55 protein-coding genes, 2 tRNA genes and 1 pseudogene are annotated in these 54862 nt (G+C 70.4%); 30 read left to right on the plus strand and 28 right to left on the minus strand.

Going from position 1 to position 54862, the window contains the following annotated elements; translation table 11 throughout:
• Positions 1-344 precede the first annotated feature (344 nt).
• From ACSNOG_RS07345 to ACSNOG_RS07365, 5 genes are all read left to right on the plus strand, one after another.
• Positions 345-1196, plus strand: coding sequence for a helix-turn-helix domain-containing protein (locus ACSNOG_RS07345; RefSeq protein ID WP_436751730.1), 852 nt, complete (start codon positions 345-347; stop codon positions 1194-1196).
• Positions 1197-1205: 9 nt separating this feature from the next.
• Complete coding sequence (locus ACSNOG_RS07350; protein ID WP_436751731.1) at positions 1206-1397, plus strand: hypothetical protein; 192 nt, start codon at positions 1206-1208, stop codon at positions 1395-1397.
• 10 nt (positions 1398-1407) lie between these two features.
• A complete protein-coding gene (locus ACSNOG_RS07355; RefSeq protein ID WP_436751732.1) occupies positions 1408-1599 on the plus strand; it encodes a hypothetical protein in 192 nt (63 codons plus the stop codon).
• A gap of 10 nt (positions 1600-1609) precedes the next feature.
• On the plus strand, positions 1610-1801 hold the full coding sequence (locus ACSNOG_RS07360; protein ID WP_436751733.1) for a hypothetical protein: 192 nt from the start codon (positions 1610-1612) through the stop codon (positions 1799-1801).
• 152 nt (positions 1802-1953) lie between these two features.
• Positions 1954-2145 (plus strand): hypothetical protein, encoded by a 192-nt coding sequence (locus ACSNOG_RS07365; RefSeq protein ID WP_436751734.1) that lies wholly within the window; start codon positions 1954-1956, stop codon positions 2143-2145.
• A 20-nt stretch (positions 2146-2165) separates the two neighbouring features.
• Here ACSNOG_RS07365 and ACSNOG_RS07370 read toward each other — a convergent pair whose 3' ends face one another.
• From ACSNOG_RS07370 to ACSNOG_RS07395, 6 genes are all read right to left on the minus strand, one after another.
• On the minus strand, positions 2166-2858 hold the full coding sequence (locus tag ACSNOG_RS07370; RefSeq protein WP_436751735.1) for a class E sortase: 693 nt from the start codon (positions 2856-2858) through the stop codon (positions 2166-2168).
• 36 nt (positions 2859-2894) lie between these two features.
• On the minus strand, positions 2895-3737 hold the full coding sequence (locus ACSNOG_RS07375) for a class E sortase (RefSeq protein WP_436751736.1): 843 nt from the start codon (positions 3735-3737) through the stop codon (positions 2895-2897).
• Complete coding sequence (locus tag ACSNOG_RS07380) at positions 3734-4372, minus strand: aminodeoxychorismate/anthranilate synthase component II (RefSeq protein ID WP_190023270.1); 639 nt, start codon at positions 4370-4372, stop codon at positions 3734-3736. Before ACSNOG_RS07380 ends, ACSNOG_RS07375 begins: the two co-directional genes overlap by 4 nt.
• Positions 4369-4503 carry a hypothetical protein gene (locus ACSNOG_RS07385; RefSeq protein ID WP_436751776.1) on the minus strand — a complete coding sequence of 45 codons (135 nt, stop codon included), beginning with the start codon at positions 4501-4503 and terminating at the stop codon, positions 4369-4371. Before ACSNOG_RS07385 ends, ACSNOG_RS07380 begins: the two co-directional genes overlap by 4 nt.
• Before the next feature lie 114 nt (positions 4504-4617).
• On the minus strand, positions 4618-5487 hold the full coding sequence (locus ACSNOG_RS07390; protein ID WP_436751737.1) for a class E sortase: 870 nt from the start codon (positions 5485-5487) through the stop codon (positions 4618-4620).
• Between the two features lie 18 nt (positions 5488-5505).
• A complete protein-coding gene (locus ACSNOG_RS07395) occupies positions 5506-6270 on the minus strand; it encodes a DUF881 domain-containing protein (RefSeq protein WP_436751738.1) in 765 nt (254 codons plus the stop codon).
• A gap of 155 nt (positions 6271-6425) precedes the next feature.
• Between ACSNOG_RS07395 and crgA the strand changes: the two genes are divergently transcribed.
• Positions 6426-6680, plus strand: coding sequence for a cell division protein CrgA (gene crgA, locus ACSNOG_RS07400; RefSeq protein ID WP_058047345.1), 255 nt, complete (start codon positions 6426-6428; stop codon positions 6678-6680).
• A gap of 240 nt (positions 6681-6920) precedes the next feature.
• Here the strand turns inward: crgA and ACSNOG_RS07405 are convergent, their stop codons facing one another.
• Both ACSNOG_RS07405 and ACSNOG_RS07410 read right to left on the minus strand, forming a co-directional pair.
• Positions 6921-7805, minus strand: coding sequence for a rhomboid family intramembrane serine protease (locus ACSNOG_RS07405; RefSeq protein ID WP_436751739.1), 885 nt, complete (start codon positions 7803-7805; stop codon positions 6921-6923).
• A gap of 118 nt (positions 7806-7923) precedes the next feature.
• Complete coding sequence (locus ACSNOG_RS07410) at positions 7924-8451, minus strand: peptidylprolyl isomerase (RefSeq protein ID WP_436751740.1); 528 nt, start codon at positions 8449-8451, stop codon at positions 7924-7926.
• 243 nt (positions 8452-8694) lie between these two features.
• Between ACSNOG_RS07410 and ACSNOG_RS07415 the strand changes: the two genes are divergently transcribed.
• Together ACSNOG_RS07415 and ACSNOG_RS07420 are read left to right on the plus strand one after the other, a co-directional pair.
• Positions 8695-9366, plus strand: a complete 672-nt coding sequence (locus ACSNOG_RS07415) for a DUF5324 family protein (RefSeq protein WP_436751741.1) — start codon at positions 8695-8697, stop codon at positions 9364-9366.
• A 352-nt stretch (positions 9367-9718) separates the two neighbouring features.
• Entirely contained in the window at positions 9719-10750 is a 1032-nt protein-coding gene (locus tag ACSNOG_RS07420; protein WP_436751742.1) for a LuxR C-terminal-related transcriptional regulator, read from the plus strand.
• 102 nt (positions 10751-10852) lie between these two features.
• On the opposite strand, the gene ACSNOG_RS07425 is transcribed toward ACSNOG_RS07420, so the two are convergent.
• A complete protein-coding gene (locus ACSNOG_RS07425) occupies positions 10853-12289 on the minus strand; it encodes an MFS transporter (protein WP_436751743.1) in 1437 nt (478 codons plus the stop codon).
• A 75-nt stretch (positions 12290-12364) separates the two neighbouring features.
• Here ACSNOG_RS07425 and ACSNOG_RS07430 point away from each other — a divergent pair, with 75 nt between their 5' ends.
• The 10 genes from ACSNOG_RS07430 (at position 12365) to ACSNOG_RS07475 (ending at position 22635) form a co-directional block, all read left to right on the plus strand.
• Positions 12365-12937, plus strand: coding sequence for a winged helix-turn-helix transcriptional regulator (locus ACSNOG_RS07430; protein ID WP_436751744.1), 573 nt, complete (start codon positions 12365-12367; stop codon positions 12935-12937).
• A gap of 256 nt (positions 12938-13193) precedes the next feature.
• Positions 13194-13565 carry a carboxymuconolactone decarboxylase family protein gene (locus tag ACSNOG_RS07435; RefSeq protein ID WP_436751745.1) on the plus strand — a complete coding sequence of 124 codons (372 nt, stop codon included), beginning with the start codon at positions 13194-13196 and terminating at the stop codon, positions 13563-13565.
• A gap of 94 nt (positions 13566-13659) precedes the next feature.
• Positions 13660-15516, plus strand: a complete 1857-nt coding sequence (locus ACSNOG_RS07440; RefSeq protein WP_436751746.1) for an FAD/NAD(P)-binding protein — start codon at positions 13660-13662, stop codon at positions 15514-15516.
• Between the two features lie 64 nt (positions 15517-15580).
• Positions 15581-16777, plus strand: coding sequence for an acyl-CoA dehydrogenase family protein (locus ACSNOG_RS07445; protein WP_436751747.1), 1197 nt, complete (start codon positions 15581-15583; stop codon positions 16775-16777).
• Positions 16758-17198 carry a PaaI family thioesterase gene (locus ACSNOG_RS07450; protein ID WP_436751748.1) on the plus strand — a complete coding sequence of 147 codons (441 nt, stop codon included), beginning with the start codon at positions 16758-16760 and terminating at the stop codon, positions 17196-17198. Before ACSNOG_RS07445 ends, ACSNOG_RS07450 begins: the two co-directional genes overlap by 20 nt.
• Positions 17195-17614: a PaaI family thioesterase gene (locus ACSNOG_RS07455; RefSeq protein ID WP_436751749.1), complete on the plus strand. Its 420-nt coding sequence runs from the start codon at positions 17195-17197 to the stop codon at positions 17612-17614. Before ACSNOG_RS07450 ends, ACSNOG_RS07455 begins: the two co-directional genes overlap by 4 nt.
• A gap of 77 nt (positions 17615-17691) precedes the next feature.
• On the plus strand, positions 17692-18690 hold the full coding sequence (locus ACSNOG_RS07460; RefSeq protein WP_436751750.1) for a methyltransferase: 999 nt from the start codon (positions 17692-17694) through the stop codon (positions 18688-18690).
• Positions 18687-20360 (plus strand): AMP-binding protein, encoded by a 1674-nt coding sequence (locus ACSNOG_RS07465; RefSeq protein ID WP_436751751.1) that lies wholly within the window; start codon positions 18687-18689, stop codon positions 20358-20360. The genes ACSNOG_RS07460 and ACSNOG_RS07465 overlap by 4 nt, the downstream gene beginning before the upstream one ends.
• Before the next feature lie 53 nt (positions 20361-20413).
• Complete coding sequence (metK, locus tag ACSNOG_RS07470) at positions 20414-21622, plus strand: methionine adenosyltransferase (protein WP_436751752.1); 1209 nt, start codon at positions 20414-20416, stop codon at positions 21620-21622.
• 32 nt (positions 21623-21654) lie between these two features.
• Positions 21655-22635, plus strand: a complete 981-nt coding sequence (locus ACSNOG_RS07475; RefSeq protein WP_436751753.1) for a carbohydrate kinase family protein — start codon at positions 21655-21657, stop codon at positions 22633-22635.
• Positions 22636-22697: 62 nt separating this feature from the next.
• Here ACSNOG_RS07475 and ACSNOG_RS07480 read toward each other — a convergent pair whose 3' ends face one another.
• Entirely contained in the window at positions 22698-23300 is a 603-nt protein-coding gene (locus ACSNOG_RS07480) for a hypothetical protein (protein WP_436751754.1), read from the minus strand.
• A gap of 227 nt (positions 23301-23527) precedes the next feature.
• Entirely contained in the window at positions 23528-23650 is a 123-nt protein-coding gene (locus ACSNOG_RS07485) for a hypothetical protein (RefSeq protein ID WP_436751755.1), read from the minus strand.
• Between the two features lie 176 nt (positions 23651-23826).
• On the opposite strand from ACSNOG_RS07485, the gene ACSNOG_RS07490 reads away from it, so the two are divergent.
• Positions 23827-24858 carry a hypothetical protein gene (locus ACSNOG_RS07490; protein ID WP_436751756.1) on the plus strand — a complete coding sequence of 344 codons (1032 nt, stop codon included), beginning with the start codon at positions 23827-23829 and terminating at the stop codon, positions 24856-24858.
• Positions 24859-24947: 89 nt separating this feature from the next.
• Here ACSNOG_RS07490 and ACSNOG_RS07495 read toward each other — a convergent pair.
• Positions 24948-25020: transfer RNA gene (locus ACSNOG_RS07495), tRNA-Ala, on the minus strand.
• A 118-nt stretch (positions 25021-25138) separates the two neighbouring features.
• On the opposite strand from ACSNOG_RS07495, the gene ACSNOG_RS07500 reads away from it, so the two are divergent.
• Together ACSNOG_RS07500 and ACSNOG_RS07505 are read left to right on the plus strand one after the other, a co-directional pair.
• Positions 25139-25684, plus strand: a complete 546-nt coding sequence (locus tag ACSNOG_RS07500) for a helix-turn-helix domain-containing protein (RefSeq protein ID WP_058045309.1) — start codon at positions 25139-25141, stop codon at positions 25682-25684.
• Positions 25685-25697: 13 nt separating this feature from the next.
• Positions 25698-26858: a serine/threonine-protein kinase gene (locus ACSNOG_RS07505; protein WP_436751757.1), complete on the plus strand. Its 1161-nt coding sequence runs from the start codon at positions 25698-25700 to the stop codon at positions 26856-26858.
• A gap of 106 nt (positions 26859-26964) precedes the next feature.
• On the opposite strand, the gene ACSNOG_RS07510 is transcribed toward ACSNOG_RS07505, so the two are convergent.
• The 10 genes from ACSNOG_RS07510 to dnaA all read right to left on the minus strand — a co-directional run bounded on the left by ACSNOG_RS07510 (position 26965) and on the right by dnaA (position 40468).
• A complete protein-coding gene (locus ACSNOG_RS07510; RefSeq protein ID WP_003958712.1) occupies positions 26965-27099 on the minus strand; it encodes a DLW-39 family protein in 135 nt (44 codons plus the stop codon).
• Between the two features lie 182 nt (positions 27100-27281).
• Positions 27282-27355 (minus strand) — tRNA-Ile (locus tag ACSNOG_RS07515).
• 71 nt (positions 27356-27426) lie between these two features.
• A complete protein-coding gene (locus ACSNOG_RS07520; RefSeq protein WP_436751775.1) occupies positions 27427-28161 on the minus strand; it encodes a DUF3566 domain-containing protein in 735 nt (244 codons plus the stop codon).
• A 312-nt stretch (positions 28162-28473) separates the two neighbouring features.
• Complete coding sequence (gene gyrA, locus ACSNOG_RS07525; protein WP_436751758.1) at positions 28474-31104, minus strand: DNA gyrase subunit A; 2631 nt, start codon at positions 31102-31104, stop codon at positions 28474-28476.
• Positions 31105-31156: 52 nt separating this feature from the next.
• Positions 31157-33208 (minus strand): DNA topoisomerase (ATP-hydrolyzing) subunit B, encoded by a 2052-nt coding sequence (gyrB, locus tag ACSNOG_RS07530; RefSeq protein ID WP_436751759.1) that lies wholly within the window; start codon positions 33206-33208, stop codon positions 31157-31159.
• 441 nt (positions 33209-33649) lie between these two features.
• Complete coding sequence (locus ACSNOG_RS07535; RefSeq protein WP_436751760.1) at positions 33650-34183, minus strand: DUF721 domain-containing protein; 534 nt, start codon at positions 34181-34183, stop codon at positions 33650-33652.
• The gene (gene recF, locus ACSNOG_RS07540; protein WP_436751761.1) at positions 34180-35304 is read right to left on the minus strand and encodes a DNA replication/repair protein RecF; all 1125 of its coding nucleotides are present in this window, start codon (positions 35302-35304) and stop codon (positions 34180-34182) included. The genes ACSNOG_RS07535 and recF overlap by 4 nt, the downstream gene beginning before the upstream one ends.
• A 122-nt stretch (positions 35305-35426) precedes the next feature.
• Complete coding sequence (gene gnd, locus ACSNOG_RS07545) at positions 35427-36302, minus strand: phosphogluconate dehydrogenase (NAD(+)-dependent, decarboxylating) (protein ID WP_436751762.1); 876 nt, start codon at positions 36300-36302, stop codon at positions 35427-35429.
• A gap of 131 nt (positions 36303-36433) precedes the next feature.
• A complete protein-coding gene (gene dnaN, locus ACSNOG_RS07550) occupies positions 36434-37564 on the minus strand; it encodes a DNA polymerase III subunit beta (protein ID WP_436751763.1) in 1131 nt (376 codons plus the stop codon).
• A 912-nt stretch (positions 37565-38476) separates the two neighbouring features.
• Positions 38477-40468, minus strand: coding sequence for a chromosomal replication initiator protein DnaA (gene dnaA, locus ACSNOG_RS07555; protein WP_436751764.1), 1992 nt, complete (start codon positions 40466-40468; stop codon positions 38477-38479).
• 422 nt (positions 40469-40890) lie between these two features.
• On the opposite strand from dnaA, the gene rpmH reads away from it, so the two are divergent.
• The 9 genes and pseudogenes from rpmH to ACSNOG_RS07600 all read left to right on the plus strand — a co-directional run bounded on the left by rpmH (position 40891) and on the right by ACSNOG_RS07600 (position 47691).
• Complete coding sequence (gene rpmH, locus ACSNOG_RS07560; protein WP_003949374.1) at positions 40891-41028, plus strand: 50S ribosomal protein L34; 138 nt, start codon at positions 40891-40893, stop codon at positions 41026-41028.
• A gap of 25 nt (positions 41029-41053) precedes the next feature.
• Positions 41054-41422: pseudogene (gene rnpA / locus ACSNOG_RS07565) on the plus strand (ribonuclease P protein component); the annotation flags it as partial.
• Positions 41423-41484: 62 nt separating this feature from the next.
• Positions 41485-41802 (plus strand): membrane protein insertion efficiency factor YidD, encoded by a 318-nt coding sequence (gene yidD / locus ACSNOG_RS07570; RefSeq protein ID WP_190023301.1) that lies wholly within the window; start codon positions 41485-41487, stop codon positions 41800-41802.
• A 3-nt stretch (positions 41803-41805) separates the two neighbouring features.
• Positions 41806-42954 carry a membrane protein insertase YidC gene (gene yidC, locus ACSNOG_RS07575; RefSeq protein ID WP_436751765.1) on the plus strand — a complete coding sequence of 383 codons (1149 nt, stop codon included), beginning with the start codon at positions 41806-41808 and terminating at the stop codon, positions 42952-42954.
• Between the two features lie 14 nt (positions 42955-42968).
• On the plus strand, positions 42969-43490 hold the full coding sequence (locus ACSNOG_RS07580; protein ID WP_246430412.1) for a protein jag: 522 nt from the start codon (positions 42969-42971) through the stop codon (positions 43488-43490).
• Between the two features lie 144 nt (positions 43491-43634).
• Positions 43635-44345, plus strand: coding sequence for a 16S rRNA (guanine(527)-N(7))-methyltransferase RsmG (gene rsmG, locus ACSNOG_RS07585; protein WP_436751766.1), 711 nt, complete (start codon positions 43635-43637; stop codon positions 44343-44345).
• Positions 44346-44643: 298 nt separating this feature from the next.
• Positions 44644-45672, plus strand: a complete 1029-nt coding sequence (locus ACSNOG_RS07590; RefSeq protein WP_436751767.1) for a ParA family protein — start codon at positions 44644-44646, stop codon at positions 45670-45672.
• Complete coding sequence (locus ACSNOG_RS07595; RefSeq protein WP_436751768.1) at positions 45669-46775, plus strand: ParB/RepB/Spo0J family partition protein; 1107 nt, start codon at positions 45669-45671, stop codon at positions 46773-46775. Before ACSNOG_RS07590 ends, ACSNOG_RS07595 begins: the two co-directional genes overlap by 4 nt.
• 298 nt (positions 46776-47073) lie before the next feature.
• Complete coding sequence (locus tag ACSNOG_RS07600) at positions 47074-47691, plus strand: GNAT family N-acetyltransferase (protein WP_382040060.1); 618 nt, start codon at positions 47074-47076, stop codon at positions 47689-47691.
• Between the two features lie 39 nt (positions 47692-47730).
• On the opposite strand, the gene trxA is transcribed toward ACSNOG_RS07600, so the two are convergent.
• From trxA to murJ, 6 genes are all read right to left on the minus strand, one after another.
• On the minus strand, positions 47731-48057 hold the full coding sequence (trxA, locus tag ACSNOG_RS07605; protein ID WP_436751769.1) for a thioredoxin: 327 nt from the start codon (positions 48055-48057) through the stop codon (positions 47731-47733).
• A gap of 51 nt (positions 48058-48108) precedes the next feature.
• Entirely contained in the window at positions 48109-49077 is a 969-nt protein-coding gene (gene trxB / locus ACSNOG_RS07610) for a thioredoxin-disulfide reductase (RefSeq protein ID WP_436751770.1), read from the minus strand.
• Between the two features lie 111 nt (positions 49078-49188).
• Complete coding sequence (locus ACSNOG_RS07615) at positions 49189-50145, minus strand: zf-HC2 domain-containing protein (protein ID WP_436751771.1); 957 nt, start codon at positions 50143-50145, stop codon at positions 49189-49191.
• 5 nt (positions 50146-50150) lie between these two features.
• On the minus strand, positions 50151-50840 hold the full coding sequence (sigM, locus tag ACSNOG_RS07620; protein WP_436751772.1) for an RNA polymerase sigma factor SigM: 690 nt from the start codon (positions 50838-50840) through the stop codon (positions 50151-50153).
• A gap of 30 nt (positions 50841-50870) precedes the next feature.
• Positions 50871-52583 carry a protein kinase family protein gene (locus tag ACSNOG_RS07625; RefSeq protein WP_436751773.1) on the minus strand — a complete coding sequence of 571 codons (1713 nt, stop codon included), beginning with the start codon at positions 52581-52583 and terminating at the stop codon, positions 50871-50873.
• 109 nt (positions 52584-52692) lie between these two features.
• Positions 52693-54862, minus strand: a 2170-nt coding sequence (murJ, locus tag ACSNOG_RS07630; RefSeq protein ID WP_436751774.1) for a murein biosynthesis integral membrane protein MurJ, incomplete at its 5' end; no start/stop codon positions are given.

The following is a 54862-nucleotide window of genomic DNA, read 5'->3' on the forward strand; positions in this document are numbered from 1 at the left end:
GGGTGGAGTGGGGGTGATCAGGGGGCAGAGGGTGGTGTCGGCTCCGGTGGAGGGCATACGGCGGCTCCCAGGACGGTGGTGTGGGGATCCTGCGGGTGCGGCGCCGGTCCGGTGGCCTGTCTCCCTGACGCGGACACGCCCCTCCCAGGGCAGGAGGACGCGGGCATGCTCGCGCGATGCGCTTCCGGTCGGCGACCGTTGCGTGTGCGGTGCGGTACCGACCATAGGACATGCGGGAGTACACGTACTACGGACTCGTAAAGTCATCACCCTTCGGTGGACCGGGCGATCGCGGCGCGGGCAGACTGCTCCCCACGTCGACCAGTCCGGAACAGGGAGAACGTATGCCCCCTAGAAGCACGCCAACGGCGCGTCAGAAGCGGCTGGGCACCGAGCTGCGCAAGATGCGCACCGCCGCGGGCATGACCACCGAGTTCGCGGCCGGTCTGCTGGGGGTACCTCGCACGAACGTGCCGAACATGGAGTCGGGGCGCTCAGGGATCAGCGCCGACCGGGTGCGCGTTCTTGCCAGTAACTACGGCTGCACCGACGCGGAGCTGATCGAGGCGTTGGCCGCGATGGCAGGAGAGCGCGGGAAGGGCTGGTGGGAGTCCTATCGTGGGACGCTACCGGCCAGCTTTCTGGATATCGCCGAGATGGAATGGCACGCCGTACGGCTTCGAATCGCACTGACTGTGCACCTTCCCGGGCTGCTCCAGATCGAGGACCACGCTCGTGCGCTCTTCCAGCACGTAGTACCGCCCCTGCCGAAGGCCGAGGTCGAAGCCCGGGTAGCCCACCGCATGGAGCGGGCACAGGTCCTCCACAAGGCGAACCCGCCTCAAGTAGAGGTGATCGTCCACGAGGCGGCACTGCGCATGGAGTTCGGCGGCCGGAAAGTGGCGCGTCGGCAGCTCGCGCACCTCCTAGAAGCGAGCTGCCACGACAAGGTGACGTTGCGGGCCATTCCGTTCCGAAGCGGCGGATTCCCCGGAGCAGGCCACTCGGTCGTCTATGCAGAGGCCGTGGTCCCTCAACTGGACGTGGCCGAACTCGACTGCTCTCACGGTCCGGATTTCCTCGATTCGGAGCTGCAGCTCAAGAAGTACCGTACGCAGCTGGAGCAGTTGGAGGCGGTGACCCTCGCACCAGGGCCGTCACGTGACTTCATCCGCGATATTGTCCACCAGCTCTAGGGAACGCCGATGTCAATGATCACCTGGGAAGAAGCCTTCTGCGGCGAGGGGGCGAACTGCTTCCGCATAGGTACCGACGCCGCCGGGAACGCCTACATCGCCGTATCCGGGTCCGAGGACCACTACGTCACCGACACCCGCGACGCCCTGCGCGCACTGATCCGCGACATCAAGGCCGGCAAAGCCGACCACCTCATGTGAAGGGGTACCCATGCCGGACATCGTCTGGGAAAACCCTTACTGTGCCGAGGCCAGCGCCTGCTTTCGGATAGGCACCGATGCCACAGGCAACGCCTACATCGCCGTATCCGGCACCGAAGACCACTACGTCACCGACACCCACGACGCCCTGCGCGCACTGATCCGCGACATCAAAGCGGGCAAGGCCGACCACCTGCTCTAGGGGAACGCTGATGTCAACGATCACCTGGGAGGAGCCCTGCTGCGGTGAGGGAAGTGCATGCTTCCGCATAGGCACCGACGCCGCGGGCAACGCCTACATCGCCGTCAGCGGGTCGGAGGACCATTACGTCACAGATAGCCGGGACGCCTTGCGGGCACTGATCCGCGACATCAAGGCGGGCAAGGCCGATCACCTGCTCTGAGCGTGGCCGACTGCTGACGGGGTGGTGGCTGAGGTCAAGACAGGCCGGTACCCCAACGGCGCAGCTCCTGGAAAGCCCAGCAGTACCCCTACGGGCCTGGGTATCTAACTCCTGTAGAACTGCACCCGGCCTCTGGGGAAGGCGGAGCGACCGTGTCCCATATCAACTGGGAAGACTCCTTCTGCGGGGACAGCAGCAACTGCTTCCGCATAGGCACCGACGCCGCAGGCAACGCCTACATAGCTGTCAGCGGGTCCGAGGACCGCTACATCACCGACACCCGCGACGCCCTGCGCGCGCTGATCCGCGGCATCAAGGCAGGCGAGGCCGACCACCTGCTCTGACGGCGGCTGCCCGCCATGGGTCAGCGCAGCTCGCGCGGTGGCGTGCGGGACGCGTCGACCTTTTCCGTGCGTTCCAGTTCCGCCCACACGATGTACCGGTAGTCGGACGTGTAGACCGGCGTGCACGTCGTCAGGGTCAGGTAGCGGCCCGGTTTCGTGGCGCCGGATTCTTTCGGGATCGGGTCGAGAACGTCCACGTTGTACTTCGAGGTCTGCTTCAGCTCCGCGTAGACCTTGTAGACGTACCAGACGTCGCGCGTCTCGAAGACGACCCGGTCGCCGGTCTTCACCTTGTCGATGTTGTGGAACTTCGCGCCGTGGCCGTCCCGGTGGGCGGCCAGTGTGAAGTTGCCCTTGGCGTCCCAGGGCATGGCGGACTTCACCGGCGAGCGGTAGAAGCCGGCGACGCCCTCGTTGAGGACGTCGGTGGAGGTGCCGCTCTTCACCAGCACCTCGCCGTTCTTCATGGACGGCACGTGCAGGAAGCCGATGCCGTCCTTGGTGTCGAGGGCGCCGGGACCGGAGGGGGCCTGCGCCCAGCGATCGCGCACCGCGTGGCCCTGGCGCTTGGCCTCGCGGTCGGCGAGGACGTTCGTCCACCACAGGGAGTAGACGACGAAGAGGGCCAGGATCACGCCCGCGGTGATCAGCAGCTCGCCTATGACGCTGACGGCGGTGGCGACGCGCCCCCGTACGCGGTCTGTTCGTGCCACAGACGTTCGTCCCCGCTTCGCTGATCCCGTGTGCCGTTACTGAACGAGGGCGTCCGGCTTTCCCTTGCTCCGGGGCCGCTCGTCGACCATCTTGCCCCACACGATCAGACGGTAGGTACTGGTGAACTCGGGGGTACAGGTGGTGAGGGTGATGTAGCGGCCGGGGCCGCGGAAGCCGGAGCCGGCCGGGACAGGGGCGATGACCCCGACGTTCGCGGGTGGCGTCTGCTCCAGACGGCTCGTCATCTCATACGTGTAGAAGGCGCTGCGCGTCTCCACCACGATCTTGTCACCGGGCTTCAGGCGGTTGACGTAGCGGAACGGTTCGCCATGGGTGTTGCGGTGGCCCGCGAGGGCGAAGTTGCCCTTGTCGTCCCACGGCATCGCGGTCTTGAGGGGGCCTTCCCCGTAGTGGCCGACCATGCCGCGGTCGAGGATCTTCTGCTTGCCGGTGCCCTCGGCGATCGGGGCCTTCACGTCCAGCGCCGGGATGTAGATGATGGCGAAGCCCTCGCCGGGCGAGAACGTCCCGGCGTCCCGGTCGGCGCCCTGCCCCTCTTCGTCCCAGCGGCTCTGCAGGTGGTGCGCGGCTCCGCCGGCCTGCTGGAGGGCGCGGACGTTCGTCCACCACAGCTGGTAGGCCACGAACAGCAGCATCACCAGGCCGGCCGTGATGAAGAGCTCGCCCGTGCCGCGGCACAGCAGCACGCCCAGGCTGCCCCTGCGCGCCCGCCGGGCCGCGTGCCGCCGCGCGGCGCGCCCGCCGGTCCGTACGGGCCGGGGCGCCGCCTGGGACGGCACCTCCACCCTGCGCAGCTCCATCGTCGCCCGGTCCTCGGGCGGCAGGGGCTGCGATACGACCCGCGGGGGCGTGGTCACGCCCCGGCCTTGCCCACCACCGGGGCCAGGCCCGCCGACCGCTCCACCGCCGTGGTGTCACCGCAGGCGACGAGCCAGTTGGCGAGCATGCGGTGGCCCCACTCGGTGAGCACGGACTCGGGGTGGAACTGCACGCCCTCGACGGGCAGGTCGCGGTGGCGCAGGCCCATCGCGATGCCGGACTCGGTCCAGGCGGTGATCTCCAGCTCGTCCGGCCAGTTCTCGCGCTCGACGGCCAGGGAGTGGTAGCGGGTGGCGGTGAAGGGCGAGGGGAGGCCCTGGAAGACGCCCGCGCCCTCGTGCGTGACCAGCGACGTCTTGCCGTGCAGCAGCTCGGGCGCCCGGCCGACCACGCCCCCGTAGGCGACGGCCATGGACTGCATGCCCAGGCAGACGCCGAAGACGGGGATGCCGTGCTGGGCGCAGTGCCGCACCATGTCGATGCACACGCCCGCCTGCTCCGGCGCTCCCGGGCCGGGGGACAGCAGGACGCCGTCGAAGCCCTCCTGGGCGTGGCCGAGCTCGACCTCGTCGTTGCGCCGGACCTCGCACTCGGCGCCCAGCTGGTAGAGGTACTGGACGAGGTTGAAGACGAAGCTGTCGTAGTTGTCCACGACGAGGATGCGCGCACTCACTGGTTGACCGCCATTCCGTTGTCGACCGTCACGTCGTTGAACGGCAGCAGGGGTTCCGCCCAGGGGAAGACGTACTGGAAGAGGGCGTAGACGACCGCCAGTACGAGTACCAGCGAGATCAGTGTCCGCACCCACGCGTTACCCGGCAGATGCCGCCAGATCCAGCCGTACATGCCGTCCCCACTTGCCGATGACGTAGTCGAAATTGCAGCACCAGAGTAAGGGGCGGGCGGCGCCCGAGGGGGTCAGCCGGACAAAGCCCCGGGTCGGCCCCGTGACGCGGGCGAGGTCGCGTCGAGGTGCGCCCAGACGATCAGCCGGTGGCTGTGGCCCCACTCCGGTTCGCAGGTGGTGAGGGTCAGGTAGCGGCCGGGGCCGCGGAAGCCGGAGCCGGCGGGCACGGGGTCGATGACGCCGACGTCGTCGGGCCGGGTGCGGTACGGGCGGCCGTCGACGCGGTACGTGAACCAGGTCGTGCCGTCGCCCACCACCACGGCGTCGCCCGCGCGCAGTTCGTCGAGGTCCTTGAACGGGTCGCCGTAGGTGCGGCGGTGGCCGGCGACGGCGAAGTTGCCCGTCTCGCCGGGGCGCGCCGTCCCCTCGTAGTGGCCGAGGCCCTTCTTCAGGAGCCCGGCCGCCGTGCCCTGGAGGACGGGTTTGGCCCAGCCGGCGCCGAAGCGGGGGACGTACATGACGGCGAAGGCCTCGCCGGGGCGGGCCGGGGCGGCTTGGCGGCGCGCGGGCGCGCCCCGGCCCGCGCCCACGCCGGTGCCCGCGCCCGTCCCGGGCTCTGCGCCCGGCGGTGGCGCGCCCTGCACGGAGGGCGCCGCGGGCGCCGCGGGCCGGTCAGGCGACCCGTCCGGCTCGCCTTCCCCTACGGGCCCCACGGGCTGCTGACCGGGCACGTCGTCCTGCGGGGGCGCCCCGGACGGCCCCACGGCGCTCACCGCCCCACCGGCCGCCCAGCGGTCCTGCAGGCGGCCGAGCTCCCGGTCCATGGCGCTGTCGGCGCGCACGCCCGTCCAGTAGAGGACGTAGACGACGAAGAGGACGAGCAGGGTGCCGATGGTCAGGCACAGCTCGGTGAGCGTGCGGACGACGAGCCGTAACCCCATCGCCGGATCCCTCCCGGGTCACTCCACGGGCTTGGCGTAGTGGAGGTCCACTGTGCCCGAGTAGCCGGGAAGAGTCACCGCGTCGTGCTGGTCGACTTTCCAGCCGAGCCCGTAGGCGTTCACGTACTGCAGGTAGTTCTGGATCGCGGGGGAGGCGTCGACGGCCTTGCGCAGGGCGCCGCGGTCGCCGACGGCCGTGACCTTGTAGGGCGGGGAGTAGACGCGGCCCTGGAGGATCAGGGTGTTGCCGACGCAGCGGACGGCGCTGGTGGAGATCAGGCGCTGGTCCATGACCTGGATGCCCTTGGCGCCGCCCTGCCAGAGGGCGTTGACGACGGCCTGGAGGTCCTGCTGGTGGATGACCAGGTCGTTGGGCTGCGGCTGCGGCACGCCGGGGATCTTGGCGGTGGCGTTGGGAGGGGCGTCGGTGAGGGTGACGCTCAGGCCGGGGCCGCTGATCGGGGAGGTGCCGGCGGCCGCGGCGAGTGCGGCGAGCTTCTTGGTCCGGGCCGCGGTGGTGCCGTCGCCCCGCCGGGCGAGGGCGTCCACCTGGTCGCGGGCGGCCGCGGCGCTCTCGTCCAGACCGGCGTTCTTGCGGCTGCGCTCCTGGATGAGGTCGGAGAGCCGGAGCATGGAGTCGTCGGTGCGGATGTTGGTGCCGTGGGCGGTGTTGAAGCTCATCCAGAAGATGAGGCCGGCCAGCGCGAAGACGGCCCCGGTCAGCAGCCGGACGGGTTTGAAGCGCCGGGACGGCCTGCTGGTGGAGTCCGCAGAATTACTCAACGTACCCTTATCCTCTCCGGCGCCACGGAAGCACTACGCTAACGGACGCCCGGGGAAAGGTGGCGTTCCCGCCGCTCGCCGCCTCGGACCAGCCCTTTGTACGTTTCCCTTGTTCCCCAGCGCGGTCACGCAGCGCATCGACAGGAGAGTTCCTCGTGCCGAAGTCACGGATCCGCAAGAAGGACGACTTCACGCCGCCGCCGGCGAAGCAGCAGACCATCAAGCTCAGCAGCGGGCGGGGCTGGGTGGCTCCGCTGATGCTGGCGATGTTCCTCATCGGGCTGGCCTGGATCGTCATCTTCTACGTGACCAGTGGCGACATGCCGGTGGAGTCCCTCCACAACTGGAACATTGTGGTCGGTTTCGGCTTTATCGCGGCGGGGTTCGTAGTCTCCACCCAGTGGAAGTAGCAAGCCTTCCGGGAAGCCTTCCGAGGAGTTATCCACACCCTCGTCCACAGTGGGGAAAAACTCAGAAGATCTGTGGATAACTTCCCCGGGGTTGACGCCGGTGTGACTGGTCACCAGCGCGGGGCGCCTCGCGGCGCCCCTGCCCACCAGCGGAAACGCAGCTGTGTGCACGGACGGACACCTGTTCCCCACACGATGCACAAGATTCCGTGCGCGCTGTGGACAACCGTCCGTGACGGCTCAGCCGGGGAAGACGGTGAGTGCCGGCAGCGTCGCCGTCCGCACCACCACCGCCGCGACGATCACCAGCAGCGTCAGCCCGCAGGTCAGCCCCTGGACGAGCGCCCGCTTCTCCCGGGGCGCGTGCACCATCCCGTAGGCCACGGCGGTGCCCACCACCAGGCCGCCGATGTGGGCTTCCCAGGCGATGTTGTTCCAGGTGAAGGTGAAGATCAGGTTGAGCACGAGCAGCGCCACGACCGGGCGCATGTCGTAGTTCAGCCGCCGCATCAGCACCGCCGTCGCGCCCAGCAGGCCGAAGATCGCCCCGGACGCCCCCAGCGAGGGCTGGCGGGGGTCGGCGACGACGAAGGTCAGGGCGGAGCCGCCCAGACCGGACAGCAGGTACAGCGCGAGATAGCGGGCCCGGCCCAGCGCCGCCTCCAGCGGGGGCCCGATCCACCACAGCGAGAGCATGTTGAACGCGATGTGCATCGGCGCCTGGTGCAGGAACATCGCCGTCAGCAGGCGGTACCACTGGCCTTCCGCGACGCCCTGGGGCTCACCGGCGAGCACGGCGCGGCCGAACAGCTCCAGGTCGTCGAGCAGGCCGTCGCCGGTGGCCATGACCGCGATCCACAGGGCGACGTTCATCCCCAGGAGGATCTTGGTGACCAGCCGGGGGTCCGCCGTGTGGGCGCCGCCCGCGAGCGTGCGCGGGGCACTGGCCCGCGGGGCGTGCCCCGTGCCGGAACCGCCGGAACCGCCGGCGACGCAGGCCGGGCACTGGAACCCGACCGAAGCGCTCACCATGCACTCCGGGCAGATGGGCCGCTCGCAGCGGGTGCAGCGGATGCCCGTCTCCCGGTCGGGATGCCGGTAACAGCCGACGGCCTGGTCGTTCATGCGTTCCCCTTGCGCCGGTGATGGGCGGGCCTGTCCGGGACGCGCGGCCCCGCCCGTCTTACGGACGAGCGGGGCGCCGGGTTCCCTCGGGCCGTGATGAGGGAGCTGAAACCGGGTGTCAGCGGGTCTCGATGACGACCGACTCGATGACCACGTCCTCGACCGGGCGGTCGGTGCGCGGGTTGGTGTCGGTGGTGGCGATGGCGTCGACGACCTTCTTGCTGGCCTCGTTCGTGACCTCGCCGAAGATGGTGTGCTTGCCGGTCAGCCACGCGGTGGGGGACACGGTGATGAAGAACTGCGAGCCGTTGGTGCCCGGGCCGGCGTTGGCCATGGCGAGCAGGTAGGACTTGTTGAAGGCCAGGTCCGGGTGGAACTCGTCCGCGAACTTGTAGCCCGGGCCGCCGGTGCCGTTGCCCAGCGGGTCACCGCCCTGGATCATGAAGCCCTCGATGACGCGGTGGAAGACCGTGCCGTCGTACAGCTTGTCCGTGGACTTCTGGCCCGTCTCGGGGTTGATCCACTCGCGCTCGCCCTTCGCGAGCTCGACGAAGTTCTTGACCGTCTTGGGGGCGTGGTCCGGCAGGAGCCGGATCTCGATGTCGCCCCGGTTGGTCTTCAGGGTGGCGTAAAGCTGCTCGGCCACGATCTACCTTCCATAGTCTGCACTGACGGCTACCGATCCTCGCATGGACGGGTTCGCGGCGAGTAGCCAGCAAAGCCCCGCGCGCCGCGCGAAAGCGTGGCATGGTCGAGCCGGGTCGTCACCCGGCGTCGTCACCCGATGACCCGGATGCCCGCCCGCACGTGCCGGACCGCCCGCCTCCAGGCATGATTTTTCACTGGGTGGAAAGGCGACAAAACATACGCCACCGAGGAGGAGGTTCTCGTGACCCGCAAGGACAGCGTGCGCGCCGCGGCCAGCTCGGCGAAGGACAGCGTCCGGCACGCCGCGGAAGTGGTGGCGCCCTACGCCGGCACCGCGAAGGACACCGCCGCGCACTACGCGCACGAGGCCCGGGCCCGGCTGGCACCCGTGGTCACGGAGGCCGCGCACCAGGCCGCGCACCAGGCCCGCTGCCAGTACGACGCGCATCTGCACCCGCGGATCGAGCACGCCCGCGGCGCCCTGCCCCCGAAGATCGACCAGGCCGCCGTGCGGGCCCGCACGGCCGTCGAGCCGGTCCGGGACGAGGCGGTCGCCCGTGGTGCCGCCGCGTTCGCCGCGCTGCGCGGACAGGTCAGCCCCAAGGAGATCGAGAAGCTGGTCGCCCGGCGGGACCGGCGGTGCCGGGCGGGCCGGGTCCTCCGGCGCCTCGGTGTGGCCGCCGTGATCGCCGGGGGCGCGTACGCCGCCTGGAAGTGGTGGGACAAGCAGGCGAATCCCGACTGGCTGGTCGAGCCGCCCGAGGCCACCGAGGTGCACGACCGGCCGCCGCTGAGCTCGGTCGACGGCACGGGCCAGGCCTCCACCTCGCCGCTCGACCCCGAGGTCCAGGCCAAGCAGGCCGAGGCCGAGGCCTCTCCGGAGAACGGCGGGCCGGACGACAGGCCGTTCTGAAAACGGCCGGAAAACAGCTGAGAAAACCGGTCGGCGGACCGGAATTCACCGAGGCCCCCCGGCTCGCGCTTCCCGCGCGGGCCGGGGGGCCTCGTGCGTTATCCGGGAACCCGCCGATATCCGGGATCCGGCACCGGGTTATCCGGGAAAGCGCGCCCGCAAACAAGTTGTTGTGTGCAATAGATTACAGGTAATTCTTTGGAAAAGCGCCCGGTGGTTCGGGCCGATTCACCCGACTTGCCCGCCCGCTCCCGCATCTAAGCTGCGAAGAGCCGGCCCCTGCTGACTGGCGGGTTCCCCTGTTTCTCCACTCTCCGCCCTTTTGCGGCACACATAAACGAGAGGTGCTGACATGGACGCATTGGTCAAAGAACGCACAGCCGCCGGCCCCGGCTCGATAGAGCTGGCGTCCGCCGAGCTCGTCACGTACCGGCACATCGCCCGGCAGGGGCTCGTACGCATCGACGAGCTGATGTCCGGCGCCCACGGCGACGTCAGCATCCAGGCCGTGGACAAGCTCATCGCCACCGGTCTGGTGCGGCGGCTGGGAGCCGACTGCCTGGCCGCCGTCGACCCCGCCCTCGTGTCGGACCGGCTCCTCGGCCAGTGGGAAGAGCGGGTGGAGAACGCCCGGCTGGGCCTGCAGTGGATGCGCGGGCAGATCGCCGAACTCGGCCTCATCTACGCCACCCAGCAGCAGTCGCTGCAAGGCCCCCACCTGGAGCGCATCGAATCGCACGAGGAGGTGGTCCGGGCCCTGGAGCGGTACGCCGACGACTGCCGCGAGGAGGTCCTCTCCGCCCGGCCGGGCGGCGCCCACCCCGACGCGGAGCTGATCGAGGCCCGCTACCGCTACCAGCAGCTGCTCGGGCGCGGAGTGCACCTGCGCGCCCTCTACCAGTACTCCGCGCGCTTCCACCCGCCGACGGTGCGGCACACGGAGGAGGCCATGGGCGCGGGCGTCGAGGTCAGGACGGTCACCGGCGACCTGGCCCGGTTCGTCATCTTCGACCGCGAGGTGCTCGTCGTGCCGCTGCGCAGCAGCCCGGGCGGAGCGCTCGTGGTCCGGGACGCCGACCTCGTCGCCTTCGCCGCCGAGATGTTCGACGCCGCCTGGACGACCGGGGAGCCCATGGACAAGCCCCGCGAGAGAACGTTCGTCCAGGACCTGGCGAACCAGACGAAGCGGTCCATCCTCCAGCACCTGATCGCCGGCGCGGACGACCGGACGACCGCGCGGGCCCTGGGCATCTCGGTGCGCACCTGCCAGCGCCACGTCTCGGACGTCATGCAGCAGCTCGGCGCCTCCAGCCGGCTCCAACTCGGCTTCCTGCTCAAGGAGCAGGAGCTGCTGGGCGGGCGAAGTCCGGCCGTCGCGATGTGAACGACCGCCCCCCGCCTCTGCCCCCGCGGCCGAAAACGGCCCCGGCCGTGCGGAGGTCCGCACGGCCGGGGCCACCGGGCCCTCCGCCGGGCCCGGAGTTCCTCACACCGGCTCCGACAGCTGCGGCTCCGCAGCCGGTACGGGGGTGCTCACCGGCTCCGTGCGCTCGCGGCACAGGGCGACGAGGACGGCGCCGACGATCGCCAGCCCGCCGGAGACGAGCGCGGCGTAGGTCATGCCGGTGCCCATCTCGTGCGCGGCGCCGCCACCGCGCGGGGCGAGCGCCAGGATCGCCGCGACCAGCGCGACGCCCAGCGACGAACCCAGGTAGCGCGAGGCGTTGTTCGCCGCGGAACCGACCGCCACGCGGTGGGCGGGCACGCTGCGCACGGCCAGCCCGGCGAGGGCCGCGTTGACCACGCCGCTGCCGAGGCCCGCCAGCACGAGGCCGGGCACGAACCGCCACCAGGACGACTCCTCGGAGATCCCGGCCAGGGCGAGCTCCCCGATCCCGCACAGGGCCAGGCCCGCGGCGACCTGCTGGCGGTCGCCGACGCGGGCGACGAAGCGGCGGGCCTGCGGCGCGGCCACGAAGGACAGGCCGGACCAGAAGGCGAGCAGACCGGCGCTGCCGAGCGGGCTGAGGCCCTGCATGCTCTGCGCGGCGGTCGGCACGTACGTCATCAGGCCGATCACGCCCATGCCGGTCACCAGCGCGCCGACGACCGAGGCGACGAACGCGGGCCGCCGGAAGAAGGCGGGCTCCAGCATCGGCTGCGCGACGCGCTTCTCGACCACCACGAAGCCGGCCAGCAGGACGACCGCGGCGACCAGGAAGACCAGGACGTGCGGCCTGCCCCAGCCGCCGCGCCCCTCCGTGAGCCCCGCGATCAGCAGGGTGATGCCGGCACCCAGGGTGAGCACCCCGGCGAGGTCGAAGGCGCGCTTGTGCGCGCTGCGGGACTCCTCCAGCGTGCGGGCGGCCCAGAGCGTGACCAGCGCGGCGAGCACCGCGAGGACCCAGTAGGTGACCCGCCAGTCGGTGGCCCGGCCCAGCAGCGCGGAGAACACCGGGCCGATGGCGATGCCGCCGCCGACCATCGCCCCCCACAGGCCGGTGGCCCGGGCCCGCTCGGGGCCGGGGGCGAAGGCGTGGGCCAGCAGGCCGAGGCTGGACGCCAGGAGCGCGGCGCTCGCCGCGCCCTGGACGATGCGGCCGAGGACGAACACGAGCGTCACGGGGGCGACGGCGCACACCACGGTGGAGAGCACGAGCAGCCCGCCGCCGGTCACGAACATCCGCTTGCGGCCGTAGTCGTCGGCGAGGGTCCCCGCCACCATCAGGCACGCCGCAAGGCCGACGCTGATGCTGCCCAGGATCCAGGTCTGCCCCGAGGGACCGGAGCCGAGCGCCGCTCTGACGGTCTGCACGGTCGAGACGGGGGCGGTGAAGTTGATGAGCACGAGCAGGGTCGCCACGCACGAGATCGCGAGAGTCGCGCGGGCGGAGGACCGGCGCTCGACCGGTTCGGTCGTCACTACTACCCCCAGGAGATCGGTGGAGTTCAGTCATTGAACCACATAGTTCAGTGACTGCACCGCTAGACTTTCGTCATGGCATTGGGACGTGGCTACGCAGACCAGGACTGTTCACTGGCCCGGGCACTCGAAGTGGTCGGCGAGCGCTGGACCCTCCTGGTGCTCCGCGACTGCTTCTACGGGGTGCGGCGCTTCGGCGACTTCCACGCCCACCTCGGCATCCCGCGCGCCGTCCTCGCCGACCGCCTCAAGGCCCTCGCGGCCGTCGGCGTGGTCGAGCGCCGCCCCCACCCCACGGGCGTCGAGGTCGACTACGTCCTCACCGAGCGCGGCCTCGACCTGTGGCCGATGGTGTTCTCCCTGGCGCAGTGGGGCGAGCGCTGGCTCGCCCCCGAAGGCTCGCGCCGGCTCTTCAGCCACGCCACGTGCGGCACGGACATCGGCTCCACCGGCGCGTGTCCGGCGTGCGGCACGGTGCCCCCGCCCGCCGACCTCGTCATCCGCCAGGGCCCCGGTGCCGACGCCGGCCTGCGGGACGACCGGGTCAGCGCGGCCCTGCGCAGCCGGCCCCACCGGCTCCTGACGGAGCTGTTCCCGGCGCCCGCGCACACGACGCCGTCCGCCCCGCACGCCCCTGCCACTTCCTGAACAGGCCGCCCTTAACGGGCTGTTGACGGGACCCGCTGCCCGGAAGACCATCCCACCGGGCGATACGTGCCCCATGCACCCGTCTTGTGACGTTCCTCTTTACGACAGTCGCAATCACGACGCCCTCTGACGCTGTCGCCGCGGGACGGCCCGCTGGCAGGGTCGTGCCCAGGGAGCGCTTCGGCAGCTCCCCGCAGGGACTTGCCGTCCCGCAGAGGCGCGGCGGCAGCTCACGTAATTCATGGGGGAATGACGCATGCCTGGATCCGAGTGGGCAGCCGGCGACGCGCTGCGACGCGAGGTCCTGGGAAACACCTACGTCGACGGCGTGTCCGACACCTGGGCAGGAGCAGCGGAGCTGCAGGACCTGGTGGTGCGACTCGCCTGGGGGACCGTCTGGCAACGGCCCGCATTCGACCGGAAGTTCCGGAGCCTTCTGACCGTCGCCATTCTCACGGCGATGAACCGCAAGCACGAACTGGAGCTCCACATCGGGGGAGCGCTGCGCAACGGGTGCACGGTCGACGAACTCGTCGAGGTCGCCCTCCAATGCGCCGTGTACTGCGGGTTTCCCGCCGCGATCGACACCGTGCGGTCGATCAAACAGATCAGCGACGAAATGTCCTGACCAGCGGACCTGGCAAAGCCGCCCCGAACTGGGAAAACCTCAACGGAGTCCCACTGTGAAACCTAGGGCATTGCACACGGTTGGCATCGTCGGCGTGGGCCCTCGCGGATTGTCCGTCCTGGAGCGCATGGTCGAGAACGCGCGTGACCGTATCGGCGATTCTCTTGTCATCCATCTCTTCGAACCGCGGAACTTCGGTTCCGGTGACGTCTGGCGGACCGATCAGTCCCCCGACCTCATCATGAACATCGTCGCCTCCCAGATCACCGCCTTCGCGGACGACACCGTGAAGATGGCCGGCCCGGTCCGCAAGGGCCCGAGCCTGTACGAGTGGTCGGCCATGCTGGCGGCGGGAGACATCCCCGGCAGCTATCCCGAGGCCGTCCTGGCCGAGGCCCGGGAGGTCCACGAGAACAGCTACTGCCGCAGGTCCTTCTACGGGCACTACCTCGAATGGGCCTACGGCGAGATCCTGCGCAACCGCCCGGACACCATCGAGATCCACGAGCACCGGGGCAAGGTCGTCTCGGTGGCCGACACCGAGGCCGGCGGCCAGCTCCTGACCACGGACACCGGAGGGTCGGCCGAGGTCGACCAGCTGGTGCTGGCCACGGGCCACGGAGCGGTGCACCCGTCCGCCGACGAGGAGACCCTGCGGGGCTTCGCCGCGGCGACGGGAGGCCTCTTCCTCCCGCCCGCCAACCCCGCCGACGCCGACCTCAGCAGCATCGAGCCCGGTCAGCGGGTGCTCGTCCGCGGCCTCGGACTGTCCTTCTTCGACTACATGTCCCTGCTCACCCAGGGCCGCGGCGGCACGTACGTGAGGACCGCCGACGGGCTGACGTACCTGCCCTCCGGCCGCGAACCGCACATCGTCTGCGGATCACGCCGGGGCGTGCCCCTGCACGGCAGGGCGGACAACGAGAAGGGCGACCTGCGCTACGAGCCGAAGGTCCTCACCGAGGAGCACATCGACAAGCTCCGCTCGAACGCCGGCCCGACCGGCGCCCTCGACTTCCGGCGCGACTGCTGGCCGCTGATCGCCAAGGAGGTCGAGACCGTCTACTACCGGCGCCTGGTGGAGATCAGGGAGTCGGAGGAGGTCGCGGACGAGTTCGGCGCGCTCTACAGCCTGCTCCCCTGGTCGTGCGACTCCGAGCGCACCGTCCTGCGCAAGTTCGACGTTCCGGAGGAGCAGTACTGGGACTGGACGCGGGTGGCGCAGCCGTGGACGGACGACGACATCGCCTCCGCCCGCTCCTGGACCGGATTCCTGCGGTCGTACCTGGTGGACGACATCGCCGAGGCGCGCCGCGGCAACCTCAGCAGCCCCGTGAAGTCCGCCCTGGACGTCCTGCGCGACATCCGCAACGAGATGCGCTACGTGATGAACAACGGCGGCATCGAGGGGCGTTCGTACCGGAACGACGTCGAGGGCTGGTTCAACTCCCTGCACGCGTTCCTCTCCCTGGGGCCGCCCTGGAGCCGGGTCGAGGAGCTCGTGGCGCTGATGGACGCGGGCGTGGTCGAGGTCGCCGGGCCCCGGTTCACGGTCGAGTGCGATCACGAGCGCGGTGTGTTCACCGGCACCTCGGCCGTCCCCGGCGACATCCGCACCGGCACCGTCCTCATCGACGCGCGGCTGCCCAAGGTGGACCTCGCCCGTACGAACAACTCGATCCTCGTCCACCTCAAGAAGCACCAGCAGGTGAAGCACTTCACGGTGCAGACCGCCTCGGCCGGCGAGTACATCACCGGCGGCGTGGCCGTCACCGAACGGCCCTTCCGCGTCATCCGCAGCGACGGGTCGGTCCACCCCAGGCGCTACGTCTTCGGCGTGCCCACCGAAGGGGCGAACTGGGTCACCGAGACCGGCATCCGCCCCAACGTCAACTCCATCACCGTGGGAGACAGCGACTCCATCGCGCGGGCCGTACTGGGCCTTTCCTGAGCCCGCCCCCTCCTGGGGCCCGCCCGCACGAGCCGATGCCACCCGACACGAGAAAGAAGTCATCATGAGTCCGCTCTCCGCCGCGGAACCGGACCCCCTGGACGTCCTCGCCGTCGACGACGAGCTCGGCGAGACCGAGCGGGACATCAGGGACACCGTGCGGTCCTTCGCCCGGACCGAGCTGGCCCCGCACGTGGCCGAGTGGTTCGAGGCCGACACCATGCCGCGCGAGGTCGTCAAACACCTCGGCTCCCTGGGGCTGCTCGGCATGCACCTCGACGGATACGGCTGCGCGGGCACCAGCGCCACCGCGTACGGCGTGGCCTGCCGGGAGCTGGAGGCCGTCGACTCGGGCCTGCGCTCCTTCGTCTCCACCCAGGGCTCCCTGGCCATGTACGCCATCCACCGGTGGGGATCGGAGGAGCAGAAGCAGCGGTGGCTGCCGGCCATGGCCTCGGGCGAGGCCGTCGGCTGCTTCGGCCTGACCGAGCCCGACGCCGGCTCGGACCCCAGCGCCATGCGCACCCGCGCCCGGCGCGACGGCGACGACTGGGTGCTCGACGGATCGAAGATGTGGATCACCAACAGCCCGTTCGCCGACGTGGCCGTGGTGTGGGCGCAGACCGCGCCCGAGCGGGGCGCGAAGGGCATCCGCGGCTTCGTCGTCCCGGTCGGCACGCCCGGCTTCACCATCAACAAGATCACCCGGAAGCTGTCGCTGCGCGTCTCGGTGACCGGCGAGCTCGTCCTCGACGGCGTGCGCCTGCCCGCCGACGCGGTCCTGCCGGCAGCCGAGGGCCTGTCCGGGCCGCTGAGCTGCCTCGGCGAAGCCCGCTTCGGGATCATCTGGGGCGCCGTGGGCGCCGCCCGCGCCTGCTACGAGACGGCGCTGGAGTACGCCGGCCAGCGCGAGCAGTTCGGCCGCACCCTCGCCGGCTTCCAGCTCACCCAGCGGAAACTCTCCGAGATGGCCGTACAGACCGCCCAGGCATCCCTGCTGGCCGCCCGGCTCGGCCGCCTCAAGGACGCCGGCCGCCTGGACCCCGTGCAGATCAGCGTCGGCAAGCTCGCCAACGTGCGCACGGCGCTCGACATCGCCCGCAGCGCCCGGACGATCCTGGGCGGCAACGGGATCACCTTGGAGTACTCGGTCTTCCGGCACATGGTGAACCTGGAGACGGTGCTCACCTACGAAGGCACGGAGGAGATGCACCTGCTCTCCATCGGCAAGGCGGTGACCGGTGTCCAGGCCTTCCGCTGACCCCCGGGCGCCCGAGAGCGCCTTCGTCGCGGCCGCCGGGCTGGTCGTCACCGAGGTGTCCCCCACCCGCGTCCGCGGCCACATCGCACTCGGCCCGGACCACCACACCCCCTGGGGCATCGTCAACGGCGGCGTCTACACCACCGCCGTCGAGAGCGCCGCCTCCCTCGGCGCGTCGGAGGCCGCCGGCCCCGGCCGGCACGCCGTCGCCGTCCACATCTCCACCGACCTGCTGCGCTCGCGCACCGAGGGCCGGGCCGAGGTCGTCGCCGAAGCCGTGCACCAGGGCCGCACGCAGCAGCTGTGGACGGTCACCGTCTCCGACGAACAGCCGCTCGCCCGCGGCCAGGTACGGCTCCAGAACGTCAGCGCGGGCACAGGCACGGGCACAGGCACGGGCACGGGAGGTGAGCAGGTGTGACCGCCTTCCCCGCGCTCGGCCTCGACACCGCGAGCCGTTTCCTCGTCGCCCTGGGCCTGGAGTTCGACGAGGTCACGGGCGACGGCGTCCGCGGCCGCCTCGCACTCGGCCCGCAGCACCACAACCCCTGGGGCGTCGTGCACGGCGGCGTCCACAGCACCGTCGTCGAACGGGCGGCCAGCGTCGGCGCCTCACGGGCCGTCGCGGACCGCGGCTTCTTCGCCGTCGGCGTCCACAACGCGACGGACGTGTTCCTCACGACGACCGGCGGCCCCGCGCTCGTCACCGCGTACCCGGTGTTCCAGGGCGACCTCCAGCAGGTGTGGACCGTGGAGATCGCGGCCGCGGACGGCACCCGCCCCCTCCTGGCCCGCGGGCAGCTGCGGCTGCAGAACGTCCCCAAGCGGGCTTCGTAGCGGGACCCGTAAAAGCCCCACCCCCGAACAGCAGCGAAACCGCCGGTGATCCGGCACGTTCCCCGAAAGGCCATGCAATGACTGCGTCACCGTCCCGCAAGGTTCTGGACCTGATGATCGGCTACTGGGCCTCGCAGAGTGTCTACGTGGCCACCAAGCTGGGTCTCCCCGAGCACATCGAGAACGGCCTCACCACCAGCCGCGAGCTCGCCGAGGCCACCGGCTCCCACGAGCGCTCGCTGTTCCAGCTCATGCGCTTCCTCACCGGCCTCGGCATCCTGCGGGGCGACGACGAGACCGGGTTCTCTCTCACCCCGGCCGGCGAGCTCCTCAAGGAGGACGCGCCCGACTCCCTGCGCGACCTCACCCTGATGTACGGCGAGGAGTTCTACCGGACCTGGGGCAACCTGCTCCACAACGTCAAGACGGGCCAGCCCGCCTTCGAGGCCACCTTCGGCGCCTCCATGTACCCGTACTTCACCGCCAACCAGGAGTCCGCCCGCCGGTTCGACGGCACCATGGCCGGCGGCGCGTTCTTCCGCGACCTGCCGCAGGTCTTCGACTTCTCGTCGGCCCGGACCGTCGTCGACATCGCCGGCGGCACCGGCGCCCTGCTCGCCGAGGTCGTCAAGGCCGCCCCCCACGTCGAGGGCGTGCTCTTCGACCAGGCGCACGTGATCGAGGCCGCGAAGGCCGCCATGGCCGAGCGCGGGCTCGCGGACCGCGTCTCCTACGTCGAGGGCGACTACACCGCGTCGCTCCCCACCGGCGGCGACGTCTACCTGTGGTCGCGCATCCTCCACAGCCGCTCCGACGAGTCCTGCGTCGACCTGCTCAAGCGCTGCCACGACGCCATGAACCCGGACGGCACCGTCATCGTCCTGGAGCGCACCATCCCGCCGACCGGCGAGTCCTCCCTCGGGCTCTGGTTCGACCTGCAGATGATGGTCCTCGTCGGCGGCACCGAGCGCAGCGAGAAGGAGTACGCGGACCTGTTCGCGCAGGCGGGCCTGACCCTGGACTCCGTCCTGCCCCTCTCCCTGGACATGTTCGCCATCGTCGCGAGGCGCGCGTGACCGTGCCGGCGGCGGCCGGCGCACCGGGGGCGGCGCGCAGGGGAGCGGCGGCGCAGGCGGCGCACGCGGGGCACACGGGTCACGCGGCGCACGCGGGGCACGCGGGGCACGCCTTCACCGAGCTGACGCCGGTCTCCTTCCTGCGCCGCGCCGCCGCCGTGTTCGCCGACCGCCCCGCGGTCGTCGACGGCGACTTCCGGTGCACGTACGCGCAGCTGTGGGACCGCTCCCAGCGCCTGGCCGGACTGCTCGCGCACAGCGGCGTCCGGCCGGGCGACCGGGTGTGCGTCCTCGCGCCGAACACCCACATGACGCTCGAAGCGCACTACGGCGTGCCCCTGGCCGGTGCGGTGCTCGTCGCCCTCAACACCCGGCTGGCCGCGGCCGAGATCGCCTACATCCTCGAACACAGCGGAGCCCGGCTGGTCCTGGCCGACACCGAACTGCTGCCCCGCCTCGAAGAAGCGCTGAACCTGCTGACAGAACGGCCGGCCGAACGGCCGGCCGTCATCGGCTCGGACCGCTACGACGAGGCGGTCGCCGCGGCCCCGCCGCACCGGGTCGAGGTCACCGACGAGCGCGGGCTGCTGTCCATCAACTACACCAGCGGCACCACCGGTCGCCCGAAGGGAGTGATGTACCACCACCGGGGCGCCTACCTGAACGCGCTGGCCATGGCCTTCCACACGCGGATGGACCCGGCCTCCCGCTACCTGTGGACGCTGCCCATGTTCCACACCAACGGATGGTGTTTCCCCTGGGCGGTCACCGCGGCGGGCGGTATTCACCACTGCCTGCGCAAGGTCGACCCCGCCGAGATCTGGCGGGCCCTGCGCTCCGACGGCGTCACCCACCTCTGCGCGGCCCCGACCGTCCTGTCCATGATCGCCGACCACCCGGACGCGGCGGCCGTCCCCCACCCCGTACGGATCTTCGCGGGCGGAGCGCCGCCCCGGCCCGCCCTGCTGGCGCGCCTGAGCGGACTGGGCCTGGACGTCACGCACTTCTACGGGCTCACCGAGACGTTCGGCAACGCGCTGCTCGGCATCCAGCAGCCCGAATGGGCCGGCCTCGCCCCCGAGGAACGGGTCCGCAAGGCCGCGCGGCAGGGCGTCGCCAACGTCGTCGGCGAACCCGCGCGCGTCGTGGACCGCAACGGCGACGACGTCCCCGCCGACGGCAGCACGATCGGCGAGATCCTCCTGCGCGGCAACAACGTCATGCTCGGCTACTACCGCGACGAGCAGGCCACCGCCCAGGCGTCCTCCGGCGCGTGGTTCCGCACCGGAGACCTCGCCGTCCACCACCCCGACGGCTACGTCGAGATCCGCGACCGCGCCAAGGACGTCATCATCTCCGGCGGCGAGAACATCACCTCGGTTGAGGTCGAGAACGCGCTGACCGCCCACCCCGAGGTCGCCGACGCGGCCGTGGTGGCGGGCCCGCACGCGGTCTGGGGCGAGGTCCCCGTCGCCTTCGTCTCCCGCCGCCCCGGAGGCTCCGTCGGCGAGGAGGAGCTCATCGCCTTCGTCCGCACCCGGCTCGCCCGGTTCAAGGCCCCGCAGCGGATCGTCTTCGGACCGCTGCCCACGACGTCGACGGGCAAGTTGCAGAAGAACCTGCTGCGCGAACGGGCCTCCGCGCTCGCCGCCGACCGCGAACCCGAGTGAGCCGCCCGCCTTACCGACCCTGAATTCAAGCAATTCAAGCAAAGGATGAGTGGATGTCCCGCCGCCTGTTCACTTCGGAGTCCGTGACCGAGGGTCACCCCGACAAGATCGCCGACCAGATCAGCGACACGATCCTCGACGCCCTCCTGAAAGAGGACCCGACCTCCCGTGTAGCCGTCGAAACCCTGATCACCACCGGCCTGGTCCACATAGCCGGCGAGGTGACGACAAGGGCGTACGCCGACATCCCCGCCCTCGTCCGCAAGAAGATCCTGGACATCGGCTACGACTCGTCCAGGAAGGGTTTCGACGGGGCGTCGTGCGGGGTGTCGGTGTCGATCGGCGCGCAGTCGCCGGACATTGCCCAGGGTGTGGACGCGGCGTATGAGGCGCGGGTTGAGGGTGATGAGGACGAGCTGGACCGCCAGGGTGCCGGTGACCAGGGTTTGATGTTCGGTTATGCGTGTGATGAGACGCCGGAGCTGATGCCGCTGCCGATCCACCTGGCGCACCGGCTCTCGCGGCGTCTGTCGGAGGTGCGGAAGAACGGCACGATTCCGTATCTGCGGCCGGACGGTAAGACGCAGGTGACGATCGAGTATGACGGTGACAAGGCCGTCCGCCTCGACACCGTAGTGGTCTCCTCCCAGCATGCCGCGGATGTGGACCTGGAGTCCCTCCTCACCCCCGACATCCGCAAGTTCGTCGTCGAGCACGTCCTCAAGGCTCTTGTCGAGGACGGCATCAAGCTCGACACCGACGGCTACCGCCTCCTGGTGAACCCGACGGGTCGTTTCGAGATCGGTGGTCCGATGGGTGATGCGGGCCTGACCGGCCGGAAGATCATCATTGATACGTACGGTGGTATGGCCCGTCACGGTGGTGGCGCGTTCTCGGGCAAGGACCCGTCCAAGGTGGACCGGTCGGCGGCGTATGCGATGCGCTGGGTTGCGAAGAACGTCGTCGCGGCCGGTCTGGCCTCGCGCTGTGAGGTGCAGGTGGCGTACGCGATCGGCAAGGCCGAGCCGGTGGGTCTGTTCGTGGAGACGTTCGGTACGAACACCGTCGACACCGACACGATCGAGACGGCGATCGGCGAGGTCTTCGACCTCCGCCCCGCCGCCATCATCCGCGACCTCGATCTCCTGCGTCCGATCTATGCGCAGACCGCCGCGTACGGTCACTTCGGCCGTGAGCTGCCGGACTTCACGTGGGAACGCACCGACCGCGTCGCCGCCCTGAAGAAGGCCGCAGGGGTGTAGTCAACCGAACCGCAGGCAAGGAGAGAGCTCCCGTGCGCATCGCAGTCACCGGTTCGATAGCCACCGACCACCTGATGGTCTTCCCCGGACGCTTCGCCGACCAGCTCCTCAGCGAGCAGCTCGACAAGGTGTCCCTGTCCTTCCTCGTCGACCACCTCGAAGTCCGCAGGGGCGGCGTGGCGGCCAACATCTCCCTCGGCCTGGGCCGGCTCGGGCTGCGGCCCGTGCTGGTCGGCGCGGCGGGCGTCGACTTCGCCGAGTACGCGGCCTGGTTGCGCGCCGGGGGCGTGGACACCGGGTCGGTCAAGGTCAGCGAGACCCTCCACACGGCCCGCTTCGTCTGCACCACGGACGCCGACCAGAACCAGATCGCCACCTTCTACGCCGGAGCCATGGCCGAAGCCCGCGACATCGACCTCGCCGACGTGGCGCGGCGCGCCGGGCGGCTCGACCTCGCCCTCGTCGGCGCGGACGACCCGGCCGCCATGCTCCGCCACACCGCCGCCGCCCACAGCCTGGGGATCGCGGTCGCGGCCGACCCGTCCCAGCAGCTCGCCCGGCTGGGCGCGGAGGAGACCCGCCGGCTGGTGGACGGCGCCCGCTTCCTTTTCACCAACGAGTACGAGGCCGCGCTGCTCAAGGAGCGGACGGGCTGGACGGCGCAGCAGGTGCTGGGCCGCGTCGGCATGTGGATCACCACGCTGGGGGCCGAGGGCGCGGTGCTCGCACGGGCCGGGCAGGACCCTGTCCCCGTCCCCGCGGTCCCGGCGGGCGAGATCGCGGACCCCACGGGCGCGGGGGACGCGTTCCGCTCCGGGTTCCTCGCGGGAACGGCCTGGGGCTGGACGGCAGAGCGGGCCGCCCAGCTCGGCTGCACCCTGGCCACCACCGTCCTGGAGTCCACCGGCACCCAGGAGTACAAGTTCGTGCCCGCGGAACTCGTGGGCCGCGCCGCGGACGCCTACGGTCCGGCCGCGGCCGCCGATCTGGAAGTGCGGCTGGCAGGAGTGTGAGAAAGGCGCTTCGGTTCCGCGGGCATCACGCGGGACCGAAGCGCCTTTTCCGGCACGGGACCTCACGTGCCGGCGGGCATCTCCCTCAGCAGGAGTGACGGCCCGCCGGTCCGGCGGTGGCGGCCGGAACAGGCGACGGCGGCGACGGCGAAGCCCGGCGTCGGCACGTCGTGCACCGAGAACGCGCCCGAGGCCCTCTGCATCCCGGCCCCCATGGTGCACGCGGCGCCGGAGAGACGGGCCAGGGCCTTCCGCCGGACGCGCGCCCGTGCGAACGCGGCGGCCGCCGGCCCCTCGGCCAGTTCCAGCGCCAGGCACAGCCGGACCCCGGTGGAGAGCCCGAGCGCCCAGGCGTCCGCGGACCAGACGAGGTCCAGGGCCAGGGGCGTCGGCAGGCCGGCGAACATCCCGGCCGACGTCCCGACCGACATGTCGATCGTCTCCGGAGCGGCGCCCACGAGGTCGGCCAGCACGCGCCGGGCCCCCGCACGGGCCGCCGCGAAGCCGCGGCGCTCCGCCGGGCGCGCGAGGCGGGCGCAGCGGATCTTCTCCTCGCGCGACAGCAGGGCGATGTCGCCGATCGCGTCCGCCCGCCGCCCGCCCGAGCGGTGCGCGTCGCAGAACCACACGTGCACTTCGTCACGCGCGGGGAGTGTGCGGTTCACAGTGCCCTCCTCGTGCTCCGCCCGGCGGAGCCGAGAAGCGGAGCCGGTCACTCAAAGAGCAGAGACGGTCACCTGCCGATGAATGCCATTCCTTTTCGGAAAGGCCGCCGGTAGAGTCTGTGAAGGCCGAAAGAACGGTCGACTCGGGGGGACGTCGGATCAGATGAACGGAATAGCGCTGCACATTTCCGTGAACGGAATGTTTCCGCAGCCCGAAGCCGGCCCGCCTACCAGGGCTGACTCTGCCAGATGATGTCATCGGTGCCGCCCTGGCCTGCAACGGAGCCATCGGTGCCGCCGACGACGGCGCCCCCGGCCGTAAATGCAGAAATAGCGAAATCAAACTTCACGTCAAATCCCCCCGGATATGCAGTGGCGTTCCGGATGCCACTTCCCCGTACCCCCACGGTGCCCCGGAAACGGGCCGGGCGCCATAAGCGCCCTATGGCGAGAAGTCGTCAGCGAGTTCTCTTCACCCTCCACCGAGCCGACGATTGAGAAGAAAATGGACAAAATCGCTACAGAGGTGCCCCTCTCGCCTCTCGGTGACCTCCATGTACTGCTCTACCGCATGGCCCTCGAGCACGGCCGGCTCCGGCCCCGGGAGGCGGCGCTCCACCTGGACGTGCCCGGACCCGAGGTCTGCGCCGCGGTGGACGAACTCTCCCGGCTGCACCTGCTCCACCCCGCCGAGGACGCCCCGGACGCGGCCCGGCCCGCGGGCCCGGCGGCCTCCCGCCAGGACACCGCGTACGCCCCGCGCAGCCCGGACGTCGCGGTCACCCACGTCACCGGTCCGATCGAGTCGCAGATCCAGCAACTGCACCGCGAGTCCGAGCGGATGAGCAGTCACGTGATGGCGATGAAGCCGGTCTTCGAGGAGTCCTGGCACGGCCACTTCACCCGGACCCCCATCGAGTACCTGACCACCCTCGACGCCGTGCGCGCCGCCCTCGCGCGCCTGTCCGCCGCCGCCCGCGTCGAAGTCGCCGCCGCCCACCCCGACCTGCCGGCACCCGCGACCCTGGAGGAGGGCCTGCAGCGCACCACCGAGGCGATCGGCCGGGGCGTGCTCCTGCGGACCGTCTATCCCCACTCGGTGCTCTCCCACGCCTACATGCGCCAGCACCTGAGCGGGATGGTGGCGCTCGGCGCACAGGTCCGCACCACCGCCCACGTGCCCGACCGGGTCCTCTTCTTCGACGCCACCACGGCCGTCCTCGCCGATCACGGCAGCTCTTCCGAGGACGGCAAGGGCGCGCTCGCCGTCCGGGACCCCTCGCTCGTGCGCTTCCTGTACCGCTCCTGGGAGAGCGCATGGGAGTCCGCGCGGCCGTTCACCGGGGAGAGCGACGACGGCTCCGCCAAGGACGAACTGCGCCGGTCCGTCCTCGAACTGCTGGAGTCCGGGATGAAGGACGAGGTGGCGGCCCGCAGGCTCGCGATGTCCGTCACCACCTACCGGAGGCACGTCACCGAGCTGCTGACCGAGCTCGGCGCACAGAGCCGTTTCCAGGCGGGAAGCTACGCCCGCCGCGCCGGTCTGCTGGACGGCTGACGCGCGGCGCCGGCCCGCCGGACGGCCCGACGGCGCCATGAAAAAATCCCCTCTGTCCTGCGTTTCCACAGGTCAGAGGGGATTGTTTGTGGAGCCTAGGGGAGTCGAACCCCTGACATCTGCCATGCAAAGACAGCGCTCTACCAACTGAGCTAAGGCCCCGTCGCCGACCAGACTACCCGGTGCCCGCGCTCTTTTCCGACCGGGTATCGCCGGGGCCCAGCACTCTCCGTAGGATGCACCGCAAGATTCGCTGCAGCGAAGCGAAGGGGAGAGCGAGATGGACGCAGCACAGCAGGAAGCCACCGCCCGCGCACGGGAGCTGCAGCGGAGCTGGTACGGAGAGCCGCTGGGGGCGCTCTTCCGCCGGCTCATCGACGATCTCGGCCTCAATCAGGCCCGTCTCGCCTCCGTGCTCGGCCTGTCCGCGCCCATGCTCTCGCAGCTGATGAGCGGCCAGCGCGCGAAGATCGGCAACCCCGCGGTGGTCCAGCGGGTCCAGGCCCTGCAGGAGCTCTCCAGCCAGGTCGCGGACGGCACCGTGAGCGCCGCGGAGGCCGCGGACCGGATGGAGGAGGTCAAGAAGAGCTCGGGCGGCTCCGTCCTCAACTCCACGCAGACGACGGCCAGCAGCGGAGCGCCGACCGTCCGCCGGGTGGTCCGCGAGATCCAGTCGCTGCTGCGCTCCGTGGCCGGCGCCGGCGACATCATCGAGGCCGCGCAGAGTCTCGCCCCCACCCACCCCGAACTGGCCGAGTTCCTGCGGGTGTACGGCGCCGGGCGGACCGCCGAGGCGGTCGCGCACTACGAGGCCCACCAGAGCTGACCGCGCGCACGCGATGGGTGAGCTCTTCGCCGGGCGGTACGAGCTGGTGGACCCGATCGGCCGGGGCGGGGTGGGGGCCGTCTGGCGGGCCTGGGACCGCCGCCGGCGCCGCTACGTGGCGGCCAAGGTCCTCCAGCAGAGCGACGCTCACACCCTGCTGAGGTTCGTCCGCGAACAGGGGTTACGGATCGACCACCCCCATGTGGTCGCGCCGATGAGCTGGGCGGCCGACGACGACAAGGTGCTGTTCACCATGGACGTGGTGAGCGGCGGCTCCCTCGCCCATCTCATCGGCGACTACGGCCCCTTGCCGCCGCACTACGTGTGCGTCCTGCTGGACCAGCTGCTGTCCGGCCTCGCGGCGGTGCACGCCGAAGGCGTGGTGCACCGCGACATCAAGCCCGCCAACGTCCTGCTGGAGGCCACCGGCACGGGCCGGCCCCACGTGCGGCTCTCCGACTTCGGCATCGCCATGCGCAAGGGGGAGCCGCGCCTCACCGACGCCAACTACGTGATGGGCACCCCCGGTTATTTCGCGCCGGAGCAAATGCTGGGCGAAGAGCCCGATTTCCCCGCCGACCTCTACGCGGTCGGCCTGACGGCGCTGTACCTCCTCACGGGCCGCAAGCCCGACGCGGAGGCGCTCCTGGAGCGCTTCACCGAGCACGGCACGCCCTGCGCCCCGGAAGAGGTCCCCGAGCCCCTCTGGCAGGTGATCGCGGGCCTCCTGCAGCCCGAACCGGGGCTGCGCTTCCGTACGGCCACAGGAGCGCGCAAGGCCCTTGCGGCGGCCGTGGAGATGATGGACGGCCCCGCCCCGGCCGAGGAGCCCATCGAAGTCTTCGACCAGCTCGGCCCGCTGCCCGCGGGATTCGGCCCCGAAGGTCCCGAGCACGCGCCCGGGCCGGTGCCGCCGCCCCTGCCGGCCTATCCGCCCGCCACGCCACCCCAAGTCCCCCAGCACCTGCCGCAGCATCTGCCGCAGCGCCTGCCGGCGCAGCTCCCGGCACGGGCACCGGTGCCGCAGCCTCCCGCCACGCGCGCGTACCCGGGCGCACGGCCCGTACGGCAGCGGGTGCGGCAGCCCGGCCCGCCCGCGAAGGTGGCCGTACCGGTGCTGATCGTCGCGCTGCTCTGCCTCGGGATCGGCATCTGGGCCCTCACCGCCGCATAGATTGCTTTCGCAACCCAATTATTTGCAGTCGGAAACTCCAGGGTGGCCGAAAAACAACAGGGCCCCGGCCGTGTCGGCCGGGGCCCTGCTCAAAACTCGTTGTGTCTCACACACCCGAACCTGCGGGCACGGAGTCGGTCGCCTCCGTCCACAGGTCCTGCTCGGCGCGATCCGCCTGGATCTGGCGGTACACGAGGAGCCCGCCGATGGCGGCCAGTGCGACCAGGAGGAGCTTCTTCACCGCGCGACCTCGTCTTTCCTTGACGTAAGGGGACCTCTGGTGGCCGATGATACACACCGGCCGATACCGATCGGTGACCTGTGCGGCGCCCGGTCCGCGATCCGGCCGCGGGCCCAACTCCCCGCCCGGCGAAAACAGATCGGCCCGGGCGGAGAAATCTCCGACCGGGCCGATCGTGTCTGTGGGGCTAACAGGACTTGAACCTGTGGCCTCTTCCTTATCAGGGAAGCGCTCTAACCGTCTGAGCTATAGCCCCTCGCGACACCGAAAGATTAGCGCACTCGGGGCCCAGTCCCAAAATCCTGTCGGACCGGGCCCCTGCCGGCGCTATTCGTCCTCGGCCAGCGTGAGCTCCACACCGCCCACGAAACCCGCCGAGAGGTTGTAGATGAAGGACCCCAGCGTGGCCAGCGCGGTGGCCAGCACCACGTTGATCACGGCGATGACCGACGTGAAGAGCAGGGTGTGCGGCAGCGACAGGAACGACTGCAGGTCGAAGCCGCCGCCGTCGCTGGAGCTCGTGGCATCGCTGATCGTGCCGCCGACGGTCGAGAAGACGCCCATCGCGTCCATGACCGTCCACAGCACGGCGGAGGCCACGATCGTGCACACGCCCAGCGCGATCGACAGCAGGAAGCTGACCTTCATCACCGACCACGGGTCGGCCTTGGCCACCCGCAGCCGTGCCGTGCGCGTACGGGGCTCGGGACGGCCCGCGGGGCGGGGCGCGGAGCCCGCGGCACCGCCGGGACGCGCGGCGCCCTGAGGGGCCGCCGGACGCGGCACCGAGCCCGCGGCCACCGCACCCTTGCCGGGCCCCTGGGGGGCCGCCTGGGGCGCCTGGGAGCCCTTGGCGGGGGCGCCCTTCTTCAGGCCGCCCGCAGCGGCCTTGGAGCCGTCCTGGCCGGGGATCCGCGGCGGAGCCTTGACGGCGTTCCGCGGGTCGGCCGCAGCCGCCTTCGCCGAGCCCTTCGCGGCCGGCTTGCTCCCGTTGCTCCCGGCGGTCCCGCTCTCAGCCTCGTCTGCCACGGGTGCAGCCTTCCCGGCCTCGGCGGCCTTCACGTCTGCGGACTGCGCGGTCTTGGAGCTCGCGGCCTTCCCGCCCTTGGCGGCCTTCGCCGTCTTCGCGGCCTCGGCCGGCTTTCCGGCCTCCCCGGCCCCGGCCGGCTCGGCGCCGACGGAGCCGGCGGGCGGCTCGTACGCCTTCGGGGGGTGGTACGGCTCCGGCTTGCGCGTGTCCGTCAACGTCCCCCCTCGGGAGTCTGCGTCCGCGCCGGAGCCACGGGCGCCGGCCTCATCGGTAGCAGGTGCGGCGGTAGTGCTGCGCTCGGCACCTGCACCGCTTGCCGCGGCGCCCGTGGCTCGACTCACGACTTACTCCTCGATGTTCCCTGCCGGGGCGGATGCGCCCTCGGCACCCTCAGCTCCGTCGCCCTCGACTGCATCGGCCGGCTCATCGACCTCTTCAGCCTCGCGACCTGCTTCGGCGTTCCGTGCGATGCCCACAACGGCATCGCGCTTGCCCAAGTTGATCAGCTGGACGCCCATGGTGTCACGGCCCGTCTCCCTGACCTCGTTGACCCGTGTGCGGATCACGCCGCCGCCGAGCGTAATGGCAAGGATCTCGTCGGTCTCCTCCACCACCAGCGCACCGACCAGCGAGCCACGATCCTCCACGATCTTGGCCGCCTTGATACCGAGGCCGCCACGGCCCTGAACGCGGTACTCGTCCACGTTCGACCGCTTCGCGTAGCCGCCGTCGGTGGCCGTGAAGACGAACGTCCCCGGACGCACGACGCTCATGGACAGCAGCTCGTCGCCCTCGCGGAAGCTCATGCCCTTCACGCCGGAGGTGGCCCGGCCCATCGGACGGAGCGCTTCATCCGTGGCGGTGAAGCGGATCGACTGCGCCTTCTTGCTGATCAGCAGCAGGTCGTCCGCGGCGGAGACCAGCTCGGCACCGATCAGCTCGTCCTCGGCGCCGCTCTCCGTCTCGCGCAGGTTGATGGCGATGACACCGCCCGAGCGCGGGGAGTCGTAGTCCTTGAGCGGGGTCTTCTTCACCAGGCCCGACTTGGTGGCGAGCACCAGGTACGGAGCGACGTCGTAGTCGCGGACGGCGAGGATCTGGGCGATCTTCTCGTCCGGCTGGAAGGCCAGCAGGTTGGCCACGTGCTGGCCGCGGGCGTCGCGCCCGGCGTCCGGCAGCTCGTAGGCCTTGGCGCGGTAGACCCGGCCCTTGTTGGTGAAGAACAGCAGCCAGTGGTGGGTGGTGGAGACGAAGAAGTGGTCGACGATGTCGTCTTCCTTCAGCTTCGTGCCCCGCACGCCCTTGCCGCCGCGCTTCTGCGAGCGGTAGTCGTCGGTCTTGGTGCGCTTGACGTAGCCGCCACGAGTGATCGTGACGACGATGTCCTCCTCGGCGATCAGGTCCTCGATGGACATGTCACCGTCGAAGGGCACCAGCGCCGAACGCCGGTCCTCGCCGAACTTCTCGACGATCGCCGTGAGTTCCTCGCTGATGATCTGGCGCTGACGCTCCGGCGAGGCGAGGATCGCGTTGTACTCGTTGATCTTCGCCTGGAGCTCGTCGTGCTCCGCCACGATCTTCTGGCGCTCCAGGGCAGCCAGCCGGCGCAGCTGCATCTCCAGGATCGCGTTGGCCTGGATCTCGTCGATCTCCAGCAGGCCCATCAGGCCCTCGCGGGCGATGTCGACGGTCTGGCTGCGCCGGATGAGCGCGATGACCTCGTCGATGGCGTCCAGGGCCTTGAGCAGGCCGCGCAGGATGTGGGCGCGCTCCTCGGCCTTGCGCAGGCGGAAGCGGGTGCGCCGGACGATGACCTCGATCTGGTGCGTCACCCAGTTGCGGATGAACGCGTCCAGGGAGAGGGTGCGCGGCACGCCGTCGACCAGCGCCAGCATGTTGGCGCCGAAGTTCGTCTGCAGGTCGGTGTGCTTGTAGAGGTTGTTCAGCACGACCTTGGCGACCGCGTCCCGCTTGAGGACGATCACCAGGCGCTGGCCCGTACGGGAGGAGGTCTCGTCGCGGACGTCGGCGATGCCGCCGATCCGGCCGTCCTTCACCAGGTCGGCGATCTTCTGCGCGAGGTTGTCCGGGTTGACCTGGTAGGGCAGCTCGGTGACCACCAGGCACTGGCGGCCCTGGATCTCCTCGACCTCCACCACCGCGCGCATCGTGATCGAACCGCGGCCCGTGCGGTAGGCCTCCTCGATGCCCTTGCGGCCCACCACGAGGGCGCCGGTCGGGAAGTCGGGGCCCTTGATGCGCTCGACGAGCGCGTCCAGCAGCTCCTCGGCCGAGGCCTCCGGGTTGGCCAGGAACCACTGGGCGCCCTCGGCCACCTCGCGCAGGTTGTGCGGGGGGATGTTGGTGGCCATGCCGACCGCGATGCCGGCGGAACCGTTCACCAGCAGGTTGGGGATGCGCGACGGCAGGACCGTCGGCTCCTGGTTGCGGCCGTCGTAGTTGTCCTGGAAGTCGACGGTCTCCTCGTCGATGTCCCGGACCATCTCCATGGCCAGCGGCGCCATCTTGCACTCGGTGTAGCGCATGGCGGCGGCCGGGTCGTTGCCCGGGGAGCCGAAGTTGCCGTTGGAGTCCACCAGCGGCATCCGCATGGCCCAGGGCTGGGCGAGGCGGACGAGCGCGTCGTAGATGGAGGTGTCGCCGTGCGGGTGGTACGAACCCATCACGTCACCGACGACGCGGGCGCACTTGTAGAAGCCCTTCTCGGGCCGGTAGCCGCCGTCGTACATCGCGTAGAGCACGCGGCGGTGCACCGGCTTGAGGCCGTCGCGCACGTCGGGCAGCGCACGCGAGACGATGACGCTCATCGCGTAGTCGAGGTAGGAGCGCTGCATCTCCGTCTCGAGCCCGACGGGCTCGACGCGCATGCCCACGCCCTCCAGCGGGGCGGGCGCGCCCTCGGGGGTCACCTCGGGCACGGGAGCGGTGGGGGTCTCAGGGGTCTCGTCGGCCATTGCTGTTCAAAGTCCTTTCGCGCTGCGGCTGTCTCGGGATGGGCCGACAGGCTCAGATGTCGAGGAAGCGGACGTCCTTGGCGTTGCGCTGGATGAAGGAGCGCCGGGCCTCGACGTCCTCGCCCATGAGCACCGAGAACAGGTCGTCCGCCTGCGCGGCGTCGTCCAGGGTGACCTGGCCGAGGACGCGGTGGTCGACGTCCATCGTGGTCACGCGCAGCTCCTCGGCGTTCATCTCACCGAGACCCTTGAAGCGCTGGACCGAGTCGTCCTTGATCCGCTTGCCGTTCTCGCGGCCGAGCTGGATCAGGGCGTCGCGCTCGCGGTCGGAGTAGGCGTACTCGAAGTCGTCCCGGCCCCACTTGATCTTGTAGAGCGGGGGACGGGAGAGGTAGACGTGCCCGGCCTCGACCAGCGGACGCATAAAGCGGAAGAGGAAGGTGAGCAGCAGGGTGTTGATGTGCTGACCGTCGACGTCGGCGTCCGCCATCAGAATGATCTTGTGATAGCGGAGCTTCGCGATGTCGAAGTCCTCGTGCACACCGGTGCCGAAGGCGGAGATCAGCGCCTGGATCTCCTGGTTCTGCAGGATCTTGTCGATCCGCGCCTTCTCGACGTTCAGGATCTTGCCGCGGATCGGGAGGATCGCCTGGTACTGCGGGTTGCGGCCGGACTTGGCCGAGCCGCCGGCGGAGTCACCCTCGACGATGAAGATCTCGCACTTGGTCGGGTCGTTCGACTGGCAGTCGGACAGCTTGCCCGGCAGCGACGCCGTCTCCAGCAGGCCCTTGCGACGGGTGAGGTCGCGCGCCTTGCGGGCCGCGACGCGCGCGGTGGCCGCCTGGATGGACTTGCGGATGATGTCCGCGGCCTCGTTCGGATTGCGGTCCAGCCAGTCCGTCAGCTGCTCGTGGACGACCTTCTGCACGAAGGTCTTGGCCTCGGTGTTGCCCAGCTTGGTCTTGGTCTGGCCCTCGAACTGCGGCTCGCCCAGCTTGACGGAGATGATCGCCGTCAGACCCTCGCGGATGTCGTCGCCCGTGAGGTTGTCGTCCTTCTCGCGGAGCAGCTTCTTGTCGCGCGCGTAGCGGTTGATCAGGCCGGTGAGCGCCGCGCGGAAGCCCTCCTCGTGCGTACCGCCCTCGTGGGTGTGGATGGTGTTCGCGAAGCTGTAGACACCCTCGGAGTACTGGGTGTTCCACTGCATCGCGACCTCGAGGGAGAGCATCCGCTCCTTGTCCTCGGCGTCGAAGTCGATCACCGTGGGGTGGATGACCTCGCCCTTGCGCGAGTTGAGGTAGCGGACGAAGTCCGAGATGCCGCCCTCGTAGTGGTAGCGGACGTTGAGGGGCTTGCCCTCCTCGTCCACGTGGGCCGGGCGCTCGTCCGTCAGCGAGATGGTCAGGCCCCGGTTGAGGAACGCCATCTCCTGGAAGCGCCGCGAGAGCGTCTCGAAGGAGTACTCGGTGGTCTCGAAGATGTCGCCGTCGGCCCAGAAGGTGACCGAGGTGCCGTGCTCGTCGGTCGCCTCGTTCTGCTGCAGCGGGGCGGTCGGGACGCCGAGCTTGTAGTCCTGGGTCCAGCGGAAGCCGTCGGTCTTCACCTCGACCGCGACGCGCGTCGACAACGCGTTGACGACCGAGACGCCGACGCCGTGCAGACCGCCGGAGACCGCGTAGCCGCCGCCGCCGAACTTGCCGCCCGCGTGCAGCACGGTCAGGACGACCTCGACGGCGGGCTTGCCCTCGGAGGGGACGATGCCCACCGGGATGCCACGGCCGTTGTCGATGACGCGCACGCCGCCGTCGGAAAGGATCGTCACGTCGATGGTGTCCGCGTGACCGGCGAGGGCCTCGTCGACGGAGTTGTCGACGACCTCGTAGACGAGGTGGTGCAGGCCGCGCTCACCGGTCGAGCCGATGTACATGCCGGGCCGCTTGCGGACGGCGTCCAGACCCTCGAGGACGGTGATCGCGCTGGCGTCGTAGGACGCGGCGCCGGGTGCGCCCGCGGGTGCGGTCTCCGCCGCACCGTCCGTAGAAGGGGTGGTGTTCTCGTTGGGGTTGCCGGAATCGGCCACGAAGCGCCCTTTCTGGCACAGCACAGGCCATCCCCGACTGCGGCGGGGAGACCCCACCCGAGGCAGGCAGGAGCGGCTGCGTCGTTCTGCGTTGGTCGACGAGTCCCGCAAGCCGGCGGGATTGCCACCAGTCTACCGGTAGCGCTGACATGAATGGGGGTTTGGCGGTGCCTGAGCCTGCACGTGCCGCCCTGAACCGGCATCAGCCGACTCCCTATATGTGGACCCGGGCTCCAAGAGGCTCACAGCGGCACTCAGCGCTTCGGGCTGTCAACCGCCCGCTACCGTGAGCGGGGTCTCAGCGCCGGCTCGGGCGCACCCCCCGTCGCACCGCATCACCCCAGGCCACGCAGATCACCCGGTGCTCGGTTCCCACGGGGGCACCACGGACCGTCACCCGCCCCTGGAATCGCCGCCCTCGCCGCCCTCGCCGGGGCGCCCGCGGGCGCCCGGCGCGCACCGGCGTCAGCCGTACGTGTCCCCCGGGCCCGTGCTGCCCGGAGCACGCAGCGATCCGTAGCGACGGCTCGGACCGCCCGGCCCCAGCACCTTGATCATTCGTACGGTGCCCTGGCCCAGGTCGTCGTTGAGCCGGGCCACCAGCTGCGGCGCCAGCAGGCGCAGCTGCGTCGCCCACGCCGTCGAGTCGCACTGCACCGTCAGGACGTGGGAGTCCTCGTCGAAACCCTGCGGCGTGCAGTGCAGGGCCAGGGTGTCGCCCACGATCTGCGGCCAGCGGCCCATCACACCGCCCACCGCCGCGGGCTTCTCCCAGCCCCGCTCGGTGATCAGCCTGTTGATGGCGGCGCCCAGCGGCAGCGGGTCACGGCCGTCCGCGCGCGCGCCCGAGCGCAGTCCCCCGCCGCGGCGGACCTGCTTCTTCTGCTGGGCCGCGGCGCCCCGCGCCCGCGCCTGCTCCTTGGCGGCGCGCAGCGCGACCCGCGCCAGGTCCACGCCGGACGGCTCGGGCGGCTTCGGATGCTCGGAGGGCGTACTCATACGCGCTCGACCCTGCCTTCCGACACCGCGTACCGGGCGCCGGTCAGGAGCTCCGGCACGTCGTCGTCCACGGCGGCGGTCACCAGGACCTGCTCGCCGTGGGCGACCAGCTCCGCGAGCCGCTCGCGGCGCCGGGCGTCCAGCTCGGCGAAGACGTCGTCCAGCACGAGCACCGGCTCGTTGCCCTCGGAGCGCAGCAGCTCGTACGAGGCCAGACGCAGCGCCAGCGCGTACGACCAGGACTCGCCGTGGCTCGCGTACCCCTTGGCGGGCAGCCGGCCGAGCTTGAGGAGGAGGTCGTCCCGGTGCGGGCCGATCAGCGTCACGCCGCGCTCGATCTCCTGCTTGCGGGCCTCGGCGAGCGCCGCCAGCAGCGCCTCGTAGAGCTCCTCGCGGCTGCGCGCCCCCTCGACGGCGGCCGGCCCGCGGTACTCGAAGGACACCGGGCCGCCACCGGGCGCCAGCTGCTCGTAGGCCTTGTCGGCCAGCGGCAGCAGCTCGTCGATCAGGTCGAGGCGGCGGGCCAGCAGCTCGGCCCCGGCGCGGGCCAGGTGCTGGTCCCAGATGTCGAGCGTGGACAGGTCGAGGCCGCGGCCGCCGTGGCGGCGGGCCATCGCCGCGCTCTTGAGGAGGGTGTTGCGCTGCTTGAGGACCCGCTCGTAGTCGGAGCGGACGCCCGCCATGCGCGGCGAGCGCGCGGTGATCAGCTCGTCCAGGAAGCGGCGGCGCTCTCCGGGATCGCCCTTGACCAGGGCCAGGTCCTCCGGGGCGAACAGCACCGTCCGCACGATGCCGAGCACGTCGCGCGGCCGGACCTGGGAGGAACGGTTGATCCGGGCGCGGTTGGCCTTGCCGGGGTTCAGCTCCAGCTCTATCAGCTGCTGCCGATCGCCCTGGACGACGGCGGCGCGCACGACGGCGCGGTCGGCGCCCATCCGGACCAGGGGGGCGTCCGAGGAGACCCGGTGGCTGCCGAGGGTGGCCAGGTAGCCGATCGCCTCGACGAGATTGGTCTTGCCCTGGCCGTTGGGTCCCACGAACGCCGTGACGCCCGGGTCGAGCGGGACCTCGACCCGGGCGTACGAGCGGAAGTCGGCCAGCGACAGATGCGAGACATGCATGGTGCGCCGACCTCTTCCGCTGTGTACTGCTCGTCCTGCTGTTACTGCTGTGGTGCTGTTTACCGCTGTGGTGCTGCCGACGGGTGCCGGCTGCTCCCTGCTCCTGCTTACCTGCTCCCGGCCTACTTGCTCTCGACCGCGTGGCCGCCGAACTGGTTGCGCAGCGCGGCGATCATCTTCATCTGCGGGGAGTCGTCCTGGCGGGACGCGAAGCGGGCGAAGAGCGACGCGGTGATCGCGGGCAGCGGCACGGCGTTGTCGATCGCGGCCTCGACCGTCCAGCGGCCCTCGCCGGAGTCGGCCGCGTAGCCGCGCAGCTTGTCGAGGTGCTCGTCCTGGTCGAGGGCGTTGACGGCCAGGTCCAGCAGCCAGGAGCGGATGACCGTGCCCTCCTGCCAGCTGCGGAAGACCTCGCGCACGTCGGTGACGGAGTCGACCTTCTCCAGCAGCTCCCAGCCCTCGGCGTAGGCCTGCATCATCGCGTACTCGATGCCGTTGTGGACCATCTTCGCGAAGTGGCCGGCACCGACCTTGCCCGCGTGCACGGCGCCGAAGTCACCCTCGGGCTTGAGGGCGTCGAAGACCGGCTGGACCCGGGCGACGTTCGCGGCGTCGCCGCCGTACATCAGCGCGTAGCCGTTCTCCAGGCCCCAGACGCCGCCGGAGACGCCGCAGTCGACGAAGCCGATGCCCTTGGCGCCCAGCTCCTCGGCGTGCTTCTCGTCGTCCGTCCAGCGGGAGTTGCCGCCGTCGACGACGACGTCGCCCGGGGAGAGCAGCTCGCCGAGCTCGTCGATGGTGGCCTGGGTCGGCGCGCCGGCCGGGACCATGACCCATACGACGCGCGGCCCCTGGAGGGAGTCCACCAGCTCCTTGAGGCTGCTGACATCCGCGAGGTCCGGATTGCGGTCGTATCCGATGACGGTGTGGCCTGCGCGGCGGATGCGCTCGCGCATGTTGCCGCCCATCTTGCCGAGACCGACGAGACCGAGCTCCATGGGTGATCCTCTATGCCTTGAGTGGGTTCGTACCTGGGTCCGAGCCTACGCCGGGCAGGCGCTGCACACCTGTGGGGCGGGGGCGCTCAAAGGGTGAGTGCCCCCGCCGGGGCCGATCCCGCCGGAGGGCCTCAGCCCGACAGGCGCACCGGCATGATCAGGTACTTGTACGCGTCGTCCGCCTCGGCGTCGAGCGCGGGCTTGCCGCTGAGCAGCGCCGGCTTCGTCGACGTCGTGAAGGACAGCTGCGCGACCGGGGAGTCGATCGCGGAGAGGCCCTCCAGCAGGAAGCCGGGGTTGAAGGCGATCGAGATGTCGTCGCCCTCGAGCGCGGCGTCCACCCGCTCCACAGCCTGTGCGTCGTCGCTGGAGCCGGCCTCCAGGATCAGCACGCCCTGCTCGAAGCTCAGCCGCACCGGGGTGTTGCGCTCGGCGACCAGGGCGACGCGCTTGACGGCCTCGACGAAGGGGGCGGTCTCGATCACGGCGACGGAGTTGAACTCCGTCGGGAAGAGGGTGCGGTACTTCGGCAGGTCGCCCTCGAGCAGCCGCGTGGTGGTGCGGCGGCCCGCGCCCTCGAAGCCGATCAGGCCCTCGCCCTTGCCGGAGCCGGCCAGGGCGATCGAGACGGAGTCGCCGCCGCTGAGGGACTTGGCGGTGTCCAGCAGGGTCTTGGCGGGCACCAGGGCGACCGCGGAGATGTCCGGCGTCTCGGGCTTCCACATGAACTCGCGGACCGCGAAGCGGTAGCGGTCGGTGGAGGCCAGGGTGACGGTGTCGCCCTCGATCTCGACGCGGACACCGGTGAGCACCGGCAGGGTGTCGTCACGGCCGGCGGCGATGGCGACCTGGGCGGCAGCGGCGGCGAAGACCTCGGCCGGGACGGTGCCCGTGGCCGTCGGCATCTGGGGCAGGGCCGGGTACTCCTCCACAGGCAGGGTGTGGAGTGTGAATCGCGAGGAGCCGCAGACCACCGTGACGCGCACACCGTCGGTGGAGATTTCCACAGGCCTGTTGGGAAGTGCGCGGCAGATGTCGGCGAGGAGACGGCCGGAGACGAGGACGGTGCCGTCCTCCTCCACGTCGGCGTCGACCGAGACGCGGGCCGAGACCTCGTAGTCGAAGCCGGAGAGGCTCAGCGAGCCCTCCTCGGCCTTCAGCAGAAGGCCCGCGAGGACGGGCACCGGCGGACGGGCCGGGAGGCTGCGGGCCGCCCAGGCCACTGCCTCCGCGAGTACATCGCGCTCCACCCGGATCTTCACCGGAAACCGCCTCCTGCTTGTTGCTGGCTCGCCCTGCTGGCGTCTTCGTCGGCTGCTTGCCGGAGACCAGTCTGACGCACACCGCTGACAGCTGGTGCGTCTCGGGGTCAAGTCGGGTCGGAGGGCGTGGCGCGGCCCGCGGCCGAGTTGTGCACAGGACCCACTTCGAAACGAGTTCCCCGCTTGATCTCTGTGGTCGTAGTAGTAGGGCCTGTGGAAACGGTGGACAACCGTCTTTGCCCAGGTCAACGCCAGTTTTTTGTCCACCGGGCCTGTGGGTGGGGGCGGTGGATAAGCGGGGTGTTCTGTGGACCGCGGAAAGTTCTGCACAACCGGTGCACAGGCAGGGCGCACTTCTCCCCAGGGCTGTCCCCAGGTTTACCCAGGTTCCCCACAGCCCAATCCGGCACCTTGGTGTGACGCGCTTCACTCGGTGCGGTGAGCTCGGGCGTTTCGTTGCCGAACAGTGGACAGGGGTGTGGAAAGGCTGTGTACAACATCCACCGGCCTGTGGGCCGCCGGTGGACAACGCGCATGCCTCCTTGTGGGTGACTTCTTTGTCCACAGGCTGTGGAATCTCGTCGGCCACAAATCCACACGCCGCTGACCTCGCCTGATGGGCTATCAACAGCCTCCTCTGTGGACAGCATCTGGACAACTTCACAGTCCCCAGCGTGTGGACAGCCGGTCGGCAAGGAATCTGTGGAGAACCCCGGGTACGGAGCACGGAATCGAACAGAGCCGTCCACGGCTGTGGATGCCGAGCGGCCGCCGGAGAGGCCGTCAGGAGTCCCCCAGAAGTCCCCCAGAAGTCCCCAAGGAGCCCCAAGGAGTCCCAAGGAGTCCCCAGGACCGCGAAAAGGGCGCTTCGGGAAGCGTCCTGAAGCGCCCTCAGACGTCCTCGCGGCCTGGTCAGCCGTTCTTGATGCGGTTCGTCAGCTCGGTCACCTGGTTGTAGATGGAGCGCCGCTCGGCCATCAGCGCACGGATCTTGCGGTCCGCGTGCATCACTGTCGTGTGGTCACGGCCGCCGAACTGCGCACCGATCTTCGGCAGCGAAAGGTCCGTGAGCTCGCGGCAGAGGTACATGGCGATCTGTCGCGCCGTCACCAGCACGCGGCTGCGCGAGGCCCCGCACAGGTCCTCCACGGTGTGCCCGAAGTAGTCCGCCGTCGCGGCCATGATGGCCGGCGCCGTGATCTCCGGCGAGGCGTCCTCGCCGCCCGGGATCAGGTCCTTGAGGACGATCTCGGTCAGGCCCAGGTCGACAGGCTGGCGGTTCAGGCTCGCGAAGGCCGTCACCCGGATCAGCGCGCCCTCCAGCTCGCGGATGTTGCGCGAGATGCGGGAGGCGATGAACTCCAGGACCTCCGGCGGGGCGTTGAGCTGCTCCTGCACCGCCTTCTTGCGCAGGATCGCGATCCGGGTCTCCAGCTCCGGCGGCTGGACGTCCGTGATCAGGCCCCACTCGAAGCGGTTGCGCAGCCGGTCCTCCAGGGTCACCAGCTGCTTCGGCGGCCGGTCGGAGGACAGCACGATCTGCTTGTTGGCGTTGTGGAGCGTGTTGAAGGTGTGGAAGAACTCCTCCTGCGTCGACTCCTTGCTCGCCAGGAACTGGATGTCGTCGACCAGCAGGATGTCCATGTCGCGGTAGCGCTTGCGGAACGCGTCCGCCTTGCCGTCGCGGATGGAGTTGATGAACTCGTTGGTGAACTCCTCCGAGCTCACGTAGCGCACGCGCGTGCCCGGGTAGAGGCTTCGCGCGTAGTGCCCGATGGCGTGCAGCAGGTGGGTCTTCCCCAGACCTGACTCGCCGTAGATGAAGAGCGGGTTGTACGCCTTCGCCGGCGCCTCGGCCACCGCGACGGCGGCGGCGTGCGCGAAGCGGTTGGACGCGCCGATGACGAAGGTGTCGAAGAGGTACTTGGGGTTCAGCCGCGCGGTCGGCTCGCCCGGGCCCGGTGCCGGGGCGGGCTTGGCCGCCAGCGGGCCGGGGGCGCCGCCGGCCGGGGGCCGCTCGCCGCGCTCGCCGCCGCGCGGGTGGCTCTCGGGCAGATCGCGGCGCTGCTGCTCGTACGGCATGCGCTCGGGCGGCTGCGCACGGTACTCGGACGCCTGGTCGTACGAACCCTGCTGGTCGTAGGGGCCGGGCTGCTCGTACGACTGCTGCTCGTAGGAGCCGGCGCCGTGCTGCGAGGCGTACGGATCGCGTTCGCCTTCAGCGAAGCCGCCCAGGCGCTGCTGCTGCCAGCTGTAGTCGTTCCGGTCGCCCCGGTCGCCCCGGTCGCTGCGGTCATTCCGGTCCCCGCGCTCCGCGCGGTCGCCCGGGGGAGCCACCGGGGGGCCGGAGGGGGCCGAGTGGCGCGGCCACGCGCCGGGCTCGGGGCGCTGCTGCTGGTAGTCCGGATAGGCCGGGCGCACGGACGGCAGGTCGTCGGACGGAGCCTGGCGGCCGTAGCTCTCGCGGCCCTCGTAGGCGCCGGTGTCGTAGCCCTCGTAGGCGTCCCGGCCGTCGTAGGCGTCGCGACCGTCGCGGGCCTGGCCGGCGCCGCCGCGGCCCGTGGGCTCCTCGTAGCGGGACTGCTGCGGGGCCTGGGGGCGCTCGGCCGGGGGCTCGCCCGCGGAGTCGTCGACGGTGATCGCGATCCGGATGGGGCGGCCGCACTCGCGGCTGAGCGTCTCGCTGACGATGGGGGCCAGCCGGCCCTCCAGCACGCCCTTGGCGAATTCGTTGGGCACGGCCAGCAGGGCGGTGTCCGCGACGAGGGCCAGCGGCTGGCACCGCTTGATCCAGTGCTCGTCCTTGGTCTCGACGCCCTGGCCGCGCTTGTCCCGGCCCTCGCCCAGGAGCTGGTCGAGCACGCGCGGCCACACTGCGGCAAGATCGGCAGGCAGGTCAGCCACGAGGCACGCTCTCTCAGTCACTGGGGGCGCCCCGTGAGTCCCACGAATGTGTGGTTCTCGGGACGGGCGGGAAGGATTCGGAGTTCAGCCACGGTAGTCAGCCCGCGGTGGGTGGTTCAAGTCGTTGTCCACAGGGTGTGTACAAATGTGCCATGGGGCGGGGCGTGTCGTCTCACCGGCCCGCGGCGGGCTACGGTGTATCCCTGGTGCGCTGCCGGTTTGACCGAATGGCGTAGCCGCGCGTACCGTGACCAGGTCGAGTTGTCGATGGCTGCTGCCGCCTGCCTCCGATGGGCAAAGATCGTGTCGAGTCTCTGATGCGGTCATGAAGCGGTGCACTCGGGCGTTGCGAGCTTCTCGTGGGCGCACGGTGACAGCCAGGCGATGTCCCGCCACCACCGATTCATTTCTGGAGCCCCCGAGTGAGCAAGCGCACCTTCCAGCCGAACAACCGCCGCCGCGCGAAGACCCACGGCTTCCGCCTGCGCATGCGCACCCGTGCCGGCCGCGCGATTCTCGCGTCCCGCCGTGGCAAGGGTCGCGCCCGCCTGTCGGCCTGAGCAGCCTGACCAATAGGTCCATGCCGTGCTGCCTACCGACAATCGGCTGAGGCGGCGCGAGGACTTTGCGACCGCGGTGCGCCGAGGACGCAGGGCCGGGCGCCCGCTCCTCGTCGTCCACCTCCGTAGCGGTACAACGGACCCGCACACACCTGGGGAGAATGCTCCCCCGGTGCGTGCGGGTTTCGTCGTCAGCAAGGCCGTCGGCGTCGCCGTTGTCCGCAATCTGGTGAAGCGCAGGCTTCGCCACCTGATGCGTGACCGGCTCGATCAGCTGCCCGCCGGTAGCCTGGTGGTGGTACGGGCCCTGCCCGGCTCGGGCGAGGCGGACCACGATGAGCTGGCCCGTGATCTTGACACCGCACTGCAGCGGCTGTTGGGAGGGGCGCCGCGCCGTTCCGATCCCCCCGAGGGCACCCCCCGGGACCTTGGCCGAAGCCAGGGAGGGAGCGCACGGTGAAGTATCCGCTGCTGTGGTTGATCAAGCTCTATCAGTGGACCATCAGCCCACTCCTTGGGCCGGTCTGCAAGTACTACCCGTCGTGCTCGCACTATGGCTACACCGCCATCGACGTGCACGGCGCGGTCAAAGGAACGGCGCTCACGGCCTGGCGCATCCTGCGCTGTAATCCGTGGTCGCTCGGTGGCGTCGACCACGTACCTCCCCGGAAGCGTCCGGTCTGGCACCAGCGGCTGAGGAGCCGACTGGGCGGGCACCCCGCCTTGGGGCCTGCCGCACAGCCCGAGACTCAGCCCAACGCCCAAGGAGCCTGATTCGTGGACACGATCCTCGGTCCTCTTTATTACGCAGTTTCCTGGATCATCGTCCAGTTCCACTCGCTGTACGGCCTCGTCTTCGACAAGGACAGCGGCTGGGCGTGGGGTCTGTCCATCGTCTCCCTGGTGGTCCTGATCCGTATCTGCCTGATCCCGCTCTTCGTGAAGCAGATCAAGGCCACGCGGAACATGCAGGCGCTCCAGCCGAAGATGAAGGCGATCCAGGAGCGCTACAAGAGCGACAAGCAGCGCCAGTCCGAAGAGATGATGAAGCTCTACAAGGAGACGGGCACCAACCCTCTCTCGAGCTGCCTTCCGATCCTGGCCCAGTCGCCCTTCTTCATCTCGCTGTACCAGGTCCTGAACCACATCGCGCAGGGCAAGACGGTCGGCTTCATCAACCAGGAGCTGCTCGACAGCGCGCAGAAGGCGCACATCTTCGGCGCCCCGCTGTCGGTGAAGTTCCTGGACTCCGCCGCGAAGATCGAGTCCTTCAACGCCACGGTGACCGACGTCCGCGTCGTCACCGTCGTCATGATCATCCTGATGTCGCTGTCGCAGTTCTACACGCAGCGCCAGCTCATGACGAAGAACGTCGACCTCACGGTGAAGACGCCGTTCATGCAGCAGCAGAAGATGCTGATGTACGTCTTCCCGATCATCTTCGCCGTCCTCGGCATCAACTTCCCCGTCGGTGTCCTCGTCTACTGGCTGACCACCAACGTGTGGACCCTGGGTCAGCAGATGTTCGTCATCCGGCGTAACCCCACCCCGGGCAGCGTCGCCTTCAAGCAGCGCCAGGACCGCCTGCGGGCCAAGGGCAAGCTCAAGGAGGACCCGGCCGAGGTCGAGGCGAAGAAGGCGGTCGAGGCCGCCCGCGCCAACCGCCAGCAGCCCAAGCGCCAGACCAAGGCCAAGCGCCAGGTCGCCGCGCCGGGCGCCACGGCCGCCACGGCCGCCACGACCGCCGCCTCCACCGAGGACAAGCCCTCGCTCGAGAAGAAGTCCTCGCTCGAGAAGAAGCAGGGCACGGACGCCAAGGAAGCCAAGGACGCCAAGGGCGGGAAGCCCGGGCAGGCCGGCGGCGGATCCAAGTCCGGGCAGCGCAAGAGCGGCCCGCAGCGGCCCAAGCACCCCTCCAAGAAGTGATGAAGGAGTCCACCGTGACGGACACGCAGCGCCAGACCAGCGGTGTCGCCGCCGAGGGCACCGACACCCTGTCCCGCCTGGAGCAGGAGGGCGAGATCGCGGCCGACTACCTCGAGGGTCTGCTGGACATCGCCGACCTCGACGGTGACATCGACATGGACGTCGAGGCCGACCGCGCCGCGGTGTCGATCATCAGCGACTCGACCAGCCGCGACCTGCAGAAGCTGGTCGGCCGCGACGGCGAGGTGCTGGAGGCGCTCCAGGAGCTCACCCGTCTGGCCGTGAACCGGGAGACCGGCGACCGCAGCCGCCTCATGCTCGACATCGCCGGCTTCCGGGCCCGCAAGCGCGAGGAGCTGGCGAAGGTGGGCGCGCAGGCGGCCGCCGAGGCCCGTAGCACCGGTGCCGCGGTCAAGCTGGACCCGATGACCCCCTTCGAGCGCAAGGTCGTCCACGACGCCGTTGCCGCCGCGGGCCTGCGCAGCGAGTCCGAGGGCGAGGAGCCGCAGCGCTTCGTCGTCGTCCTCCCCGCCTGAGTCCCTCTCGGTCTCTTCGATCCCACTTCTAGGTGTGTCCGGCCCCGTCTGCTCGCAGGCGGGGCCGATCCTTGTCAGCCTGATATTCAGACTCTGATTTCTCAGTGATTCTCAGAGAGACGTCGTACGGAAGGACGGTTTCCCGTGGATGAGGCAGCGGAGCTCCCCCCGGCGCCCCCCGAGGCCCGGGAGGTTTTCGGTGACCGCCTGCCGGAGGCCGTTCGGTACGCCGAGGTGCTCGCGGACGCGGGCGTCCGGCGCGGTCTCATCGGTCCCCGCGAGGTCCCGCGGCTGTGGGAGCGCCACCTGCTGAACTGCGCGGTGCTCGCCGAGGCCGTCCCGGACGGCGTCTCCGTGTGCGACGTGGGCTCGGGCGCCGGCCTGCCGGGCATCCCGCTGGCCCTGGTCCGCCCGGACCTCCAGATCACCCTGCTGGAGCCCCTGCTCCGCCGTACGAACTTCCTCCAGGAGGTCGTGGAGCTGCTGGGCCTGGACCACGTCACCGTCGTCCGCGGCCGCGCCGAGGAGATGCTCGGCAAGGTCGAGCCGGTGCACGTCGTCACGGCCCGCGCCGTCGCCCCGCTGGACCGGCTGGCGGGCTGGGGCGTGCCCCTGCTGCGGCCGTACGGCGAGATGCTCGCCCTCAAGGGCGACACCGCCGAGGAGGAGCTCAAGGGCGCCCGTGCGGCCCTCAGCAAGCTCGGCGTGGTGCGGACCTCGGTGCTCCAGGTCGGTCAGGGCGTGGTGGACCCGCCGTCCACCGTGGTCCGGGTCGAGGTGGGGGAGAGCCCGGGCGGTGTGCGCTTCGCCGCCAAGCGGGCCAAGGCCGCGGGCCGCTCGCGTCGCCGTCGCTGAGGGGTCAGCTGAGGTCGCCTGGGGTCGCCCGAGCGCCTCGGGTCACCCTGGGGGAGCAGGGCCAATGCTCCATACAACCTGCCAAACCTACCTGTAGCGGAGTGTCGCCGCTCCGGTGCACAGCGTGCGCTGCATCGTGTTTCACGTGAAACGACGCTCATTGCTGCAGGGAATCATCGACCGGGGTCGCGCGGTTGTACCGCGCGGCCAGCGGGCGGCTGAGTACACCGGTGCATCCACAGGAATGCTGGATTCATCCACAGGAGAACGGGCCTCGCTGGTTCACAACCCCGAAAGCATGGCAGGCTCTGTCCATTGCGAGCCTGATGTCGAGGAGAGTGAATCCTTGCGGTCCGACGCCAATATCGCGGGGCCGATGGCCGACCCGGTCCCCGGCCCCCGCCCCGCCGACTCCGAACCCGGGATGGAGCTTGTTTCACGTGAAACGCCCCCTCCCCCGATGCCCAGGCCGGAGCAGACCCGGGTCATGGTGGTCGCCAACCAGAAGGGCGGCGTCGGTAAGACCACGACGACCGTGAACCTGGCGGCCTCCCTGGCTCTCCACGGCAACCGCGTACTGGTCATCGACCTCGACCCGCAGGGCAACGCCTCGACGGCTCTGGGCATCGACCACCACGCCGAGGTGCCGTCGATCTACGACGTCCTGGTGGACAGCAAGAAGCTCGCCGATGTGGTGCAGCCGGTCGTCGACGTGGAGGGGCTCTTCTGCGCGCCCGCCACCATCGACCTGGCGGGCGCCGAGATCGAGCTGGTTTCGCTCGTTGCCCGCGAGAGCCGGCTGGACCGTGCGATCAAGGCCTACGAGCAGCCGCTGGATTACATCCTGATCGACTGCCCGCCCTCGCTCGGCCTGCTGACGGTCAACGCCCTCGTCGCCGGCGCCGAGGTGCTGATCCCCATCCAGTGCGAGTACTACGCCCTGGAAGGCCTCGGCCAACTGCTGCGCAACGTCGAGCTGGTGCGTGGGCACCTCAACCCCCAGCTCCACGTCTCGACCATCCTGCTGACGATGTACGACGGGCGGACCCGGCTGGCGTCCCAGGTGGCCGAAGAAGTGCGCACCCACTTCGGCCACGAGGTGCTGCGGACCAGCATTCCGCGTTCCGTCAGGATCTCCGAGGCGCCCAGCTACGGACAGACGGTCCTGACGTACGACCCGGGTTCCAGTGGCGCGCTCTCCTACCTGGAGGCAGCCCGGGAGATCGCGCTGCGGGGGATCGGCGTACGTTACGACGGCAGTAGGGCTCACCTGGTGGGCCGCCAGCAACAGCAAGACCAGCACAGCATGTCGGAGGGGCTGCAGTGAGCGATCGACGTAGAGGACTGGGCCGTGGGCTCGGTGCCCTGATTCCAGCGGCGCCGAAGGCATCGGAGAGCGCTGGCCCCGCGGGGGGCTATGACGCCACGTCTCCCACCGCGGTGCCGGTTCTCGCGCCGGAGCGGGGGGTGGCGGCCTCCAAGGTGACGGCGCTGCCGGTGAAGGACTTCACCGTTTCACGTGAAACGGATGCGGAGGCGCTTCGCGCCGAGGCCGCGGCCGAGACGTCGGCGGAGACGGTGGCCGGGGCGTACTTCGCGGAGCTGCCGCTGGACGCTATTACGCCCAACCCGCAGCAGCCGAGGGTGGTCTTTGACGAGGACGCCCATAGGGAGCTGGTCCACTCCATCCGTGAGGTGGGCCTGCTCCAGCCCATCGTCGTCCGCCGTCTGGCCGCGGGCAGCTACGAGCTCATCATGGGCGAGCGCCGCTGGCGGGCCTGCCGGGAGGTTGGCCTGGAGCGGATCCCCGCGATCGTCCGGGCGACCGAAGACGACAAGCTGCTGCTGGACGCCCTGCTGGAGAACCTGCACCGGGCCCAGCTGAACCCGCTTGAGGAGGCTGCCGCCTACGACCAGCTCCTCAAGGACTTCGACTGCACGCATGACGAGCTGGCCGCCCGGATCGGGCGCTCGCGCTCGATGGTGACCAACACGCTGCGGCTGCTAAAACTGACGCCCGTCGTGCAGAACAAGGTCGCTTCCGGTGTCCTGATGGCCGGCCACGCCCGCGCCCTGGTGGGGGTGACCGACCCTGAGGAGCAGGAGAAGCTCGCCACGAAGATCGTGGCCGAGGGGCTGTCGGTGCGCTCGGTCGAAGAGATCGTGAAGCTGATGGACCCGGAGAAGCGTAGCTCCTCCAAGCCCAAGGGTCCCCGGGCCGGCGCCCGGGTCTCTCCGGCGCTGACCGATCTGGCCACGCGTCTGTCCGACCGCTTCGAGACCCGGGTGAAGGTCGACCTCGGGCAGAAGAAGGGCAAGATCGTCGTCGAGTTCGCCTCGATGGAGGATCTGGAGCGCATCCTCGGCACGCTCGCCCCGGGTGAGGGCCGGGTGCTGGAGCAGAAGCTCTCCCGCGAGGACGAGGACTGACAGCAGGAGCTGACGGCAAAGGGCGGGTTGTGTTCCACGTGGAACACAACCCGCCCTTTGCCTTGTCCTGCTGTTCGCTCAATCCCGGCACGGATACGATGCGTTGGGGTATGGCGCAACCACGTTGACACAGTTCGCGGAGGGGCGGGGCCATGCGATGGGTGAGCCGGACCGGACTGATGGCAACAGGCTTCGGCCTGGGAGCAGTCGGCGGATTCGTCGGCAGCCTCCTCCAGGAGCGGAGCGCGCTGAGCGCCGCCCGGAGTGTGGCACGCGATGGAAGTGAGGAAATGGCTCCATGGGGCGTCGGCTCGTACCGCTCACGCTGGACAATCTCCCGGACCTCCCCCAGCGTTGTCGCTCCTGCGTCTTCTGGGAACTGGACCCCGTCAGCGGTGAAGCCGCGCTGAAGGCGGGGCGACCGGAGCTGGAGAAGGAAGCCTGGATCTCCGGGGTCCTTCTGGAGTGGGGTTCGTGCGGCCGGGTGGCCTACGTGGATGAGGTCCCGGTGGGCTTTGTGCTCTACGCGCCGCCCGCCTATGTCCCCCGGTCGGCCGCATTTTCCACCAGCCCTGTCGCCGCGGATGCGGTCCAGCTGATGACCGCGTGGCTCACCCCGGGCTTCCAGGGCCAGGGGCTGGGCCGCATGATGGTGCAGACCGCCGCCAAGGACGTCCTGCGACGGGGTTTCAAGGCCATCGAGGCCTTCGCCGACGCGCGCTGGAAGGAACCGGCCTGTGTGCTGCCGGCCGATCACCTGCTGGCCGTCGGCTTCAAGACGGTGCGGCCGCACCCCCGCTATCCGCGGCTGCGGCTGGAGCTCCGTTCGGCGCTCTCCTGGAAGGAAGACGTCGAGCTCGCGCTGGACCGTCTGCTGGGTGCCGTGCAGAAGGAGCCGGCGCTGCGGCCGCTGTAGTGGCTGTCCGCGCCGCCCGGAGAGTGGTGGTGCCGACGCTTACGCGTGGATGAAGCTGCTCAGCTCGCGCTCCAGAGCCGCCTTCGGCTTGGCGCCGACGATCGTCTGGACGACCTCGCCGCCCTTGTAGACGTTCAGGGTCGGGATCGACATCACGCCGTACTTGGCGGCGGTGTTCGGGTTCTCGTCGATGTTCAGCTTGACGATCTCGATCTTCTCGCCGTACTCGGCCGCGATCGCCTCCAGGGAGGGGGCGATCTGGCGGCACGGACCGCACCACGCGGCCCAGAAGTCCACCAGCACGGGCTTGTCGCTCTTGAGGACGTCCTCGTCGAAGGTCTTGTCGGTTACAGCCTTGAGAGCCACGGGGGTCTCCTCGTCTCTTTCTCTGCGCGGGGCGGGGGGAGGGGGGGTGAGTCAGGCGGTCTTCTCGGGCTCGCGCACGTGCTCGCTGTCCGAGAGGGAAGCGAGGAAGCGCTCGGCGTCCAGCGCCGCGGAGCAGCCGGTGCCGGCGGCGGTGATCGCCTGGCGGTAGGTGTGGTCCACGACGTCACCGGCGGCGAAGACACCGGTCAGGTTGGTGCGGGTGGAGGGGGCGTCCACCTTGAGGTAGCCCTCGTCGTCCAGCTCCAGCTGGCCCTTGAAGAGCTCGGTGCGCGGGTCGTGGCCGATCGCGATGAACAGACCGGTCACCGGCAGCTCGGAGGTCTCGCCGCTCTTGAGGTTGCGCAGGGTCAGGCCCGAGAGCTTGTTCTCGCCGTGGATCTTGGCGACCTCGCTGTCCCACACGAAGGAGATCTTCGGGTCGGCGAAGGCGCGCTCCTGCATGGCCTTGCTGGCCCGCAGGGTGTCACGGCGGTGGACGACGGTGACGGACTTGGCGAACCGCGAGAGGAAGGTGGCCTCCTCCATCGCGGTGTCACCGCCACCGATCACGGCGATGTCGTGGTCCTTGAAGAAGAAGCCGTCGCACGTGGCGCACCAGGAGACACCGCGACCCGAGAGCTCGTCCTCGCGGGGCAGGCCCAGCTTGCGGTGCTGCGAGCCGGTCGTGACGATCACGGCCTTGGCGCGGTGGACGGTACCGGCGGAGTCGGTGACGGTCTTGATCTCGTCGCTCAGGTCGACCGCGACGATGTCGTCCGGGATCAGCTCGGCGCCGAAGCGCTCGGCCTGCGCCCGCATGTTGTCCATGAGGTCCGGGCCCATGATGCCGTCACGGAAGCCGGGGAAGTTCTCGACATCGGTGGTGTTCATCAGAGCACCACCGGCGGTCACGGCGCCCTCGAAGACCAGCGGCTTCAGCGAGGCGCGGGCGGTGTAGAGCGCGGCCGTGTAGCCCGCGGGCCCGGAGCCGATGATGATCACGTTGCGGACGTCGCTCACGGGAGTCTTCCTTGTCTGCCGACTGCTGTCTCGGTCCTTGAGGGGTTCACCCCACCCAACGGATCCTACGGGGCAGGCATTCCCGCGGGTGCCTGCTGCGGCCGGGACGGCTCAGAGACGCGGCAGCGTCTCGGTCAGCAATACCTTGCCCGGTGTCGCGGAGCCCGCGTCGACGCAGGTGGCGGAGACCACATAGGCGTCGACGAGCTCGGTGTCACCGGGGTGCGGCAGGACGACGAGGTAGGCGTCCTCACCCTGATAGGTGTCCGGCTCGGAGGCCAGCGCCCGCTCCGGGCGCCCGATGCCCTGCTGGACACAGTAGGGCGCTGTGCCGCCCGGGGCGCTCAGTGTCCTGTCCGGCGCGCCGCCGTCGGCCTCGGCGGTCTTCCCCCGGGGCTCGGTGGGGCTGAAGGACAGGGGCTTCAGGAGAGCGTGCACCCGTTCCGCGAGATCACCGGAGCCGAGGTGGGCGGCCGCCGACGGGCTGCTCCTGCGGTCCGTGGAGGGGCCCGCCGTGGGCGCGTCCGTTCCGCCGGACTGCAGGAAGATGCCGCCCACGACGATCACCGCGGTGACACAGGCACTCCCCAGGAGCACGGTGGGCCAGCGGCGAGTGCGCGGACGACGGGGCTTACGGGACGGTGCCGGAGCGCCGGGGCCGGTGGAGGCACGGGGACGCCCCTGGGGGCGGGTGACGGTTTCACGTGAAACCGAGGCTCGTGCCGCCTTCTCCCCCGTCTCTTCCTCCTCGGTTTCACGTGAAACCGAGGAGGAAGAGACGGGGGCGTTGAAGGAAACGGGGACGCCGAAGGGCGGTGTGGTCGAGTCCAGCAGCGCCTCGGCAGCGAGTGCCGCGTCGATGCGGCCCGCGATGTCGGACGGCATCCGGGGAGGGCCGGGCAAGGTGCCGAGCACGCCGCGGATCTCGTCCAGGGAGCTGCGGACGTCCTCGCACAGCTCGCACGCCGCCAGGTGCTCCCGTACGTCCGCGGTGCGTGCCGGCGAGAGCACCCCCTCGGTGAGCGCGGAGATCTCCGCGACCTCCGGGTGCCCATCCGTGCCGGTCATCGAAGTCACGCTCGCCCACCTCCGCCCTTCACTGGATCTGCGTCGCTCTGTCCTGCCGGTGGTGGGACGGACGCCCCCTGCGACCGGTTCCTTCCCCCGTCGAGCGGTGGGCTACCCCTGCCACCGGGACGCAGATGGGTGAGGATCGGCAGAAGCCGTGCCCGCCCTCGCGCGCAGCGGCTCTTCACGGTGCCGACGGGAACATCCAGCACTTCGGCCGCCTCGGCGACGGGATAGCCCTGCATGTCCACCAGGACGAGGGCGGCGCGCTGGTCGGGCGGGAGGGTGGCAAGGGCCTGCAGCAGCTCCCGGTGCAGGTCCCCGCGCTCCGCGGGGGCGGCCGCGGACTCATGCGGCTCGATGAGCTGTTCCAGCCGCTCGGTCTCGGCCAGCGGGTCGGTGCGTCGTGACGCCGCCTTGCGTGCCCGGTCCAGACAGGCGTTGACGGTGATGCGGTGCAGCCACGTGGTGACGGCGGACTGCCCGCGAAAGGTGTGCGCGGCGCGGTAGGCGGAGACCAGGGCGTCCTGCACGGCGTCCGCGGCCTCTTCCCTGTCGCCGAGGGTGCGCAGGGCGACGGCCCAGAGACGGTCCCGGTGTCTGCGCACGATCTCGCCGAAGGCGTCGTGATCGCCGGCCACGTGCCGGGCGAGGAGATCGGCATCGCTGAGTCCGTCACGCAGGACGTCGTCCACCGTCGAGCCCCCTGAGGTCCGTTCCGAACGTCAGCCGGTGAACTTCACGTTGGTGATGCCCTGCTTGTAACCGTCACCGGCAAAGGTCGTCGCGTCAGGGCCAGAGTAGGGCGCTGCCGTGATCCACAGGACGACGTACTGAGCCTCGACCGGCTTCTTGAGGGAGAGCTTTATCGAATCGACCTCGGTCTTCTTGGTCGTGAGCTTCGTCAGCGACTTCACAGGCTCGGAGCCGTTCAGGGACTTCGCCGAGTAGAGCGACACCTCGGTGTGGTCGCCGCCGTAGAGGAACTTGATGTCTACGGAGTGGAGCTTCTGCTTGCTGCCGAGGTCGTAGATGATCCCGACGCCACCCTTGTACTGCTTCAGGGACGGACCCTGGAGGTAGCTGCGCGACCGCCACGTCTTCGAGGGGTCGTCGTACTTGGTGTAGGTGTTCTTCACCAGGTCTTCGTGCTGCGGGGTGCCGTCCGGGGCGTACTCCCGCGCGTCGACGACCTTTATCTCTTCGCCGGTCGGCTTCGAACCGTCCTCCCCCGTCGGCTCGGAGATCTGCGGGTGGTCCCCCTGCCCGTCCTTCAGGAGCGTGTCGGCGAGCTGCCAGCTGGCCAGGCCCAGGGCGGCGATCAGCAGGGCGGCGACGCTCCACTTGAGGGCGCGGCCCGTGCGGCCCTGCAGCGGAGGCGGCGGAGGCGCCGGCAAGGGGCCCGTGGGGCTGCCTCCGTGCGGCGACTGCCGGCCGTAGGCGTGCGGGCGGGGGTAGCCGCCCGGCGGGGTGGTGAAGGACGGCTCCGGAGGCCGGATGCGCGGCATGGCCGCGACGGCCTTGGACAGCTCCTCGGGGGTCGTGCACGGCTGCTCCTGCCGCGAAGCGGTGGAGCCGTCGTTGACGAGCGCGCGCATGGCGAGCTCGGAGAGGCCGCGGTGGACGCCGGCGCGGACCTGGTCGGGGGCGATGAGGCCGACGCCCTTGGGCAGGCCGGGCAGCCCGTGGGCGCTGTCCTCGTAGGGCCAGCGCTGGGTGAGCGCGGCGTAGAGGAGCGCACCGATGGCCTCGGTGTCGGTCCGCTGGGGGTGGTCGGACGTGATGCCCCGCAGCGCCGCCATGACGGCCAGGCCCCGGATGCGGTACTGCCCGGTGCCGGTGCGCAGCACGGAGCCGGGGTGGAGGCGCAGGTGGGCGAGGCCCTCGCGGTGGGCGGCGGCCATGGCCTGGGACACCTGGCTGACGAGCTGGTACGCGTCGTGCGGCTCCATGGGGCCGGAGGCGAGGACGTTGGTGAGCTCGGTGGCGTCGGGCAGCCACTCGTGGACGACGTAGACGAGGTCGTTCTCCTCGACGGCGTCGAGGACCTGGACGAAGCGGGGGTCGCCCAGGAGGGCGGCGGAGCGGGCGGCGGCGAGGACGGGTCGGGCACGCGGGTGGTCGGCGGGCAGCAGATGGACGCCCACGGCGCGGCGGAGCTTCTCGTCCACCGCACGCCAGCTGCTGAATCCCTCCAGACGGGTGACGCACTCCTCCAGGCGGTACCGCCTGGCGAGCTTGTGGCCGCTGTGCAGTTCGGGCGTGGTCTGGGCGTCACGGGCGGGCTTCTTGCCGTCCGCGCGCCCGCTGTCCTTGTGGGTGCCGGCCTTGATCGCGGCCTCCGCCCCGTCGGCCGTGGCCTTGCCCGCCTTGGCGGTCAGCGGCTTGCTGCCGCTGTTGCCTGCCACGTCGACGGCAGCTGTGCTCCGTTCTGCCACCGTCGTTCCTGCCTCCCCATCCGTTGCACGCTGTCCACAGCCAAGACAATTGTGCCCACAGTCCGGCGCTATGCACGACACACGGCGGCGGGCGAAGGTTGTGCTCCCGTCAGCGTCCGATACGCCCGCGGACCATACCGACCATGGCCGTCAGCTCCTCGATCCGCATGCGCTTCGCGGCGAGGTAGAAGACGCCGAGCAGAACCAGACCACCGACGGTCAGGGAGGCGAGCGACCCGGGCACGCCCTGGCCGAGGACCTGCGTGATGCCGTAGGCCGCGGCCCCGCCGACGAGGGCCGCGGGGATGCACGCACCGGCGAGGCGGGCGTACGTCCGGACGACGCGCGAGCCGTCCAGATCGCCGCCGAGGCGGGTACGCAGGCGGCGCCACGCGACACCGACGCCGACGGCGTAGCCGAGGCCGTATGCGGCGGCCATGCCGGCGACGGCCCAGCGGGGCGGCAGGACGAGGTAGCTCAGGAACGAGACGGCCGCGTTGACGGCAGCGACGATCACCGTGTTGTAGAAGGGGGTGCGCGTGTCCTCGTAGGCGTAGAAGCCACGGAGGATGACGTACTGAGCCGAGTACGGGATCAGGCCGAGGCCGAAGGCCATGAGGATGTAGCCGATGTTCGTCGCGGCGTTGGTGCCGCTGCTGCCGAACATCAGGGTTGCCATGGGGATGCCGAGGGCCAGGAAGGCGAAGGCGCAGGGCACGATCGCGACGGCCGAGGTGCGCAGGCCGTGCGATAGGTCGTCCCGGACGGCGGAGGCGTCGCCGTCATGGGCGGCGCGGGAGATCCGGGGGAGCACCGCGGTCATCACCGAGACGGTGATGATGGCCTGCGGCATCTGCCAGAGCTGCAGCGCGAAGTTGTAGGCGGTGATGCCGGTGCCCTCTTGGTGGGCCTTCTCCGCGAGCGAGCCCGCCTTGGTGGCGAGCTGGCTGACGACGATCAGGCCGAGCTGGTTGGCGAGGACGAAGAAGAACGTCCACTTGGCCAGGCCCGCGGCCTTGCCCAGGCCCTGTCCGCGCCAGTCGAAGCGGGGGCGGATCCGGAAGCCGGCGTCCCGCAGGTAGGGGAGCATCGCGAGGGCTTGGACGACCAGGCCCAGCAGGGTGCCGATGCCGAGCAGCCGGACGCCCTCGGGCGTGATCGTCGCCGAGGTGATGCCCGTCGACTCCGCGGTGCCGAAGGCCCAGATGAAGGAGCCGAAGGTCGCGATGATGATGATGTTGTTCAGGACCGGGGTCCACATCATCGCGCCGAAGCGGCCGCGCGCGTTGAGGATCTGCCCCATGACGACGTGCACGCCCATGAAGAACATGGTGGGCAGGCAGTAGCGGGCGAAGGCGACCGCCACGTCCATGCGGGTGGGGTCGTCGGCGATCGTCGGCGACATCATCTGGATGAAGAGCGGTGCGCCCAGCACACAGACGGTGGTGACGCCCGCCAGCAGGACCACGACGAGCGTCAGGAGGCGGTTGGCGTACGCCTCACCGCCGTCGTCGTCGTTCTTCATCGCGCGGACCAGCTGCGGGATGAAGACGGCGTTGAGCGCGCCGCCGCCGACGAGGATGTAGATCATCGTCGGCAGGGTGTTGGCGATCTGGTAGCCGTCGTTGAGCGAGCTGACGCCGATCGCCGCCGCCATCACGAGGTTGCGCCCGAAGCCCAGGAGGCGGGAGACCATCGTGCCGGCGGCCATCAGGGCGCTGGACTTCAGCAGGCTCGCGGCCTTGCCGCCCTTGGCCGGCGCCGGTGCCGCGGACGCGGCGGGCTCCGGCTCCGCGGAGGGCTCGGCGGCCGGGACCTTCGGCGGCGGCACGGGGGAGCCGTACTGCCCCGGTGCCGGGATCTGCTGCCCCGGCGGCCGCGGCGGCTCGTAGGGCTGCTGCTGGTCGCGGTAGAGGTGGGCGAAGGCGTCCCGCCGGGGGCCGTCGTCGCCCTGGCGGTCGAAGCCGTCGACCGCGGCGAACTGCTTGGTGGCGTCGTCGTCGCCATGGGCGGGGAAGCCCGCCGGGGCGGACGGGCCGGACGGGGCCTGGGGCCACGCCCGGGCGCCCGTGTCGGGGCCGGGCTGCTGCTGCAGCGGGTAGGTGTTGCGGTACGCGCCGGGCGGCGCCGGCGGCGCGGCCTGGTCGTACAGCGCGTCGCTCACCGGGTCCTGGGCGGCCGGGTCGTGCCCGGGGTAGGGCTCGGAGGCGTAGGCGTCCCGCAGGTAGGGATCCTGGGCGTACGGGCCCTGGCGGGGCGTGCCGGGGGCAGCCGGGGGC

Source organism: Streptomyces sp. URMC 124, assembly GCF_051386455.1.
Classification (GTDB): Bacteria; Actinomycetota; Actinomycetes; order Streptomycetales; family Streptomycetaceae; genus Streptomyces.

Excerpts from the sequence above, each read along its gene's own strand:
- ACSNOG_RS07345 (WP_436751730.1), top strand. The coding sequence starts at position 345 with ATGCCCCCTAGAAGCACGCCAACGGCGCGTCAGAAGCGGCTGGGCACC.
- ACSNOG_RS07350 (WP_436751731.1), top strand. The coding sequence starts at position 1,206 with ATGTCAATGATCACCTGGGAAGAAGCCTTCTGCGGCGAGGGGGCGAAC.
- ACSNOG_RS07355 (WP_436751732.1), top strand. The coding sequence starts at position 1,408 with ATGCCGGACATCGTCTGGGAAAACCCTTACTGTGCCGAGGCCAGCGCC.
- ACSNOG_RS07360 (WP_436751733.1), top strand. The coding sequence starts at position 1,610 with ATGTCAACGATCACCTGGGAGGAGCCCTGCTGCGGTGAGGGAAGTGCA.
- ACSNOG_RS07390 (WP_436751737.1), bottom strand. The coding sequence starts at position 5,487 with ATGGGGTTACGGCTCGTCGTCCGCACGCTCACCGAGCTGTGCCTGACC.
- ACSNOG_RS07405 (WP_436751739.1), bottom strand. The coding sequence starts at position 7,805 with ATGAACGACCAGGCCGTCGGCTGTTACCGGCATCCCGACCGGGAGACG.
- ACSNOG_RS07420 (WP_436751742.1), top strand. The coding sequence starts at position 9,719 with ATGGACGCATTGGTCAAAGAACGCACAGCCGCCGGCCCCGGCTCGATA.
- ACSNOG_RS07430 (WP_436751744.1), top strand. The coding sequence starts at position 12,365 with ATGGCATTGGGACGTGGCTACGCAGACCAGGACTGTTCACTGGCCCGG.
- ACSNOG_RS07435 (WP_436751745.1), top strand. The coding sequence starts at position 13,194 with ATGCCTGGATCCGAGTGGGCAGCCGGCGACGCGCTGCGACGCGAGGTC.
- ACSNOG_RS07445 (WP_436751747.1), top strand. The coding sequence starts at position 15,581 with ATGAGTCCGCTCTCCGCCGCGGAACCGGACCCCCTGGACGTCCTCGCC.
- ACSNOG_RS07460 (WP_436751750.1), top strand. The coding sequence starts at position 17,692 with ATGACTGCGTCACCGTCCCGCAAGGTTCTGGACCTGATGATCGGCTAC.
- metK (WP_436751752.1), top strand. The coding sequence starts at position 20,414 with ATGTCCCGCCGCCTGTTCACTTCGGAGTCCGTGACCGAGGGTCACCCC.
- ACSNOG_RS07500 (WP_058045309.1), top strand. The coding sequence starts at position 25,139 with ATGGACGCAGCACAGCAGGAAGCCACCGCCCGCGCACGGGAGCTGCAG.
- ACSNOG_RS07505 (WP_436751757.1), top strand. The coding sequence starts at position 25,698 with ATGGGTGAGCTCTTCGCCGGGCGGTACGAGCTGGTGGACCCGATCGGC.
- gyrA (WP_436751758.1), bottom strand. The coding sequence starts at position 31,104 with ATGGCCGACGAGACCCCTGAGACCCCCACCGCTCCCGTGCCCGAGGTG.
- ACSNOG_RS07535 (WP_436751760.1), bottom strand. The coding sequence starts at position 34,183 with ATGAGTACGCCCTCCGAGCATCCGAAGCCGCCCGAGCCGTCCGGCGTG.
- recF (WP_436751761.1), bottom strand. The coding sequence starts at position 35,304 with ATGCATGTCTCGCATCTGTCGCTGGCCGACTTCCGCTCGTACGCCCGG.
- gnd (WP_436751762.1), bottom strand. The coding sequence starts at position 36,302 with ATGGAGCTCGGTCTCGTCGGTCTCGGCAAGATGGGCGGCAACATGCGC.
- ACSNOG_RS07590 (WP_436751767.1), top strand. The coding sequence starts at position 44,644 with ATGGCAGGCTCTGTCCATTGCGAGCCTGATGTCGAGGAGAGTGAATCC.
- ACSNOG_RS07600 (WP_382040060.1), top strand. The coding sequence starts at position 47,074 with ATGGGGCGTCGGCTCGTACCGCTCACGCTGGACAATCTCCCGGACCTC.
- ACSNOG_RS07615 (WP_436751771.1), bottom strand. The coding sequence starts at position 50,145 with ATGACCGGCACGGATGGGCACCCGGAGGTCGCGGAGATCTCCGCGCTC.